The sequence below is a fragment of the Pseudoxanthomonas sp. LH2527 genome (assembly GCF_022539275.1).
GTDB lineage: Bacteria > Pseudomonadota > Gammaproteobacteria > Xanthomonadales > Xanthomonadaceae > Pseudoxanthomonas_A.
In genome coordinates, this window is record NZ_JAKZBW010000009.1 from 57323 (window position 1) to 114993 (window position 57671).

Here is a 57671-nt window from a genome sequence, read left to right on the forward strand (position 1 = left end):
GCTCGGCACCATCGCGCTGGCCGGCATGATCATGCGCAACTCGGTGATCCTGGTGGACCAGATCGACCAGGACATCCAGGCCGGCCACGACCGCTGGCACGCGATCATCGACGCCACCGTGCGCCGCTTCAGGCCGATCGTGCTGACCGCGCTGGCGGCGGTGCTGGCGATGATCCCGCTGTCGCGCAGCGCCTTCTTCGGCCCGATGGCGGTCGCCATCATGGGCGGCCTGACGGTGGCCACGGTGCTGACCCTGTTCTTCCTGCCGGCGCTTTATGCGGCGTGGTTCAAGGTTCGGCCGGAAGAATCCGCCGCGCACTGACGCATCCGCTGGCGGGGGGTTCAAGAACCCCCCCGCCACAGCCGATACTGGAAAGGTCGAAGCCCCCCGGACCCCGTGCCCGCCGTGCGCTGCCTGTTCCTCACCGGCCTGAGTCTGCTGGTCCTGCTCGTCGGCGCGCCCGCGTGGGCGCTCGACCCTGCGCGCAAGGTCGACGAGTACACGATCTCGCGCTGGACCATGGAGGACGGGCTGCCGCACAACCTGGTGCATGCCATCCAGCAGGATGCCGACGGTTACCTGTGGACCGGCACGTGGGAAGGCGCCGCTCGCTTCGACGGCCGCCGCTTCACCGCGTACGACGCCGGCACCGTGGAAGGGCTGGAGATCGAAGGGGTGCGTGCCATCGCCCCGCATCCGCAGGGCGGGATGGTGCTGAGCCTGGGCCGGGTGGGCCCGGGCGTGGTGCGCTTCCACCAGGGACGCTGGCAGCGCCTGCCGGGCCGGGCGGGCACGCTGCCCGACGTCTCGGTGCTGCGGTACGGGCCCGACGGCGTGTTGTGGATCGGTACCGACCATGCGCTGTTCCGGCGTGAGCCCTCCGGCCGGCTGCAGGAAATCGAAAGTACCCATGCGCGCCTGGCCAACGAGCGCGTGCTGGCGATCCTGCCGCTGCCGGACGGGCGGGCGCTGGTGGGCAACCGGCATGGCCTGTTCCGGATCGACCGCGGGCGGGCCACCGAGTGGGGGCGCGAGGTGGGGCTGCCGGAGACGTCGGTGCTGGCGGTCCAGCCATCGCGCTGGGGGGGCCTGCTGGTGGGCGGCAGCGCCGGCGTATGGCGGCTGGAACATGGCCGCGCGCAGCAGATCACCGGCGACCGCGTCGAGGCCATGCTGGAAGACCGCAACGGCAATCTCTGGGTCTCCACGCTCGACGGCCTGCGCCGTTACACCCACGGACGCTACGAGACGCTGGGCGAACGCGACGGCCTGATGGGCCGCCTGGCGCCGGCCTTGTTCGAGGACCGCGACGGTCTGCTGTGGGTCGGCACCACCAATGGCCTGTACCGCATCTCCGACGGGCCGGTGTTCGGCCTGGGCCGCAGCAACGGCCTGCGCGACATCTATGTGCGCGCGATCATCGAGCGTCCGGGGCAGGGCGTGTGGATCGGCCATCCGATGGGCGTGGACGCCTGGCAGGCCGGCCAGAGCCGTGCGGTGTCGCTGGCGTTCGACGGCAAGTCCGACCCCTCCGTCCTGTCGCTGGCCAACGCGCGCGACGGCGGCCTGTGGATAGGCACCTACGACCAGGGCGTCATCCACCTGCCTGCGGCGGCCGCGGACGCACAGGCGAAACCCTGGCGCCTGGACGAGTCCGGCGGCCTGCCCTCCAACCACGTGCGCGCACTGCTGGAACGCGCCGACGGTTCGCTGTGGATCGGCAGCAACGAGGGCGTGACCGTCTATCGCGACGGCCGCATCGTCCGCCACTACGACGCCGACGACGGCCTGCCGGAGGGCAACGTCTACGTGCTGTACGAAACCGCGCAGGGCGTGCTGTGGATCGGCACCAGCAACGGCATGGCGATGATGCGGCGCGACGGCACGGTGCGCCGGTGGACGCCGATGTCCGACTTTCCCGCCGTGGCGGTGTTCGACTTCCTGGCCGACGCGGACGGCAGCCTGTGGATCGCCTCCGACCGTGGCCTGCTGCATTGGCGCGGCGGCACGTTCGTGCAGTTCGACCATCGCCAGGGCCTGCCGAACAACCGCCTGTTCCGCTTGCTGGAAGACGACAACGGCGACTTCTGGGTGTCGAGCAACCGCGGGGTGTTCCGCATCTCGCGGCCGGCCCTGACGGCGGTGGAGAATCGCCACCTGAAGCGACTGCCGGTGGAGGCCTTCACCCACGCCGACGGACTGCCCAGCAGCCAGGCCAATGGCGCCTCCGCGCCGGCGGGCTGGCCGATGCGCGACGGCAAGCTGTGGTTCGCCACCGCGAACGGGGTGGGCGTGATCGACCCCGACGATGCGCGACTGCAGCGCACGCAGGGCGTGACGCTGGTGATCGAATCGGTGGAGGCCGACGGTCGCGTATTGCCGTTGCAGGCGCGCTACGCGCTGGCAGCGGACCTGCGCCGCGTCGTCATCCGCTTCACCGGCCTCAACCAGCGGGCACCGGAGCGCCTGCGCTATCGCTACCGGATGGTCGGCTTCGATCGCGACTGGGTCGAGACCGACAACGGCATCGCGCACGATGCGGTGTACACCAACCTGCCGTCCGGGAAACTCCGCTTCGAAGTGCAGGTGATGAACGCGCCTGCGGACTGGAGCAAGACCGAAGGCCGGGTGACGCGGTCGGTGGAACTGGACAAGGCCGCGCCCTGGTGGCTGCGGGCGTGGGCGATGATCGCCTACCTCGTGCTGCTGGGCCTGCTGGGCTGGGGCGTGCTGCTGCTGGCGATGCGCCGCCACCGCCATCGCCAGCACCGGCTGCAGGCGCTGGTCGACGCCCGCACGTCGGAGCTGAGCGACAAGAACGCGCAGCTCGAACAGGCGGGCGAGGCGAATGCGCAGCTGCTGGAGCAACTGGCCTACCAGGCGCGCCACGATCCGCTGACGCGACTGGCCAACCGCCGTGCCGGCGACGCGTTCCTGGCCGAGGCGCTGGACACCAGCCGGCGCGAAGGGCGCCCGCTCTGCGTCGCGTTGCTGGACATCGACCACTTCAAGGCGATCAACGACCGCTACGGGCACGCCTTCGGCGACGACGTGCTGTCGCAGGTCGCGGCGCTGGCGGAACAGGGGATCGGCCACCACGAAGGCGTGCTGATCGCGCGCTGGGGCGGCGAGGAATTCCTGGTCTGCCAGCAGTTGCCGTGGTCGATCGCACGCGCGCGCCTGGAGGTGCTGCGCGAAGGCATCGCCCAGGCCAGCATCGATGCGCCCGACGGCGGCCGTCTGCGCTGCACTGTCAGCATCGGCGTGGCGGAACTCGAAGCCGGCCAGGATCTGCGCGACCTGCTGCGTGTCGCCGACGAGCGCCTGTACCGCGCCAAGCAGCAGGGACGCAATCGCCTGGTGGCGGGTTGATCGGTGGGGCGTCCCGGATAGCGGATGTCAGCGGCCGATGAAGCGCAGCCCGCCCGCTTCGCCTTCGCCGACGGTTTCCGGATCGGTCACCAGCGCGTTCTCGAAACCGCCGCCACTGCCGTTGTAGAGCAGGTAGACCGGCTTCTCGTTGCGCAGCAGGTCGATCGCGTTCTGGAAATCGTCCAGGTGGTAGTTCAACTGCGGCTGCGTGCCATTGAGGCCGTCGGCGGGCAAGGTCGCGCCGTTGGCATGGAACACCAGCTGGCCGATGTAGGCGCCACCGGCCATCAGGCCGATGCGGCGGCGGAACGTGTTGGCGGAATAGATGACATGGTACTTCTCGATCTGCGTGGTGGGCATCGTGCCTGTCCTGTGCGTGCATCCCCTGCGTATCCGTCAACGCAGGGGATGCCGCGATCAGGTCACCCGCGTCAGTCGCGCAGTTCCGCCACGTAGCACTGCGCCTGCATCTGTTCCAGCACGGCCTGCGTCGCCACCTGTGTGGACACACCGCGGCCGCCGGTGGCCAGGTCGTTGGTAAAGACCTGCGCATTGAGCGCGCCGTCGACCGCACGCTCAATGCAGTCCGCTTCCTCGTGCAGGCCCAGCGAATGGCGCAGCAGCAGCGCGCAGCTGAGGATGGTGGCGTAGGGATTGGCGATGCCCTTGCCGGCGATGTCGGGCGCCGAGCCATGGATCGGTTCGTACAGGCCGACCTTGCCGTCGCCCAGCGAAGCCGAGGGCAGCAGGCCGAGCGAGCCGGCCAGCATCGAGGCCTCGTCGGTCAGGATGTCGCCGAACATGTTCTCGGTGACGATCACGTCGTACTCGCGCGGCTTGGCCAGCAGGTGCATCGCCATCGAGTCGACCAGCTGGTGCTCCAGCTTCACGTCCGGAAACTCCTCCTGGCCGATCCGCGTGGCGACGTCGCGCCACAGGCGTGACGTTTCCAGCACGTTCGCCTTGTCCACCGATACCAGGTAACCGCGGCGCTGCCGGGCCAGCCTGAAGGCACTGCGCACCACGCGCTCGATCTCGGTGACCGAGTAGCTGCACAGGTCGCTGGCGCCGCGCGCGTCGCGCGTCTTCTCGCCGAAGTAGATGCCGCCGGTCAGTTCGCGCACCACCACGATGTCCACGCCGGTCAGCAGGTGCGGCTTGATCGGCGAGGCGTTCAGTGCGGCCGGATGCGGACGCACCGGGCGCAGGTTGGCGAACAGCCCCAGCCCCTTGCGCAGTGCCAGCAGGCCCTGCTCGGGACGGACTTTCGCATTGGGGTCCGACCACTTCGGCCCGCCGACGGCACCCAGCAGCACCGCGTTCGCCTGCTGGCAGCCGTGCAGCGTCGCCTGCGGCAGTGGCTCGCCGTGTCTGTCGATGGCGATGCCGCCGATGTCGTACTCGTGGAAGTCGAAGGTGTGGCCGTGGCGGCGCGCCAGCGCGCGCAGCACGGTGACGGCGGCGGCGGTGACTTCCGGGCCGATCCCGTCACCGGGCAGGAGGGCGATGTCAGCGTGCATGGCGGGTGGCCTCGTAGTGTTCGATGTCGGGGTGACGGGCCAGCAGGTAGCCCAGTTCGTCGACGCCCTGCAGCAGGCAGGTCTGCGCAAAGGCGTCGAGCGGGAAGGAGAACGTGTCGCCGCCGGGCGTGCGCAGCGCCTTCGCGGCGATGTCGACGACCAGTTCGTCGTCCGGCCGCTGCATCAGCGCCTGCACGGTGGCTTCCGGCAACACCACCGGCACCAGCCCGTTCTTCAGGCTGTTGTTGCGGAAGATGTCCGCGATCTCGCTACTGACGATGGCGCGCAGGCCCAGGTCGGTCAGCGCCCACGGCGCGTGCTCGCGCGAGGAACCGCAGCCGAAGTTGCGGCCGGCCAGCAGGATCTGCCGGCCCGCGTTCTGCGGCTGGTTGAAGGCGAATGCCGGGTTCGGCGACCCATCGGCCTGCCAGCGCCAGTCGTTGAAGGCGTGCTTGCCCAGGCCGGCGCGTTCGGTCGTCGACAGGAAGCGCGCCGGGATGATCTGGTCGGTGTCGATGTTGGTCTGCGCCAGCACCACGCTCTTCGAGCGTACTTCGTTGAACCCGGCCATCACGCGACCTCCTGCTGCGTGGCGAAGAGATCGCGCGGATCGCTGACGCGCCCGTTGACCGCCGCCCACGCCGCGGTCAACGGCGAAGCGAGCAGCGTGCGCGCGCCCGGCCCCTGGCGACCCTCGAAATTGCGGTTGCTGGTGCTGACGGCCAACTGGCCGGGCGCCACCAGGTCGCCGTTCATCGCGATGCACATCGAGCAGCCCGGCTCGCGCCATTCGGCGCCTGCCTCGCGCACGATCCGGTCGATGCCTTCGGCCTCCGCCTCGCGCTTGACGATCTCCGAACCGGGCACCACCAGCATGCGCACGCCGGCGGCGACCTGGCGGCCACGCAGCACCTGCGCCACTTCGCGCATGTCGCGCAAACGACCGTTGGTGCACGAGCCGACGAACACCACGTCCACCGGCGTGCCTTCCAGGCTCTGGCCGGCGCTCAGGTGCATGTAATCCAGGCCTTTCTGCGCCGCGGCATCGGCGGGCGAGGGAATCAGGGCATCCACCGCGATCGCGGTACCGGGATGCGTGCCCCAGGTCAGCGTCGGGCGGATGTCGGCGGCGTCGATGCGCACCTCGGCATCGAACGTGGCGCCGTCGTCGCTGCGCAGCGTGGTCCAGTAGGCGACGGCGGTATCGAACGCCTCGCCCTTCGGCCCGCGCGGCGTCTTCGCCACCCAGTCGAACGTGGTCCGGTCCGGCGCCACCATGCCGGCACGTGCGCCGGCCTCGATCGACATGTTGCACAGGGTCATGCGCTGCTCCATGTCCAGCGCCTCGATGGCGCTGCCACGGAACTCGATGACATGGCCGGTGCCGCCATTGACGCCGATCACCCCGATCACATGCAGCACGATGTCCTTGGCGCCCACGCCCGGCGCCAGCGCGCCGTCGACGGTGATGGCCATGGTCTTCGGCTTGCGCTGCAGCAGGCATTGCGTGGCCAGCACGTGGCCGACTTCGCTGGTGCCGATGCCGAACGCCAGCGCGCCGAACGCGCCGTGCGTGCTGGTGTGGCTGTCGCCGCAGACGATGGTCATGCCCGGCAGGGTGAAGCCCTGTTCCGGTGCGATGACGTGGACGATGCCGCGGTTCGGCGAGGCCATGTCGAACAGCTCGATGCCGTGCTCGGCGCAGTTGCGCGCCAGCGTGTCCACCTGCGCTTCGGCGGCCTGCGTGTAGTACGGCAACCTGCCGTCCGGCCCGGCCGGCAGGGTCGGCGTGGAATGGTCCATCGTCGCCTTGGTGCGGTCCGGACGGCGCGGCGACAGGCCACGCGACGCCAGCTCGGTGAACGCCTGCGGCGAGGTGACCTCGTGGATCAGGTGCAGGTCGATGTACAGCACGGCGGGCGCCGCATCGGTCTCGGGGACGACGACGTGGGCGTCCCACAGCTTGTCGAACAGGGTGCGTGGTGCGGTCATGCGGGGGTTCCGGTGCTCATGGTGATGTATCGATCAATGCGACGCCTCACTCTCTCGTCGTCATCCCGGCGAAAGCCGGGATCCAAGTTGCTGTTGCCTGACTCGCTGAGCAAGAAGCAAAGAGCACGATGGATTCCGGCTTTCGCCGGAATGACGGTTCAAACTTCCTAGGCGGCCGCTGCTTCCTGCTTCTCTATGCGCCGCTGCCGCAGCAGCCGATTCGCCACATCCAGCCAGGCCAGCGCGCTGGCCTCGATGATGTCCTTGCTGGTACCGGTGCCTTCGTGATCTTCGCCGTCGCAGCGCACCGACAGGCTTGCTTCGCCGCGCGCATCGGCGCCGATGCCGACGCTGTGCACCTGATAGCTCTCCAGCTGCAGCTGCACGCCGGTGGCGGCGGCCAGTGCGCTGAACAGCGCATCGACCGGGCCATTGCCCTGCGCGGTTTCGGAGATGCGGTTGCCGTCCGGGTCGGACAGTTCGACCAGCGCGTTGGCGCGGCTGCCGACATCGCTGATGGTCATCGACGACAGCCGGTAGCCATCGCTGACCGCGGCGTCCTGCATCAGCGCCTGCAGGTCGGCATCGCCGACCACGCGCTGCTTCTCGCACAGTGCCTTGAACTGCTCGAACACCAGCTTCAGCTCGTCCTCTTCCAGCCAATAGCCGAGCGCGCGCAGGCGCTGTTCGACGGCGGCGCGACCGCTATGGCGGCCCAGCACCATCTGCGACGACGGCCAGCCCACGTCCTGCGGCTGCATGATCTCGTAGGTGCCGCGGTGGCGCAGCATGCCGTGCTGGTGGATGCCGGATTCGTGGGCGAACGCGTTGGCGCCGACGATGGCCTTGTTGCGCTGCACCGGCATGCCGACCAGCCGCGACAGCAGCTGCGAGGTCGGCACGATGCGCTGCGTGTCGATGCGCGTGTCCAGGTTGTAGAAGGCATTGCGCACCTTCAGCGCCATCACCAGTTCCTCGATGGCGCAGTTGCCGGCGCGCTCGCCGATGCCGTTGATCGACCCCTCCACCTGCCGCGCGCCGCCCTCGATTGCGGCCAGCGAGTTGGCCACGGCCAGGCCCAGGTCGTTGTGGCAGTGCGCGCTGAACACCACCCGGTCGGCGCCGGGCACGGTGGCGATGGCGCGCTCGAACATGCCGCGGATCTCCTCCGGCGTGGTGAAACCCACCGTATCCGGCAGGTTGATGGTGGTGGCGCCGGCGGCGATGGCGGCGGCGATGGCCTGGTGCAGGAAGTCCTCTTCGGTGCGGGTCGCATCCTCGGCCGAGAACTCGATCTCGTCCACATGGCCACGAGCCAGCCGCACGTGCGTGTCGATGGATTGCAGCACCTGCTCGCGGCTCATGCGCAGCTTGTGTTCGCGGTGCAGCGGGCTGGTCGACAGGAACAGGTGCAGGCGCGGCCGGGCGGAGGCCGACAGCGTGCGCATCGAGGTCTCGATGTCGCCCGGCAGGCAGCGCGACAGTACCGCCAGCGTGGTCTCGCGCATTTCGCGCGAGATAAGCGCGTGTGCCTCGCGGTCGGACTGCGAACTGGCGGGAAAGCCGGTCTCGATGATGTCCACGCCCAGCTCGGCCAGGCCGCGGGCCATCACCAGCTTCTGCTGCGGCGTCATGCTGCAGCCGGGGGACTGCTCGCCATCGCGCAGGGTGGTGTCGAAAATTCGGATCTGCGCCGGGGCGGAAGGGGTTGGCGTATTCACCAGATGGATTCCTCGTGTACTTCTGTTGCCAAGGCGGGGGCCGCGATGCGGCGTGCGCCGGTCTTGATGGGGGTGGGGGAAACGGCCGCGCGCGTGGCGTCGCGGCCGCCGGCAAGGGAAGGTTCGCCCTCCACCGCGCGGCGTCGCGGTTTGCGCGGCGGACGCGGGCGGACGTCGGACAGCAACTGCGCCAGCACGGCGGCGTCGATGTTACCGCCGGACACCACGGCGCACTTGCGCTTGCCGGCGACGCGACGACCGGCGGCCAGCGCCAGCGCACCGGCGCCCTCGGCGATCAGGTTCTCCTCCAGCGCCAGCCGCACCAGCGTCTCGCGCAGCTCGGCCTCGCGCACGATCACCACGTCGTCCAGCAACTGCGTGCACAGGCGGCGGGTGATGAAGCCGGGCACCTTGACGCGCACGCCGTCGGCCAGCGAGGCGACGGGGTCGAGCGGCGAGACATCGCCCTTCATCGCGCGGATCATCGAATCCACGCCTTCCACCTGTGCACCGACCACGCGCACGCCCTGCGACTTCAGCGCCAGCGCGACGCCGGAAGCCAGGCCGCCGCCGCCGATCGGCACGATCACCACGTCGGGCGTGTGCGGTGCGATCTCGATGCCGACCGTGCCCTGGCCGGCGATCACGTCCGGATCGTCGAACGCGGACAGGAAGCGGTAGCCGTTCTGTTCGGCCAGTTCTTTGGCGAAGGCGAAGGCTTCGTCGTAGCTGTTGCCGTGCTGACGCACGGTGGCGCCCCAATGCGCGACGCCGGCGATCTTGGTGGCCGGCGCGCCATGCGGCATCACCGTGATCGCCTGCACGCCCAGGCGGTATGCGGCCCAGGCCAGGCCCTGCGCATGGTTGCCGGCCGAGGCCGCGATCACCGGACGCTGGTCGCCACGTTCGCGCGCGGCCAGCAGTGCATTCAGCGCGCCACGGACCTTGTACGAACCGGTGCGCTGCAGGTTCTCCAGCTTCAGCATCACGCCGAAACGTTCGGCGTGGTGCATCGGCGTGGGCGGCAGATAGCGGCGCAGCCGCGCCTGCGCGGCCAGCACGTCGCCCACGGTGACGACGACGTCGCCTACGTCGGGATCGGTGCTGGCACTGGCGCGGCCGGCATCAGGCATCGCGGCACGCGTGCGGGCGATGTCGAAGAAGACGCCTCCGGACCACGACGTCCGCGTTGGCGGAGGTGGCGTTCATGCGGCACGATCCTGCGTGCGACGGTCCCGGCTCAGTTCCTGCACGGCACTGAAGGACAGTTCCTCGACGTCGTAGATCTTCAGCAGTTGCTGGCGCAGGGTTTCTGGCGCGCGGGTACTGTCGATCACCAGTGCCAGCGCCCAATAGCCTTCGCTGTCGTGGGTGGCATGGACCGCATGGGGCGGAAAACCACGGCGCTCGATCATGCCCAGCACGCGCACCAGTGCGCCCTCGGCAGGTTTGAGCTTGAGTTCAAGCCGGTAACGCATTCTTCTTCTCCGGGCCGTCGGCGGCGACGGCAGGCTCGGCGGATTGCTTGGCCGGATTGGCATCCAGCATCGAGCTGTTGGCGTGGTTGGGCGGTACCAGCGGCCAGACGTTCGCCTTGATGTCGATGGTGACGTGCAGCAGCGCCGGACCCGGCGTGGCCAGCAGGTCGGCCAGCGCGCCCTCGACTTCATCGCGCTGGCTGATGTGGTGCGCGGGAATGCCGAACACGCGCGCCAGCGCGGCGAAGTCGGGGTTGTCGGACAGGTCGATCTCGCTGTAGCGCTCGGCGAAGAACAGTTCCTGCCATTGCCGCACCATGCCCAGCGCGCTGTTGTCGATCAGCACGATCTTCACCGGCAGCTTGCAGCGGGCGATGGTGGCCAGCTCCTGCACGTTCATCATGAAGCCGCCGTCGCCGTTGACCAGGATGACGGTGCGGTCGGGACAGGCGAACTGCGCGCCCATCGCCGCCGGCAGGCCGAAGCCCATGGTGCCCAGCGCGCCGCTGGTCAGGTGGTTGCGCGGATGGGTGAACTTGCAGTGCTGCGCCACCCACATCTGATGCTGGCCCACATCGCAGGCGACGATCGCGTCCGCCGGCGCCACTTCGCTCAGCCGCTTCAGCAGGCCGGGCGCGTAGATGTCGGTACCGGGCGCGTCGTAGCGGAAGCCGAAACGCTCGCGGTGGCCCAGGCAGCGCGTGCGCCAGGCATCGCAGGTGCTGCGCGCGGCCGTCAGCGCCTTCAGGCTGGTGGCAACGTCGCCGGGCACCGCGATGTCGGCCGTGCGCAGCTTGCCGATCTCATAGGCGTCGGCGTCGATGTGCAGCACGCGGGCGAACGGCGCGAACTCGGCGAGCTTGCCGGTGGCGCGGTCGTCGAAACGCGCGCCGACCACGATCAGCAGATCGCATTCCTGGGTGGCCATGTTGGCCGCCCGCGTGCCGTGCATGCCCAGCATGCCCAGGTAGTGCGGATGGCTGGCCGGCAGCGCGCCCAGGCCGCGCAGCGTCAGCACGGTGGGGATCTTCGTGGCGTCGACGAACTGCCGGAAGGCTTCGACCGCATCGGCGATGCCGATGCCGCCGCCGCCGTAGATCAACGGTTTCTCGGCCCCGGCGATGGCCGCCAGCGCGTCGGCCAATTTCGCATCGTCCGGTGCCGGCAGCGGGTCGACACTGGCCGGCACGTGGTCGGGCAGATGCGAGGCATCGGCCATCTGCACGTCCTTCGGCAGATCGATCAGCACCGGGCCGGGACGTCCCTCGCGCGCGATGCGGAAGGCATCGGCAACGACCTGCGGCAGGTCGTCCACGCGCCGCACGATGAAGCTGTGCTTGACGATCGGCAGGGTCAGGCCGAACACGTCCAGTTCCTGGAACGCGTCCGTGCCCATCAGCGTGGTGGCGACCTGGCCGGTCAGGCAGACCATCGGCACCGAGTCCAGCATCGCGTCGGCGATGCCGGTCACCAGGTTCGACGCGCCAGGACCGGAGGTGGCCACGCAGACGCCGACCTTGCCGCTGGCGCGGGCATAGCCGTTGGCGGCCAGCGCCGCACCCTGTTCGTGGCGCACCAGGATGTGCTTCAGGCGCGAATCCACCAGCGCGTCATAGAACGGCATGATGGTGCCGCCGGGATAGCCGAACAGCGTGTCCACGCCCTCGGTTTCCAGGGCGTGGGCCAGCCAGCGGGCGCCATTGCGCGGAGCAGTGGCCGCAGCAGCGTTCATGCGGCGGCCTGCTCGTCTGTATCCGGTTGCGCGGCGTTGGCCTGCAGCCACACCATCTTCGCGCGCAGTTCCCTGCCGACCTTCTCGATCGGGTGGTCCTTGTCGGCCTGCTGGAACTTCTTGTAGTTCGGCAGGCCGGCGTCGTACTCGGCCTGCCAGTTGCGGGTGAAGGTGCCGTTCTGGATGTCGGTCAGCACGTCCTTCATGCGCGCCTTCACCGAGGCATCGATGACGCGCGGGCCGCTGACGAAATCGCCGTACTGCGCGGTTTCGGAGATGAACTCCAGCATGCGGGTGATGCCGCCTTCGTAGAACAGATCGACGATCAGCTTCAGTTCGTGCAGCACCTCGTAGTAGGCGATCTCCGGCTGGTAGCCTGCTTCCACCAGTGTCTCGAAGCCGGCCTGCACCAGCGACGACGCACCGCCGCACAGCACGGCCTGCTCGCCGAACAGGTCGGTCTCGGTCTCTTCCTTGAAGGTGGTCCTGATGATGTTGGCGCGCGCGCCGCCCAGGCCGCCGGCGTAGGCCAGCGCGAACTGCTCGGCCTTCCCGCTCGTGTCCTGGTGCACGGCGTAGATGCACGGCACACCGCGGCCGATCTCGTACTCGCGGCGCACCAGCGCACCCGGACCCTTGGGCGCCACCAGCACCACGTCCAGGTCGGCGCGCGGTTCGATCATGCCGAAGTGGACGTTCAAGCCGTGCGCGAACAACAGTACCGCGCCGTGCTTCATGTTCGGCGCCAGCACGTCGGCGTAGAGCTTCTTCTGCACCATGTCCGGCGTCAGCACCGCGACCAGGTCGGCGTCCTTCACCGCGTCGGCCGGCGCCTTGACCACGAAACCGTCCGCCTGCGCCTTCGCTTCGGTCGGGCCGCCCGGGCGCAGGCCGACGGTGACGTCGAAGCCGGAATCGCGCAGGTTGAGCGCATGCGCGCGGCCCTGGCTGCCGTAGCCTACGACGGCGATCTTGGGTTGCGGGAGAGCGTTGGCGGTGGTCATGGAGCGTGATTCCTGGAGGGTTGAGGAAAAGGGAAAGGCGCTTAAACAAAAAACCCCGCACTTCTCAGTGCGGGGTTTCGCGAATCTGGCGTTGCTTGTTGCTTACACGCCGGTCCGTCCCGCAGTTGTGGGCGAGGTAATAAGGACGAGTACGAGAACGGGCGCCGCAGTGGGTGCGGTGAGGTCGGTCGTCGTGGGCGTGTGGCGCTGCAACATGCGGCAAGAGAAACATGCCGCTCGGAAGCGTGTCAAGCGATTCGGCGGGCTTTTCGACGATCGGATGATTTCACTCGATATGGTTGCAACTGAAACCGTGGAAAGCCAGCAGAATCAAGGCTTCCCACGTCGTCGCCGCATCGCTGGTTTTCATGCCCGAGTACCGCTCCAAGACCTCCACCCACGGCCGCAACATGGCCGGCGCCCGCGCGCTGTGGCGCGCCACCGGCATGAAGGACGAGGACTTCCACAAGCCCATCGTCGCCATCGCCAACTCGTTCACCCAGTTCGTGCCGGGCCACGTGCACCTCAAGGACCTCGGCCAGCTGGTCGCGCGCGAGATCGAGCGCGTCGGCGGCGTGGCCAAGGAGTTCGACACCATCGCCGTCGACGACGGCATCGCGATGGGCCACGACGGCATGCTGTATTCGCTGCCCTCGCGCGAGATCATCGCCGACTCGGTGGAGTACATGGTCAACGCGCACTGCGCCGACGCGCTGGTGTGCATCTCCAACTGCGACAAGATCACGCCGGGCATGCTGATGGCGGCCATGCGGTTGAACATCCCGACGGTGTTCGTGTCGGGTGGCCCGATGGAAGCTGGCAAGACGCGGCTGGCCGGTCACAAGCTCGACCTCGTCGATGCCATGGTCATGGCCGCCGACCCGAACGTGTCCGACGAAGAGGTCGCGGCCGTGGAGCGCAGCGCCTGCCCGACCTGTGGCTCGTGCAGCGGCATGTTCACCGCCAACTCGATGAACTGCCTGACCGAAGCCCTGGGCCTGGCGCTGCCGGGCAACGGTACCGTCGTCGCGACCCATGCCGACCGCGAACAGCTGTTCAAGCGCGCCGGCGTGGTGGCGGTGGAGCTGTGCCATCGCTGGTACGGCGGCGAAGACGCGAGCGCGCTGCCGCGTGGCATCGCCACGTTCGAGGCGTTCGAGAACGCGATGACGCTGGACATCGCGATGGGCGGTTCCACCAACACCATCCTGCACCTGCTGGCCGCAGCGCAGGAGGGAGAGGTGCCGTTCGACATGCGCGACATCGACCGGCTGTCGCGGCGCGTGCCGCAGCTGTGCAAGGTGGCGCCCAACACGCAGAAGTACCACATCGAGGACGTGCATCGCGCCGGCGGGATCATGGCGATCCTCGGCGAACTGGCCCGCGGCGGACTGCTGCACACCGGCGCCGCCACCGTGCATGCGAAGACGCTGGGCGACGCCATCGCCAAGTGGGACGTCACCCAAAACGACGACGACGCCGTGGCCACGTTCTACAAGGCGGGGCCGGCCGGCATTCCCACCCAGATCGCCTTCAGCCAGGCCACGCGCTGGCCGTCGCTGGACACCGACCGGGCCGAAGGCTGCATCCGCAGCGTCGAGCATGCGTTCTCGCACGAAGGCGGCCTGGCCGTGCTCTACGGCAATCTCGCGGTCGACGGCTGCGTGGTGAAGACGGCCGGCGTAGACGAATCGATCCACGTCTTCGAAGGCACGGCGCGCGTGTTTGAAAGCCAGGATGCGGCGGTGGCCGGCATTCTCGGTGACGAGGTGAAGGCCGGCGACGTGGTGGTGATCCGCTACGAAGGTCCCAAGGGCGGACCGGGCATGCAGGAAATGCTGTATCCGACCAGCTACCTGAAATCGAAAGGCCTCGGCAAGCAGTGCGCGCTGCTGACCGACGGCCGCTTCTCCGGCGGCACCTCGGGCCTGTCGATCGGGCATGCGTCGCCGGAAGCGGCGGCGGGCGGTGCCATCGGTCTGGTGCGCGATGGCGACCGCATCCGCATCGACATTCCGCAACGGTCGATCGAGCTGCGCGTGTCCGACGAGGAACTGGCCGCACGGCGCGCCGCACAGGACGCGACCGGCTGGAAGCCGGCACAGCCGCGCCCGCGCAAGGTCAGCACCGCCTTGAAGGCGTACGCCCTGCTCGCCACCAGCGCCGACAAGGGCGCGGTGCGTGACAAGGCCCTGCTGGATGCCGTCTGATACGCGGATGATCGCGCGCTTCGTCCTGTTCCTGCTGCTCACGCTCGCGGCGCTGCCCCTTTCCGCAAAGGAGGAAGCGCGTACGCCGTGGGTCGTCGCCACCTATGCCTATCCGCAGCGCGATCGCACAGCGGCGATCCAGCCGCTGGCCGACTACCTGGCCCGGCGCGGCCGCCATCCCGTGCAGGTCAAGGTCTTTCCGTCGCCGACCGCGCTGGTGCAGGCAATGCGCGATGGCCAGGCCGATGTCGCGGTGCCCAATCTGCATGGCTACCTGCAGACGCGTCGCGAGGTCGCACGGGTCACCACGTTGCCGGTGCCGCAGGTGCCGGCGTTGCAGGCGGACCGTTACCGCGCGGTGCTGGTGGCACGGCAGGTCGCGTCGCCCGCCGAGTTGAAGGCGAAGGCAGGCCAGTTGCGCCTCGTCTTGGTCGGTCGCGATTCGGCGTCCGGCGGCTTCGTGCCGGTGCAGTACCTGCGTGGCGAGGGACTCGATCCGGCCAAGGCCTTCGCGTCGGTCACGTACGCGGGTTCGCATGCAGCGGCATTGCAGGCGGTCGTCGACGGACGTGCCGATGTCGCCGCACTGGCCGGCGATGTCCATGACGCGTCGCGTCCGGACAACGTCAACGTGCTGTGGCGTTCCGATCCCATTCCACCCGGACCGCTGCTGTGCCGTGCGGCGACCGGCGTGCCGTGCCAGGCCATCGCCGCGTGGCTGTTGGAGGCGCATGCCGAGGCTCCGGACGTGATGGCCGCGCTGCGCGCCGGCTGGCCCGAATTCGGCGATGCCACGCGCTTCGTTCCGGCCGACATGGTCCGTGTGTCCGACGTGGCGCTCGGACAGGACTGAGTACCGGGCAGACCCGAACCGCATGCTCAATTCCTCTCTGCGCCGGCCGCTACCGGTAGACGGGGGAGAGAAAAATGGCGGCGACAGAAGACAGGCAGGCCGGGGGTACGAGCAGGGAAAGTGTCCTGCCGGACGCGCCGGTGGGACTGGTGCGGCTGGATGCCGCCGCACGCGTGGTGGCGGCCAACCGCGCCGCGTGGGACCTGCTGGCGCTGGCGCCCGATGCGGTGCTGGGGCAGCCCTGCGAATGCCTGTGGGGCCTGCCGGCCGCCGCGCTGCACGATGAAGAGGGCAGCTGGTGCGCACCGGGCGGCGATCCCGCGCGCCGCATCCGCTACCAGGCCGACCGCGACGGCGAGGGCTGGCTGCTGTCGCTTCCGCATCCGGAGACCGCCGCCCTGCTGCGCGATGCCGCGCGCCTGGCGAAGGGCGAGATTGCCGTCGCCGCCAGCCCGGCCTTGCGCGATATCGCACAACGCCTGGCCGACGCCGCCACCGAGCGTGCGCTGCTGGAGCGCATCGGCGGCCTGCTGGGTGGCTGCGATCTGGATCTCGCGCTGCCCGATGCGCAGGCCGCGCACCCGTTGTCGCGGCAGATCGCCGCCGGCTTCGGCAACCTCGCCGAGGCCATCCGCCAGGCCGTGGCGTTGTCGGTGCAGGTAGCGGCGGAAGTGCCGCATCTGGTCGGCGACAACGATGAACTGCTGGACCAGTCGCAGGCGCAGGTCGCCGCGCTGGACACCGTGCTCGACGCGACCCGGCGCCTGCTGCAGGGCTTGCAGGGCGCGGGCGAGGAACTGCAGGCGGTGATCGGCGTGGCAGCCAGCGCCGACGCCAGCGCGCGCCAGGGCATGGAAGCCGCACGCCAGCTGGGCGATGCGATGCGCGAAGTCGAGCGTCGCTCCGCCCGTGCCGGCGACGTCATCGAAGTCATCGACGCGGTGGCCTTCCAGACCAACATCCTGTCGATCAACGCCAGCATCGAAGCCGCCCGCGCCGGCCCGGCGGGACGCGGCTTCGCCGTGGTCGCCACCGAGATCCGCCGGCTGGCCGAACAGGCCGCCGCCGCGGCACGCGACGTCCGCGTGATCCTTGACGAAAGCGGGCGAGCGCTCGGCGAAACCGCGGCATCGGCCGAAGCGACCGGCCACGTGCTCGGCGGCATCGGTGACCTGCTGGCGCGCGCGAGCCGGGCGATGGAATCGGTGGTCGAGCGGGTGTCGGCGCAGGACGACGAGATCACCGCCATCGATGCCGCCGTCGAACGCGTGGCGGCGCTGAGCCGCAGCAACCTGGAACACGCCGGCCATGTCGCCGCGCGCGGCACCGCGCTGGCGCAGGGCACCGACACCTTGCGCGATTGCGTGGGCCTGTTCCGGCTGCCGGCCGATCCGCTCGGCCATCGCCGCCATGCCCGCGTCCGCGATCTGGCGCAGGCCGCCGCGGTCCGCATCGGCCAGGCGCTGGCGCAGGAGCTGCATGAGGGACGCATCGAGGCGGACGGCCTGTTCTCCCGCGACTACACGCCGGTACCCGGGGTGGAGCCGGCCAAGTTCACCACCGCCTTCGACGCCCTCTGCGACGAACTGCTGCCGCCGCTGCAGGAGCCGGTCGCGGCCCGGCACCCCTGGATCGTCTTCGCCATCTGCGCCAACCCGGACGGCTACGTGCCGACGCACAACCTGCGCTTCACCCAGCCGCTCACCGGCGACCGCGCGGTGGACCTGGTGGGCAACCGCACCAAGCGCATCTTCGCCGACCGCGTCGGCCGCAGCGTCGGCGCGCATACCGACGCCTACCGCCTGCAGGTGTACCGGCGGGACACCGGGCAGATCATGTTCGACCTCTCGGTCCCCGTGTTCGTCGATGGGCGGCACTGGGGCGGCTTCCGCGTGGGCTACACGCTGGAATGAACTCGCCTGCCCGGCGTTTGTGCTCTAATTCGCCCCGAAGCGGGGGTATCGCCGGCCGGGCCGGTGATTGAGACAGACCCTTCGAACCTGATCCGGTTGAGACCGGCGTAGGGAAGCTTCGCAGGCTGCGCCGTGTTGCCGTGTCGTCCCTCGTGGGCCCGCCATCCGTCCGTCGCCGCGCCGCCGCTTCGTCCGTGATGCGATTCCCTCGCGTCGCATTATGCGAATCCCTCGCAAGAGCCCGCACATCCAGGTGCGGGGATTCAAAAGGACGATGCCGATGAATGCCATTCCCAAGCCCGCCACCGATCTGCTGCAGCAGACCGGGCAACTTTCCGAATCCGTGACCCGGCCGATCCCCGGCTCGCGCAAGATCTTCGTGCAGGGCTCGCGCGCCGACCTGCAGGTGCCGATGCGCGAGATCGCGCTGACCCAGACGCCCACCATCTTCGGCGGCGAAGACAATCCGCCGGTCACCGTCTACGACACCTCCGGTCCGTATACCGATCCGGCCGCGACCATCGACCTGGCCGCCGGCCTGCCGGCGCTGCGTGCGAAGTGGATCGAGGAGCGCGGCGACACCGAACAGTTGCCGGCGCTCAGCTCCGAGTTCGGCCGTTCGCGCGAGACCAACGCCAAGCTCGACAGCGTGCGCTTCCCGGGCCGCATCCTGCCGCGCCGCGCCAAGGCCGGCGCCAACGTCAGCCAGATGCACTACGCCCGGCGCGGCATCGTCACGCCGGAGATGGAATACGTGGCCATCCGCGAGAACCAGCGGCTGGATGCGGTGCGCGATGCGATGCTGCTGAAGCAGCATCCTGGCGAGGCGTTCGGCGCCAGCATCCAGAAGTTCATCACGCCGGAATTCGTGCGCGACGAGATCGCGCGCGGCCGCGCCATCCTGCCCAACAACATCAACCACCCGGAAAGCGAGCCGATGATCATCGGCCGCAACTTCCTGACCAAGATCAACGCCAATATCGGCAACTCCGCGGTATCGTCCGGCATCGCCGAGGAAGTGGAGAAGCTGGTGTGGTCGATCCGCTGGGGCGGCGACACGGTGATGGACTTGTCCACCGGCAAGCACATCCACGAAACGCGCGAGTGGATCATCCGCAACTCGCCGGTGCCGATCGGCACGGTGCCGATCTACCAGGCGCTGGAAAAGGTCGACGGCCGTGCCGAGGCGCTGACCTGGGAGATCTTCCGCGACACGCTGATCGAGCAGGCCGAGCAGGGCGTGGACTACTTCACCATCCACGCCGGCGTGCTGCTGCGCCACGTGCCGCTGACGGCCAAGCGGGTGACCGGCATTGTCTCGCGTGGCGGTTCGATCATGGCCAAGTGGTGCCTGGCGCACCACAAGGAGAACTTCCTCTACACGCACTTCGAGGACATCTGCGAGATCATGAAGGCCTACGACGTGGCCTTCTCGCTGGGCGATGGCTTGCGTCCGGGCTGCATCGCCGATGCCAACGACGCCGCGCAGTTCGGTGAACTGGAAGCGCTGGGCGAGCTGACCAAGATCGCGTGGAAGCACGACGTGCAGTGCATGATCGAAGGCCCCGGCCACGTGCCGATGCAGCTGATCAAGGAGAACATGGACAAGCAGCTGCGCGAGTGCGGCGAGGCGCCGTTCTATACGCTCGGCCCGCTGACCACCGACATCGCGCCCGGCTACGACCACATCACCAGCGCGATCGGCGCGGCGATGATCGGCTGGTACGGCACGGCGATGCTCTGCTACGTCACGCCGAAGGAACACCTGGGCCTGCCCAACCGCCAGGACGTGCGCGACGGCATCATGGCGTACAAGATCGCGGCGCATGCGGCCGACCTGGCCAAGGGCCATCCCGGTGCGCAGGTGCGCGACAACGCATTGAGCAAGGCGCGCTTCGAATTCCGCTGGGAGGACCAGTTCCACCTCGGCCTGGATCCGGAAAAGGCCAAGGAATTCCATGACGAGACGCTGCCGAAGGACGCGCACAAGCTGGCGCACTTCTGTTCCATGTGCGGGCCGCATTTCTGCTCGATGAAGATCACCCAGGATGTGCGCGACTACGCCGCCGAGCATGGGGTGGAGGAGCAGGCGGCGCTGGAGGCCGGCATGGCGGAGAAGTCGGCGGAGTTCCTGGCGCAAGGTGCGCAGGTGTATCGTCAGGGCTGATCCGGCCGGGCGGGACGCATCCGGCCGGGGCCGGCACGCGTAGTGTTCACGGGACGTGCGCCATCATGGCGGCGTCCCCGACAGGAGAACGATCATGGCCCGATTCGCCCGCAATGCCGGCCGCTGGATGCTGGCCGCCGGTGTCCTTCTACTCGCCGCTTGCGCCACCGGTCCGCGCGTCACCAGTGACGTGGACCCGTCCGCCAACTTCGGCCAGTACCGCAGCTTCGCTTTCTATTCGCCACTGGCGATCGAAGGGCAGGGGTATGCCACGCTGACCAGCGGCCGCACCAAGGACGCCGCGCGCAGGCAGATGGAATCGCGCGGTTATGTCTACGACGAGACCTCGCCCGACCTGTGGGTGAACCTCAACGCTTACATGCAGGAAAAGACCGACGTGGTGAACACGCCGGAGGTCGATTACGACTATTACTACAGCTACCGCGCGCGCCGCTATGTGTCGGTGCCGTACTGGCGCGACCGCACCGACGTGTACACGTACACCGAAGGCACCTTGAACGTGGACCTGGTGGATGCGAAGCAGAACCGCCTGGTCTGGACCGGCGTGGCGGTCGGCCGCGTGGGCCGCACCAAGCCGGAAGAACGCGGCGCGAAGATCGATGCGGCAGTGGCGGAGATTTTCCTGCGCTATCCGTACCGTGCCGGCAGCGGCACGCCGGCGGCGACGCCGTGAAGGGCAGCGGTCCGGGCATCGCCAAGGCCGGTATCGGCTTCGGCACGGCGCTGGCCATCACCATTTCGTGGAGCGCCAACAAGTCGCTGCTGTGGGCGGTGATCCATGGCCTGCTGTCGTGGATCTACGTGGTCTATTACGCACTGGTGTACCACTTCAAATGAGTGCCGCCGCGTGACGACACCTCTGCGTTGGCTGCGCTGGCTGGTGACCGCGCGGCGTCACCCCTGCGCCTTCCTGCTGATCGTGCAGCTGGCCGGCATTCTGCTGTACCCGGTCATGGAAGACACGCCGGCCGGCCGCGCGCTGTTCGGCGCCTTCGGCATCCTGGTGCTGGCGCTGGCCCTGTGGGTGGTCAACCGCAGCGCAGCGGTGAACTGGGTCGCGTGGTCGCTGGCCATTCCGTCCGTCCTGCTGTCGGTGTTCGCGGCGGTCTTCGACGTGCAGGCGCTGTGGATCTACGCCCATCTGCTGGAAAGCGGCCTGTACTTCTACACCGCCGGCAGCCTGATCGCCTACATGCTGCAGGACCATTCGGTCAGCAGCGACGAACTGTTCGCGGCGGGCGCGACCTTCACGCTGCTGGCGTGGGCCTTCGCGTTCGCCTTTTCGGTGTGCCAGCAGTGGTATCCGGGCAGCTTCACCGCCGCGGTGGATCCGCAATCGCCGCGCAGTTGGATGGAACTGCTGTTCCTGAGCTTCAGCCTGTTGTCGGGCGTGGGCCTGAGCGACGTGGTGCCGATCCTGCCGCAGGCCCGCGCGCTGGTGATGCTGGAGCAGTTCGCCGGCGTGATGTACATCGCCGTGGTGGTGTCGCGCCTGATCGGCCTGACCATCCTGAAATCGCCCGCGCGCAAGGCGGAGTGAGCTTCTTCGCGAGATAAAAAATTCGCGCCTTGCGGCGCGAATGTTGGAGCTCGTGTAGTAGGACGTCGGCGAGAGAGAGAGTTGCCTGTGATGCTCCCGTTCAGGGCGAGCACGAGGGTCACTGTAAAATGCACCGCGACGGTGCGCTTTCCCCGTACTGCCTTGGCACTTTGCCGAATCTGCCGGATCGCTTGGCCCGACGCGCTGCAGGCATTAAGGCACATGACGGACCCTGGACGACAGCGCAGCATTCGCTCCCGATGAGATCCCCCGACTCCGCCGCTCCACCGCCAGGCGATCGCCTGAAGGTGGGGGAATGCCTGGTTGATGTGCCGCTGCGTGAAATCCACGCACCGGGCGCGCGCCGGCCTGCGCGCATCACGCCGAAGTCGATGGGCGTGCTGCGCGTGCTGGCGGAGAATCCGGGGCGGGTGGTCACCCGGGAGGCGCTGCTGGCGGCCGTGTGGCCCGATACGTTGCCGACCAACGACGTGGTCACCCAGGCCGTCACGCAACTGCGCAAGGCTTTCGGTGAGCGTGCGGAGGGCCCGCGTTACATCGAGACCATCGCCAAGAGCGGTTATCGCCTGCTGGTGGACGTGGAATGGCTGCCGCGCGAGGCCGACGAGAACGCGGTGGCCGAGCAGATGGACCCCGGCAGTGACGCCGCGCCGGCGCCCGTCCAGGTGGAGCCGGCGCCCGCGACGGCGGTGGGCGCCGACGCGCGCCACGCGCTGCTGTTCCGGCGCTGGCGATGGGGGCTGGGACTGGGCGTGCTGGCGATCGCCTGCATGGCGGCCGCGCTCTGGTGGTCGGGAGCCCGCCGCCCCCAGCTTGGCGCGCAGGACGAGGTGACCGCGTTGCTGCCGGCGGCCAGGCCGTACCGGCTGATCACCTCGGCGCCGGGATTCGAGATGTCGCCCACCTTGTCGCCGGACGGCTCGCAGGTCGCCTACCTGTCCAGCATGACCGAGGAACTGGCGGGCACCGCGATCCTGGTGCAGACCACCGAACCGGCCCAGCCTCGCACGCTTACGTTCCCGCCGGAAGGCGCCTGGGACACCAACCCCGAGTGGTCGCCCAGCGGCCGCGAGATCGCCTTCCTGCGCCGCTCGCCCGGTGAGGACTGCCGCATCATGGCGGTCCAGGCCAGCGGCGGCGAGCCGCGCGTGCTGGGCCAATGCGACCCGCACAACCGGCCCTCGTTCGACTGGACGCCCGACGGCAACGGCCTGGTGTTCAGCAGCCCCTTGAGTGGCGACGGCGAACCGGGGCTGCGCCTGCTCGACCTGGCGACCGGCCGTCGGCGCGCACTTGATTACGGCGCCAGCGCGCAGGACGTGGATACCGCGCCGCGCTTCTCGCCGGACGGACAGTGGATCGCGTTCATCCGCAACACGCCGTTGGGCGACCTGTGGCGGATTCCCGCCGGCGGAGGACGCGCCGAGCGCCTGACCCACCAGCGCGCGGAGCTGCGCGGATGGGACTGGACCTCCGACGGCAAGGCCATCGTCTTCGGCCGTCGGGTGGACGGCCACACGCGCCTGTACCGGCTCGACCTGTCGACACGGACCCTCAACGACCTGGGGATCGAGGACGCCCAGGCGCCCGCCGTCGCCGCGCAGGCCAACCAGCTGGCCTTCGTGCAGCGCAAGCCGCAGTTCGGTCTGTACCGCATTGGCGATGCCGCCGACGGCGGGGTGCGGCCCTTGCAGCGCCTGTTCCCGTCCTCGGGCCGCGACTCGCTGCCGTCGGTGGCGCCGGATGGTCGGCAGATCGCGTTCACGTCCGACCGCTCAGGCGAATACGCGCTGTGGTGGGCCGACATGGAGCGGCCTGCGTCGTTGCGGCTGATCGAAGGCATCCGCCCCGAATCCCGCCATCTGCCGGCCTGGTCCCCGGACAGCGGCCGGCTGCTGGCGATCGGCACCGATGCCAGGGGCCACTACGGCCTGCACGAACTCGAACCCGGCAGCGGCCAGTTGCGTCCGCTGCCGGTACCGGTGCCCGCCGGGGACCTGCTGTTCGCCACCTACATGCCGGACCCCGACCACGTGCTGGTGGTCGCCGGGAACGGCGACGGCCAGCAGCTGGTGCTGTTCGACCGCCGGAGCAGCCCGTGGCGGCGCCTGGCCACCATCGAAGGCGTGTCGTTCGCGCGCCCTGACCTGGCGCAGGGCCGGGTGTTGTTCACCCGGCTCGCCCGCGATGGCCTGTGGCAGTCGGACCTGGACCTGACCGCCGCCAGCATCCGCCAGGTCGATGGCAGCCGCCCCGCCAGCCAGCGTTACCGGACCTGGACGGTGACCGAGGATGGCCAGATCGAATACCTCGAACAACTGCCCGGGTGCTACGTCAGCCTGCGCCACATCGGCGTCGGGCGCGCCCACGCACCGCCGCGGTGCCTGGAGCCCACCCACCTGGCCACCGTCAACGGATTCAGCGCACATGCGCGCGAACGTGTGACCTACGTCTCGATGGCCGTCGTGGACGGCTCCGACATCGGCTTCCTGTCGCTGGATCCTGCGCCGCCGCGCACGGGTGGCGGCTTCCGCTAACTGCTTGGCGCGCAAGAAGAAGTTTCCTTCGTAACTTTATCGGAACCGCGTTCGGCAAGATTTCGTCGACATTTCCGACAAACTTCCTGCCTGTCCCCGCCCCGACACGGCACATCACGTCCACACGTCATGCAAAGTGGAACGACCGATGGAGCAAACATGGTGGGCCGACCGCGGACAGCTGGTCCGGCTGGACGCGCTGGAAGGGGCGGCATCGAGCGGCTGTGTCGCGGTGTCGCGGCTGGGGGGCGCGCAGGCGGGCGGTGACCTGTTCACGATATGGGTGCAGTTGCGCGGCGCCTCCTGGGTCGAGTCCAAGGAAGGACGTTTCCGCCTGCGGCGCGGACAGTGGATCGCACTGGATCGCGATTCCAAGCCGCTGGTCCAGAGTGATCGCCACGGGCTGTGCCTGGGCATCGTGCTGAGCAGCGACGGGGTGAAGGCGATGGCCCGGTTCGCCGATGGGCCGCTGTATTCCGGTCGCGGCCGGCTGAACCGCCGCGACGCGCTGACCCTGCTGCGCCTGTGGCGGGCGGCTTCGGAACGCGGCGCCGACGGCGCCGATGCTTACGCACTACGTCCATTGCTGCTGCATGTCGCCGCCGTCCAACAGGAACTCGACCGCTACATCCAGCGTTGCCCGGGCCGCTCGCGCTCGCGCAAGCGCCAGGTGTTCGGCCGCCTGCAACGCGCACGCCTCTATCTGGAAGGCAATTGCGACCGCGTGGTCCGCATCAGCGAACTGGCGGAACTGACCAGCTTCTCGAGCTGGTACTTCTCGCGCACGTTCTACAGCCTGTACGACGAAAGCCCGCAGGCGGCCGCGGCGCGCCTGCGGCTTGAACACGCGGCGGACCTGCTGCGCAGCACGTCGATGATGGTGGGCGAGGTGGCGGCGGCGTCGGGCTTCGACAACTGCTGCAGTTTCGCGCGCGCATTCCGGGCGCGCTTCGGCACGTCCGCCAGCCGCTATCGCACCGCCTCGTTGGCGTCGAGGACAGACTCGGCAAAGTCATCGGGCGTCGGCCGCAAAGCGGTGTTGAAGACTGGAACGTAAGTTTGCAAGGCGTTTTAACACGCCCATAACGCAACACGTTCCTCTGAGGAGAGATTGAATGAACCACCGCAATTCGCGTCGTGCGATGCGGGTCGGCATGCTGCCGGCCGGTATCGCCATCGCACTGATCCCGGCGTTCGCCAGCGCGCAGGAAGCCACCGCTGAGACTTCCAGCACGACCACGCTGGACCGCCTGGAAGTGACCGGCTCGCGCATCCGCGGCGCCGACATGGAGACGCAGCAGCCGATCATCACGCTGAGCCGCCAGGACATCGAGAAGCAGGGCTTCACCTCGGTCGCCGACATCCTGCAGAACCTGACGTCCGCCGGTTCGCCGGCGATCTCGCGCTCCGACGCGCTGGCCTCCGGCGAGAACGTGGGTGGTTACTACATCGACATCCGCAACCTGGGTGCGCAGCGCACGCTGATCCTGCTCAACGGCAAGCGCCTGGGTGCGACGACGGCCGGCTTCCAGGACCTGAGCCAGGTCCCGATGTCGGCCATCGACCGCGTCGAGATCCTGAAGGACGGCGCCTCGGCGATCTACGGTTCGGACGCCATCGCGGCCGTGGTCAACGTGATCACCCGCAAGCGCTTCGACGGCGCCGAAGCCGAGGCCTATTTCGGCCAGTACAGCGAAGGCGACGGCGAGACGCAGACCTATTCGTTCACCACCGGCTCGACCAACGACCGCGGTGGCACCACGCTATCGGTCGAGTACTCCAAGCAGGAGCCTGTGTTCGCGCGTGACCGCTGGTTCTCGAAGGACGGCAACGCCGGTCCGGATTACCCGGGTTCGGGTTGGAGCCCGGTCAGCCAGAACGGTTCCTGGTTCGGTCCCTGCGGCCCGGGTGGCGCTGACGACTGGTGCACCCTGCGTGACGGCGGCGACCCGACCAATGCCGCCGACTACGTGCCGCACAGCGCCGCGTACAACGCCAATGCCAACCTGCAGATGATGCTGATGACCGGCATCGAGCGTCGTTCGGTGTTCGCGAACTCGAACTACGACGTGACCGACAACATCACGTTCAACGCCGACATCCTGTACAACCACCGCATCACCGACCAGCAGATCGCCGGCTATCCGTACCAGTCGGCCGCGTTCGGCACGCCGATCTCCGGCGACAGTGCGTTCAACCCGCTGCCGGGCACGGACATCGACTTCCGCCGCCGCCTGTGGGAAGTGCCGCGCACCACCCGCAGCGAGCTGGAAACCTACCGCTTCGCCGGTGGCTTCTCGGGCTTCTTCGAGACCGGCAGCAAGACCTGGGACTGGGATGTCGGTGCGCTGATCAACCGCAACAACACCACCAAGACCGGTCATGGCGACATGAGCCTGATCGCGTCGCGCCAGGCGCTGGGTCCGTCGTTCATCAACGCCGACGGCGTCGCCCAGTGCGGTACCGCGGCCGATCCGATCGCGCTGAGCGCCTGCCGCCCGTGGAACCCGCTGCTGCCGAACGGCGTGGCCGGCCAGGGTTCGCTGGCCGATCCGGACCTGCAGCGCTTCCTGTTCCCGTACTACACCGACACCGGCACCACCCGCACCACCAGCTACACCGCCAACCTCGCCGGTTCGCTGTTCGAACTGCCGGCTGGTGAAGTGGGCATCGCCGTGGGCGTCGAGCACCGTCGCGAGCAGGGCCGTTTCGTGCCGGACGCGTTCGCGCAGTCGGGCGAGAGCACCGGCCTGGCGGCCACGACCACCGAAGGCGATTACTCGCTGGACGAGGTCTACATGGAGCTCAATATCCCGGTGCTGTCGGACATGGCGTTCGCCAAGGAACTGACCTTCAACCTGGCCAGCCGCTACTCGGACTACAGCAACTTCGGTGACACGCTGAACAGCAAGTTCGGCTTCACCTGGCGCCCGATGGACGAGCTGCTGGTCCGCGGCACCTACGCCGAAGGCTTCCGCGCGCCGACGATCTCCGACCTGTACGGCGGCATCGGCAGCAGCTTCGAGTCGTACACCGATCCCTGCGGCGTGGGCGCGGTGAACAGCGTCAACGGCAACGCGGCGTGCTCCGGCGCGGGCGTTCCGCTGGGCTACGTGCAGCTGGGCCAAGGCCTGGTGCCTTGCACGGCGTATCCGTGCCAGACCCCGGACCAGTTCATCAGCGGTTCGGACCCGAACCTGCTGCCGGAAACCTCCGAGAGCCGCACCGTCGGCATCGTGTGGAGCCCGCGTTGGGTGCAGGGCCTGGACATCTCGCTGGACTGGTACAACTACCAGCTCACCGACATGATCATCGAGGACAGCGTCGACCGCATCCTGCGTGACTGCTACGTGCTGGGCAACGCCGCGCGCTGCAACGGCGTGGTGCGCGCCGCCGACGGCCACATCACCGACCTGTTCTACGGCCTGGCCAACCTGGGCGCGATGGAAACGGAAGGCTGGGACCTGGGCGTCAAGTACCGCCTGCCGGAACTGTCCGTCGGCCAGTTCGCCATCGACTGGCAGAGCTCCTACGTCAGCAAGTACGACGAAGCCGGCGAGAACAGCGCGGGCGAGCCGATCACCATCGGCCGCGTCGGCGAGCCGGGCATCTTCCGCGTACGCTCCAACCTGGGCGTGAGCTGGGAGAAGAACAGCTTCGGCATGGCGTACACCGCGCGCTACTACTCGGGCATGAACGAAGCCTGCGTCGCCGGCCGTCCCTGCAACGACCCGGACCGTTACCAGAACGGCGAAGGCGCCGCTCAGCGCCAGACCGGTTCCAACACGTTCCATGACGTGCAGTTCAGCTGGAAGGCGCCGTGGAATGCCACGATCGCCATTGGTGCCAACAACGTGTTCGACCACCGCGGTCCGGTGATGTTCACCTCGCCGAACAGCGACTTCGCCTACTACGGCGGCTTCGACATCGGTCGCTACATGTACATGAAGTACCAGCAGCGCTTCTGATCCCGTCGGGATCACGCACTGTCGTTCCAGACCACGGCCCCGCAAGGGGCCGTGGTTTTTTGTGCCCGGCCCGTGACGCAAAAAAAAGAAGGCCGCCCAGGGCGGCCTTCTCGTCCACGAGCGCGTTGCCGCGCCGGGGCTCAGAACTTGTGCTTTTCGTCTTCCGGCTGCGCGGCCTGGCGGGCGATGGCGTCGACCAGCACGGCCTTGGCTTCGGCGGCGTTGCCCCAGCCGTCGAGCTTGACCCACTTGCCCTTCTCCAGGTCCTTGTAGTGCTCGAAGAAGTGGCCGATGCGCTCCAGCCAGTGCGGGCTGACCTGGTCGATGTCGCTGATGTGGCTGTAGCCGGCGAACACCTTGTCCACCGGCACGGCCAGCAGCTTCTCGTCGCTGCCGGCTTCGTCGCTCATGCGCAGCACGCCGACCGGGCGGCAGCGGATCACCGAGCCGGGGATCAGCGGCAGCGGCAGCACCACCAGCACGTCGGCCGGGTCGCCGTCGCCGCAGAGGGTGTGCGGCACGTAGCCGTAGTTGCAGGGGTAGCGCATGGGCGTGGAGAGGATGCGGTCGACGAAGATCGCGCCGCTGGCCTTGTCCACTTCGTACTTCACCGGCTCGGCATCCTTGGGGATCTCGATGATGACGTTGATTTCGTCCGGCGGGTTCTTGCCGGCGCTGACCAGATCCAGGCCCATTGCGTGCTCCGAGGGGGTGCGGTGATTGAGGGCCGGCATTTTACGCGCTTGGCTGCTGCGGCGCAGCAGGACGATGGGCGCGGTGGCCGGCCGTCGGCGCCGGCGGCGTGATTCAGGCTGTCCTTCAGCTTGCCGGGCCTAGAATCCGCCGCCCATGACGCCTCTCCGTGCCGCCGCCGGCCTGCTGCTGACGGGGCTGGCCCTTGCCAGCCCGGATGCGGCCGCGCGGACGGTGTACCGCTGCGTGCAGGGCGGGACGGTCAGCCTGGCGACCGCGCCGGAGCCGGGCTCGAAGTGCGCCGCCAAGGAGATCGACGACAACGCCGTCAGCACGCCCAACCTGTGGGGATCGATGGGCGTGTTCAGCGGCACGCTGTACGAGCGCGAGCAGGACGGGCAGAAGGTGTATTCCACCCGCAACCTGCCCGGTTCCACGCCGTACCTGAAGTTCACCGTGCAGACCCCGCCCGGCGAGCCGGCGCATCCCGGCCTGGGCCGGGTGGGCAAACCGCGGCTGGACCGCTACCCGAGCGAGTTCAAGGCCGCGTCGCGCCGGACCGGCGTGGACGACGCCTGGCTTCGCGCGGTGGCGCATGCGGAAAGCGACTTCGACGCCAAGGCGGTGTCGCCGAAGGGCGCGATGGGCGTGATGCAGCTGATGCCGGAGGTGGCGAAGGAATACGGTGTGGCCGACCCGTTCTCCTCCAGCCAGTCCATCGACGCCGGTGCGCGCCACCTGGGCCTCTTGATGAAGCGCTACAAGGGCGACCTGACGCTGGTGGCCGCTGCCTACAACGCGGGCATCGGCACGGTGTCGCGCTATGGCGGCGTGCCACCTTATGCCGAAACGCAGGAATACGTCTCCAAGGTCACCGCGCTGTACGAGCTGTACCTGCGCGCGCTGGGCCGCAAGCAGGCGCCGGAGCGGCCGGCGCTCTGAGCGGCAACGTCGGCTGCGCCGGCGTCCGCCTTCACCTCGCGTCCGCAGCCGCGCGCCTAGCGTGTGGCGGTGGCCCGGCCTTCGTCTGCCGGGCAGGAGCCCGTCATGAAGCACCGCCGCGTATTCAGCGCCCCCTCCGTCGCCGTCGCCGAAGCCGCCCTGCGGCGTGCCGTCGGCGCGGGCATCGCCCCCGACCATGCCGCCCTGATCGGGCGTCCGGAGACCGAAGTCCGTGACGTGCCCGACCACGAGAAGGAAGCCGCCCCGACCGACTTCAGGCCGGCCGCCGTGCGTGGCCTGGTCGGTGGCGCCGTGCTCGGCCTGCTGCTGGGCGGTGCCGCGATGCTGGTACCTGCGGTCGGCATCCATCCCGCCGGTGTGGCCGTGTGCGTCGTGATCGGCGGCTGCGTGGGCATGTGGGCGGCGTCGCTCGCCGGCTCGGCGGTGCCCAGCGAAGTCCGTCGCGACTATGAGGCGCAGCTCGAGGTCGGGCAGGTGCTGCTGGTCATCGACGACGAGGACGAGGCGCGGCTGGCGCAGGCCACGGCGGCGGTGCTGGCGACCCCCGGCGTTGCGCGCCTGCAGGTGCTGCCGCACGGCCTGCTGCAGTAGCGCCGACCGCGACGTATCATCGCCACCACACCGGAAGAGGACGGGCGCATGCGTCGTTGGGCGATCACGGGAATGCTGTTCTTCGCGGGCACGGCACTGGCATCGGATACGGCGCAGTGGGAGAAGTTCGGCGCCGACCTGCCCACCGGCCCCGTGGTGCCGCTGGCCAGCGCACTGGCCGATCCTGCCGCGCACGTGGGACAGGCCAGGGTGTTCAGCGGCCGCGTCGTCGACGTCTGCCAGAAGAAGGGCTGCTGGGTGATGCTGGAAGACGAGGGGCAGGGCGCCCGCGTGCTGCTCGGCGACCATGACTTCTACGTGCCCAAGGACGTGCGCGGCCAGGCCCAGGTGCATGGCGTGCTGTCGCGGGTCGAACTGTCGCCGGACGCGCAGCGGCATACCGCGCAGGAAACCTCCGGCGCCGCGGTGCCGGCCGTGGAGTACCGCATCGTCGCCGACGGCGTGCAGGTGCTGGCCGACGATCCCGGCGCCTGACCCGTACCCTCAGGCGAGCAGGCGCTCGGAAGCAATGACGTGCCTGCCCGGCGGTGCATCCAGCGCCGCCTGCAGCAGCGCATCGGCAACCCGTTCGGCGGGGACGATGCGGTAACGCCGCGGCAGCACCCCGTCCAGCGCACCCATCACGCGCAACGCAATCCGTTCGCCGCCGCGATGTTGCCTGCGCTCGCCGCCCAGCAGTCCCGGCCGCAGCAGCGTCAGCGACGCGAAACCTAGGGCGCCCAGCGCCTGTTCCACCTCGCCCTTGGTGCGCGAGTAGAAGAGGCGCGAATCCGCATCCGCCCCCATCGCCGACACCAGCACGAACGTCGTGGCGCCGTGTGCATGCGCCTGCCGTGCGATCGCCAGCGGATAGTCGTGATCCACCCGGCGGAAGGCGTCCTGCGAGCCGGCATCGCGGATCGTCGTGCCCAGTGCGCAGGCCACCGCGTCCACGCGCCACCAGTCGGCGTCGGCGGGCAGCGTGTCGAAGTCCACCACCGGATTCACCAGCTTCGGATGCGGTGCGAGCGGCCGGCGCGTGGGCGCGACGACCTGCTGCACGCGTGGGGAGGCGAGCGCGCGTTGCAAGGCGGCCTCGCCGACCAGGCCGGTGGCACCGACCAGCATCAGACGTGTCATGGGGTACGCCTCATCGGCGGGAAGACCCTGCCATCTTGCCAGTCCCGCCGCAGGGGCGCGCACGGCATCGGTTACCCTGCCACGACGGGCGCGGCCCGCTGACACGGGACTCCTGCATGCACCGCCTCGCCATTCCGGCTTCGACCCTTGCCATGGACACCGGTCGATGAACCTGCCGCTCCACTACGGTGTGCTCGGGGCGCTGGAAGCCGGGCTGATCGCGCTGCTGATCGGCCTGCTGTGTTTCCTGTTCTGGAATGCGCTGTGCGTGCGGATGCGCTGGTCGATGGGCCATGCGATCGGCTGGTCGTGCCTGTCCGCCGTGGTCATCGGTGCAGGCGTGGACATCTGGAACATGTTCTACCTGGGCATCGCGCGCCTGGAATCGCCGCTCTACGCGCGCATCGCCCTGCAGGGCATCCACGATCCCGACGGTCTGGGCTCGCGTGTCGTGCTGGAAATCGCCGGCGCGTTGACCGGCGTGGTGCTGGGTTGGCAATGGTTCAGCAAAAAAACCGATGACGCCGCGGCAGCGAAAAGCACCGAAAAAACGGATGCGTAACACCAAAACCTGCGCGACATCACGCATTGGACGCGGCGCAGACGCCGTGCTCACGGGCGCCTAACACCGGGCTAGCCGATGGCGGATTCGGCGTGGTTAAGCACGCGTGCACGTTCATGTCGCGCCGCAAATTTCGTTCAGAACGCCGGCGGCAAGGTGGGGCCGTGCGCAATCGGACGCACTCCCACAGAACGGAGCACTGACATGACGAACAACAACCGCAAGCCGCTGATCGCCCTGGTCGCCCTGAGCGCTGCGCTGGCCATGCCGCTGGCCTTCGCGCAGGAAAAGACCGATGACGGCATGCAGGAGCAGCAGACAGAGCAGAGCGCCGAACAGGCCACGGGCTCGGCCACCACGCCGACGCAGAGCACCGATGCCGGTGCCACCCAGGCCAAGCAGGGCTGGGCGGACGTCGACACCAACGCCGACGGCAACATCAGCAAGGACGAAGCCGCTGCCAACCCGGGCCTGAGCCAGGTGTTCGACCAGGCCGATGCCAACGCCGATGGTTCGCTGACCGCCGACGAGTACAAGGCGTTCGTGAGCAAGAACTACGGCGACCAGCAGAAGTAAGCATCGCTGCCAGACGGGATGACGCCGCGCATGCCGCGTGATGCGCCGCCGTCACCCACCGGAAGGGGCGGCCTTTCGTGCCGCCCCTTCCACTTCCCCACACCCATCCCACCGGAGGCATCCATGAGCACGACCCGGAAGACGCTGTCCTGGCGTGGCCTGAGCATCGCAGTGGCGTTCGCCATCGCGCCGCTGGCGCAGGCGCAGGATGCCGCCGAGCGGACTGAGCGGCCCGCCGCCGCTGCCGCGGCGCCCACGACCGCACCGCGCACGTTCGAGGAACTCGACCAGAACGCGGATGGCGCGATCAGCAAGGACGAGGCGGCGGTCGATCCGCCGCTGGCGCAGGTGTTCGGCACGCTGGACAAGGATGCCGATGGCCGCCTGAGCCCAGAAGAATACGCCGTGCATGTGCAGGGAACGCCCTGACGCACCGCCCTCTCCCACGAACGAACGCATGGAGGAACCCATGAAACCTTCCACCCACAGACTGACGATGGGCCTTGGCCTGGCGCTGTTGAGCGCGGGCCTGATGACGGCCTGCGGCCCGGAACCGGAAGACACCCCGCCGCCGAGCCCGCCCGAGCCGATGGAGACCACGCCGCCGACCGACAACATGACGCCGCCGGCCCCCACGCCGACGGATCCGACAGTACCGCCCACCGACTCGACGCTGCCGCCGCCGGCCAACCCGAACGCGCCGGAGACCACGCCGCCACCCGCGGATGGCACCACGCCACCGCCCAGCACGGGCGGTTGATAGTCGACACTGTCGGTACGCGTCGATCACCCCACGGCCGCCCTGAAGAGGGCGGCCGTCTTCGTGTACGAAGGCGTCGCTGCTATCCTTCGCGGCCTTCGAAGATGGGAAGGACGGTATCCGATGGCGCGCATCCGATGGGTCGGCTTCGACGGCGACGACACGCTCTGGAAGAGCGAGGATTACTACCGGCAGGCGGAAGCGGACTTCGAAGCGATCCTCGGCACCTATGTCGATCTCGCCGACGCGCGCACGCACCAGCACCTGCTGGAGGTCGAACGCCGCAACCTGAAGATCTTCGGCTACGGCGTGAAAGGCATGACGCTGTCGATGCTGGAAACCGCGATCCAGGTGACAGGCGAACGCATCAGCGCGCACGATCTGCATCGCGTGATCGAGATCGGGCGCGCCACGCTGCAGCATCCGGTCGACCTGCTGCCGGGCATCCGCGACGCCGTCGAGCGCATCGCCGCCGACCACGAGATCGTGCTGATCACCAAGGGTGACCTGTTCCACCAGGAAGCCAAGATCGCGCAGTCCGGCCTGGCCGACCTGTTCCACCGCATCGAGGTGGTGTCCGAGAAGGACCAGGCCACCTACGCGCGCGTGCTGCGCGAGCTGGAGGTGGCGCCCTTGGATTTCGCGATGGTCGGCAATTCGCTGCGCTCGGACATTGAGCCGGTGCTGGCACTGGGCGGCTGGGGCATCCACATGCCCTACCACGTCACTTGGGCGCTGGAGGCCGAGCATGGCGTCGCCGCCGATGCGCCGCGCCTGCATGTGGTGCAGAACGCCGGCGAACTGGTGGAGGCCGTGGCCAGGATCGAAGCGACGCCCGGCGCCTGAGCGTGCAGGCAGGCATGGCCATGCTGGGGCACAATGGCAGGGTGAAACGCGCGCTGCCGATGGCTGTCCTGCTGTGGTGCCTGGCCGGGGTGCCCGGCACGCCTGCGGCCGCGCAGGACGTCCCGGCTGCGGCCTATACGCCTGCCAGCGGCGATGCATCGGTGGACCGGCACCTGGCCGACATCAACGACTACGCAAGCCGTTATCCCGCCGCGTTCGCGGACGAAATGGCCCGCTACTACGCCGTGCCGCGCGCCTACGTGGAAGCCATGCAGCAGCAACCCGACTGGACCGCCGGCGACATCTACATGGCCTGCGCGCTGGCGCAGATCGTCGGGCAGCCCTGCCGTGCCGTCGTGCGCGAGTGGTCGCGCGACCACGAAGGCGGATGGAAAGCCGTCGCCGGCCGGCTGCAGGCCGAGCCGGGAAGCGCGCAGTACCGGCGCTTGCGCAGTGCGCTCGCGGCGACCTATCGACGCTGGGACCGACCGGCGCCTGTGGCGGAGAAGTGAGTAGAGAGGAGTGAGGGAGGAGTGAGGAGTGAGTAAAAGCAGGCTTCCGCTCACTCCTCACTCCTCTCCCCTCACTCCTGCTTCCTCCCGTACATGATCAGCAGCACCAGGTCGTCCTCGCCCTCCTGGCGGATGGCGTGGGTGCTGCCGGGTCGGGTCAGCATCGCGTCACCGGCGCGCACCTCGCGCGCGATGCCGTCCAGCTCGTAGATGCCGCGGCCACTGAGCACGTAGTAGATCTCGTCCTTGTGGTGCTGGTGCAGGCCGATGCCGGCACCGCGGTGAAGCACGCGCTTGCGGAACTCGAAGCCGAGCGCGGGGGCTTGCTTGAAGAACGGATACGCCGTGGTGCTGCCCGCGCCACCGTGCGGACCGGGTTGCTCGATGGCGATCTCGCGCTCGTGCACGATCAATGACGGATGCGCCTGTGCCTTGCGGTCTGACAGCGCCGTGCCGGGCGCGCCGCAGTCGGTGTCGCGCTTCACGTGCGCGGCGAGCGACGGATCGACCTGCTTCCAGCCCGCCACCACCAGGCAGGCCACCATCACTGCGCCGCGCTGCTGGAAGTGGGTGTCGTCCTGCTGGTCCTGTGCGGGCACGTGCATGAAGTACGCCTTGCTGGCGTCGTCGCCCGCAGCGCGCAGCCAGTCCATGCTGAGGGTGGTCAGGTCGACCAGGCCCACCTGTTCGCGCTGCGCCAGGTCGCGCACCGCCTGTGCGTACAGGCCATGCGTATCGAGGAGTTGCCCGCGGTCGAACTTGCGGCGCGCCACCGGCGTCACCAGGACCGGCGTGGCGCCCTTGCTGCGCGCCAGTTCGACATAGCGCATCAGCCACGCGGGGAACGCGCGCTGCGGCTCGTTGTAGCGGGTCGGGTCCTCGATCTTCTCGTCGTTGTGGCCGAACTGGATCAGCAGTACGTCGCCGGCACGCATCTCTTTCGCCATGCCGTCGAACCAGCCCTCGGCGACGAAGCTGCGTGAGCTTCGTCCACTCTGGGCATGGTTGCGGACCACGTAGGCGTCCTCGTCGAGGAACGACTGCAACTGCTGGCCCCAACCCTCGCGCGGTGCGCGCTCGGGGCCGTAGTGGCTGGCGGTGGAATCGCCGGCGATGAAGACCTGGCGCGGGGGTGCGGCGTGAGCGGACGCACAGCAGACCAAGAGCGACACCGTGGCAAGCCAGCGCAACATCATCAGTGGTCTCCTCGACCGGTCTCCTGTGGGAGCGACCTCAGTCGCGATGACGGATCGGGATACCCATTTCGCGACTGACGTCGCTCCCACAGCATCCCTTACCGAGGTGCGCTGCGCGTCAGCGCGCCAGCCAGCCACCATCGACCGGAATGACCGCGCCGTTGACGTAGTCCGACGCGCGCGAGGACAGGAACACCGAGGTGCCGCCCAGGTCCGAGGGCTCGCCCCAGCGGCCGGCCGGGATGCGGTCGAGGATGGCCTTGTTGCGGTCTTCGTCCGCGCGCAGCTGCGCGGTGTTGTCGGTGGCCATGTAGCCGGGCGCAATGGCATTGATGTTGATGCCCTTGGCGCCCCATTCGTTGGCCAGCAGGCGGGTGATGCCGGCGATGCCGCTCTTGGACGCCGTGTACGAGGGCACGCGGATGCCGCCCTGGAACGACAGCATCGAAGCGATGTTGATGATCTTGCCGCTGCCCTGCGCAATGAAGTGGCGGCCGGCGGCCTGCGACATGAAGAACGCGGACTTGATGTTGACGTTCATCACGTCGTCCCAGTCCTTCTCGCTGAAGTCCACGGCATCGGCACGACGTATCAGGCCGGCGTTGTTGACCAGGATGTCCAGTCCGCCCAGGCCCTCGACGGTTTCCTTCACCAGCCGCTCGACCGGATCGATGCTGATCAGGTTGGCTTCCAGATTGAGGAAGCGGCGACCGAGGGCGCGCACCTTTTCGCCGGTTTCCGCCGCCTCGACGATGCCGGCGGCGGCGATGTCGGCACCGGCTTCGGCCAGCGCCACGGCGATGCCCTGACCCAGGCCGGTGTTGGCGCCGGTGACCAGCGCGATCTTGCCTTCGAGACTGAACGGATTGCTTGCCATCGTGGATTCCCTCGGTGTGGTGCGCTTCTGGTGGAGCGCAGCGTGCTCCGCTGCGCTTGGTACATCGGCTTCGGATGGAGTAGAGCGGAGCTTGCTCCGCTGCTGTTGACGCTGTGTTCCGCTGATGCGTGGAGCCGAGCAAGCTCGGCTCTACGGCACGTCGGTTACTTGAGCTGGCAGATGTCCAGCACGTGCATGTCGGTGTAGTCCAGGTTCTCGCCACCCATCGCCCAGATGAAGGCGTAGTTGCTGGTGCCCGAGCCCATGTGGATCGACCACGGCGGCGACACCACGGCTTCGTCGTTCTGCACCACGATGTGGCGCTGCGCGTCCGGCTCGCCCATGAAGTGGTAGACGCGGTCGTTCTCGGCCAGGTCGAAGTAGAAATACACCTCGCTGCGGCGGTCGTGCAGGTGCGGCGGCATGGTGTTCCACACGCTGCCGGTCTTCAGCACGGTCAGGCCGAGCAGCAGCTGCGAGGACTGGCAGGTGGCCGGCACGATGAACTGGTAGATCGTGCGCTCGTTGCTGGTTTCCAGCGCACCGCGCTCCAGCGCCACGGCATCCTTGATCGACAGCTGCTTGGTCTCGAAGCGCGCATGCGCCGGCGTCGAGGTCAGATAGAACTTGGCCGGATTCGATGCGTCATCGGACTCGAACGCGACGTCGGTGCTGCCCATTGCCACGTACAGGCCGTCCTTCGGGCCGAGCGCATAGGTCGTGCCGTCCACCGTGACCTTGCCCGCGCCACCGCCCACGTTGATGACGCCCAGTTCGCGACGCTCCAGGAACGGCTTGCCGGCGGCCGAGGCCGGCTCGGTCTGGCGCGGCAGGTCGACCTTCTTCGACACCGGGGCCGCACCGCCGATCACGAACCGCTCGTTGTGCGAGTAGTTCATCTGCACCGTGTCCGCGACGAACAGGTTGCCGATCAGGTAACGGTCGCGCAGCTGGTCGTTGCTGGCGCCGTCCATCATGTCGGGGTGGGTGGCGTGGTAGGTCTTGCAGAACATGGGCGGGGCTCCGTGGATGCGGACGCCCGGGGAACGGGGCGTCGGGACAGGTCGTGGGGCGATTCTACGGCCTTTGGTAACCGGTGTCATTTTGCGGTGCGGCAGGAGACCGGGAATGGGGAATGGGGAATGGAAGCTGCGGGGACAGGTGCACCGTTTCGGCCCGATGGCTTGAAGGCGCTATTCCCTATTCCCGTCACCTATTCCCGGCCTTTCACTCCGGCGGCTGCGAGGAGTCGCGGATGATCAGGTGCGGGCGGATGCTGGCGGCGGCCAGCACCGGGGTGCCTTCGGGCTGGATCAGCATGGCAGCGGCGGTGCGGCCGGTGTCGCGGGTGTTGCGGCGGACCGAGGTCAGCGAGGGCCACAGGCGCGAGGCCAGCGGGCTGTCGTCGAAACCGACCACCGACAGCTGGCGCGGGATGTTGATGCCGGCGCGCATGGCGACCTTGTAGACGCCGGCGGCCATTTCGTCGTTGCCGGTGAAGATGGCGGTGGGGCGGTTCTTGCCGGACAGCAGCTTCTCGGCCGCGACCACGCCGGACTCGAAGGTGTAGCCGGCTTCGATGATGCGCGACTTGGGGATCTCCAGGCCGCGCTTGGCGAGCGCCTGCACGAAGCCGTCGGTGCGCTCGATCGACGACCGGTACGCCGCCGGACCGGTGATCAGCGCGATGTCGGTGTGGCCGAGCGACAGCAGGTATTCGGCCGCTTCCGCCGCGCCGTCGCGGTCGTGGGTGACCACCATCCGCGCGGGCGTGTCCATCGATACCGAGGCGATGCGCGAATAGCGGCAGCCGATCTCGGCCAGCATGTCGGCCAGCGCCTGGTCTTCCGAGGCGCGCGGCACCAGCATCACGCCGTGCAGCTTCTGCTGCTGCACGAAGCGGCGCACGCCGTCGATGTAGCCGGGGCTGCGGCTGTCGCAGGGATGCACGACCAGCTCGAAGCCCGAATCGCGCAACGCGTCCAGCGCGCCGTACTGCATGTTGACGATGTACTGCGCGGTCGGGTTGTCGTAGACCATGCCGATCAGGAACGAGCGGCGGAACGCCAGGCCGCGCGCCATCGGGTCGGGCACGTAACCGACTTCCCGCATCAAGGTCTCCACCTTCTCGCGGGTGTCCTTACGGACCAGGGGCGAGTGGTTGATGATGCGCGAGACGGTCTTCTTCGAGACGCCGGAAAGCCGCGCGATGTCGTTGATGGTCGCCGCCTTGCCACCGGTGGTCAGGGCAGCGGGGGTTTCGGGCTTCTTGCGCGCGGGCATGGGGCGGGGCGGGTCCGTTCGTCGGTCGTAAGGATTCTAGCGGCTGGGGGTCAATCCAGCGCGCGGTAGCGGAAATTACGGAAGTGGACCTTGCCCTGGCCGGCGGCGTACAGCGACGGTTTGAGGGCCAGGAAGCCGCCCGCCACGTTGTGGTGGTAGCCGGAGACTTCCATTTGAACCGGGTACTTGGTCCAGGCCTTGCCATCGGTGCTGGTGTGGATCGTGACGATGTGGCGGTCGTGCTTGACCCGCAGCCAGAGCTTGCCGCCCTTCGCGCTGGGGGCGAGTTTGCCTGGACGCTCCAGCCCGTAGCGGTGCATGACGAACTGCTCGCCGTTGCTGCCCACGCCGGCATACAGGCGATCGTTGTAGAACAGTACCGCGCCGCCCTGGGCGCCGGGCTCGACCTCCATTTCGACCTCGAACTGGTAGGCCAAGTCGCCCGCGATGATGCCCAGTGGCGAGCTGTCGCGGGGGGCGCTGCCCTTGCCCTGCAGCGTCATCACGTCGTCGCCGAACGTGAGTCGACGCGACTCGTCCGGTGCCGGATCGTAGAACGCCCATTGCGGGCCGAGCTTGCCGCTGCGGAAATCATCCGACAGCGCCATGCCGTGCGGCGAGAGCGCCTTGCCCGCCGGCTTGGGCAGCGGCTGGCTCAGGTCGCCGCCCTTGGCGACGAACCAGCCGTCGTCCGTCCATTCGATCGGATCGAGCAGCGCTTGCCGCCCGAGCGTCCAGAAGCCGTGTTCGTAGCCGTGGTAGATCATCCACCACTGGCCTGCGGCATCCTCGACCAGCGTGGCATGTCCGCGCGACCACCAGTACTGGTCGCGCGAGGTGGTGCGCACCACCGGATTGTTCGGCGCGTTCTGCCACGGGCCGTGGATCGAGCGCGAGCGCGCGACGATCACCATGTGCCCGGTCGGCGGACCGGCGGTGCCGCCGACCGCGGTGATCATGTAGTACCAGCCGTTGCGGAAGGTGATCTTCGGGCCTTCCTGCGCATAGCCTTCCACGTCCCACGATTCCGGATAGCGCCAGCCGTCGTAGACGTGCTTCACCTCGCCCACGGTGCTCAGGCCGTCGTCGGCGAGCTGCACGTAGTCGCCGGCGCTGAGGAACAGGTAGCGCTTGCCGTCTTCGCCTACCGCGTGGCCGGGATCGATATGGCCGGGCAGACCGATGTCGATGGGCTCGCTCCACGGACCGCGGATATCGTCGGCCCAGACCACGAAGTTGCTGCGACGGGGCGATTCCGTTCCGCCGACACGCGCGGGGAAGTAGATGTAGTAACGCCCCTGGTGCTTGACCAGGTCGGGCGCCCAGATCGAGCCGACGTTCCTGGTGATGGCATGGCCGACCGGCTGCCAGTTGATCAGGTCGCGCGAATGCCACACCGGCAGGCCGGGATAGGCGGTGAACGAGGACAGCGTGAGGTAGTAGTCGTCGCCGTCCTTCAGCACCGACGGATCGGGGCGGTCGCCGGCGAGCACGGGATTGAGGAAGGTGCCGTCGCCCAGGTCCGCCTGGCGCTGGTGTTCGATGCCGCGCTTCCATGCCGGCTCGCGCTGGCCGTCTTCCGCCAGCGCTGCCATGGGGGCGAACAGGCACAGGGCGATCATCCACGACTTCATTGCCATCAGGAATCCTCTACTTCGACGACGCGTGTTGCGATGTCCATTGCGGGTATTCGGTCGACAGCAGCCGCCTGGGCCAGCTGCCGTACCACTCGTAGCCGGTGCGGCGCTCGCGCGGAATATCCTCGTAACGCGCGACCCGCACGCTGTCCCGCGTCGCCAGCACCACGCTGTTGTCGTTCACGTCGTAGAAGCGCGCCCACAGGCCGCTGGCGGACGGGTCGGCGACCAGGCGACGGTCCTTGGCGCTGCGGTGGTACTGGAACTGTTCCGCCGGCGCGTCGAAGGTCTCGATGCGCCAGCCGGTGATCTCGACGCGACGCAGCCAGGCCACGGCACCGTCCACGGCCGCGACGACGGCGGGCGAGGGATCCGGGATCGACATCAGGTAGCGGACCACGCCGACGGTCTCCTGCCCCGCAATGGACGGCAGCTCGAACTTCCGTCCCTGGGCGGGCTGCAGGGTCCGCGCGTCGTACTGGCCCGCCCAGCCGGCCAGCGTGTCGCCCTGCCGCACCTGCAACCGCAGCAGGCAGGCGTCGCCGGCATCGATCGCCGCCTGCACGCGTGCACGCAAGGCGGTATCGACGAACGCATAGCGGCGCGCATCCGATACCACCTTGCGCAACGTGCCGAGTACGCCGGCCGTAACGTCGTCGGCGATGGTGATGTGCGGGTGGTACGGCTGCGTGGCCGGCACGGTATGTGGCCAGCCACCGCACGACGGGATCTGCTGGGCCAGCGTGAACGCGATGCCCTTCAGACTGCCGTCGCGATAGCGCGCATCGCCGGTGATCGCATACGCCGTGGCCAGGTAGTCCAGTTGCGTGTAGATGTTGCGGTTGTCGAAACTGCCGCCGGACTTGCGCGCCTCGGCATCGAAGCGCGCTTTCTCCGCCTCATCCAGGATGCGGGCAGGATCCTGGTTCTCGATCCAGCCACCGTCCAGACGCTGGTAGCGCAGGATGTTGTCGGCGATCTTCGCGACCTCGTCCGGGGCATGACGGGGGTATTGGTCGCCGTGCACGTTGCGCCAGTGGTGGATGGCGTCCTCGAAGCCGCCCAGCGAAGGCGTCTCCGCCAATGCCGGTACGCCCGCTGGTCCGGCCACCGCCAGCACGATGGCGCAGAGCAGGCGCGCGCGCAGCCGCTTCATTACTTGATCGCCTTCGGCAGCCAAAGCGAAAGTTCGGGGAACAGCGCCACGATCAGCAGCACCGCCAGCCCGGCCAGCCAGAACGGCCAGATCGTGCGCATGCTCTGGGCGATGGTGATCTTGCCGATGGCGGTGCCGATGAAGAGCACCGAGCCCACCGGCGGCGTCACCAGGCCGATGCCGCCGGTCAGCACCAGCACCAGCCCGAAGTGGATCGGGTCGATGCCGTAGGCCTTCGCCACCGGCAGGAAGATCGGCGTGCAGATCAGGATCATCGGCGCCAGGTCCATGAAGGTGCCCAGCACCAGCAGCACCAGGATGATCAGCAGCAGCACCGTGTACTTGCTGTGGGCGATCGACTGCAGCGCCTCGACGGCCGCCGCCGGCACCTGCAGGTAGGCCAGCAGCCAGCCGAACACCGCCGCCGTGGCGATCACGAACAGGATCACGCCGGTGGTGCGCGCCGCGTGGGTCACGGTGGCGAAGAACTCCTTCACCGATAACTGGCGGTACAGCACGCTGGTCACCAGCAGCGCATAGACCACCGCGATGGCCGCACTCTCCACCGCCGTGAAGATGCCGGCGCGGATGCCGAAGAAGATCAGGCCCACCAGGCCGAGGCCCGGCAGCGCCGCGACCAGTCGCAGCATCACCGCGCGCATGCCGGGGAACGGCTCGGTGCCGTAGCCGCGTTTGCAGGCCACCGCCCAGCCGGTGAACATCAGCACGACCGTCATCAGCAGCGCCGGCACGATGCCGGCCGCGAACAGGTCGGCGATGGACAGGCCGCCGCCGGCCGCGGCCGAGAACAGGATCAGGTTGTGCGAAGGCGGCACCAGCAGCGCCACCAGCGCGGCGGTGATGCTGACATTGACGGCGAAGTCGCGGTCATACCCCCGCTTGACCATCTGCGGGATCATCGTGCCGCCCACTGCCGAGACGTCGGCGATCGCCGAGCCCGACACGCCGCCGAAGAACAGCGACGACAGGATGCTCACCTGGCCCAGGCCACCGCGCAGGCGGCCGACCAGCGAGGCGGCCAGGCTGATCAGGCGCTCGGAGATGCCGCCGCGCAACATGATCTCGCCGGCGAAAACGAACAGCGGGATGGCGATCAGCGACGCCGAGCCGGTGCCCGAGGAGATCTGCTGCACCAGCACGATGCTGGGCAGGTCCAGGTAGAACAGCGTGGCCAGCGAGGCGGCCGCCAACGCGTAGGCGACCGGCACGCCGATCAGCAGCAGGATCGCGAAAATCGAGAACAGCAGGGTGATCGCCATGGCTCAGCGGGCCTCGTCGGTCAACGGCGCGCGCAGCACCAGGAGCAGTCGGTACAGCGCGAACACCACCATCAGCACGCCGCCCAGCGACAGCGGCAGGTAGCCGATGCTCTGCGGCATCGGCGCGCCGGCGATGCGGATGTCCAGGCCGTCGAACAGCAGCACCGCACCCCAGTACGCCATCACCGCGCCGATCGCCGCGATCACCAGCGGCGAGACGGCGTGCAGCAGTTTCTTCAGCTGCGGGCGCGCCGCGTCGGCCAGCAGGAAGAAGCCGAAGTGGCGGTTCGTATGCACGCCTGCCGCGGCCCCCAGGCTCATGGCGGTGGTCAGCAGCAGGACGGTGACCGGCTCGGTCCAACTGGGCGAGTCGTTGATGACGTAGCGGGCGATCACCTGCCAGCCCTGCACGACCACCAGCCCGAGCAGGGCGGCGACGGCAACAGCGATGGCGGCGTTGGACAGCAGGTCCATGCCGCGCTGCAGGGGCGTGGCGGGAGGCGGCGGGGTTGCTTCTGACATCGTCGGTCCTCAGGCCAGGTCGCGGATGCGGCGGTACAGGGCGTCGATCGCCGGGTCTTTGCGGTACTGGGACAGCAACGGCTGCGAGGCCTGTGCGAATGCCGCGAGGTCGGCGTCGTTGCGGGTCACGCCGGCGTCGAACACGGCATCGCGTGCTTTCGCCTCCGAGGCATCCCAGAGGGAGCGCATCACGCCCACCGACTGGCGCGCGGTGTCGACCAGCAGTTCGCGGTCGCGCGGTTGCAGCGCATCCAGCGTGCGCTGCGATACCAGCAGCACGTCCGGTGCGTAGGAGTGGTTGGTCTGCGACCAGTACTGCGCCGCCTCGAAATGACGGCTGGAATGGAAGCTGCGGATGTTGTTCTCGGCACCGTCGATCATGCGCGTCTCCAGCCCGGAGAACACTTCGCCCAGCGACAGCGGCGTGGGATTGGCGCCGAACAGCCGCAGCATCTGGATGAAGATGTCCGACACCGGCACGCGGATCTTCATGCCATGCAGGTCGGCGGGCTTCTCGATGGCGCGGCGTGCGTTGTAGAAGCAGCGCGCACCGGAGTCGTAGATCGCCAGGCCGACGAGACCGCGACGCGAGAAGCCGTCCAGCACCGCCTTGCCCACGCCTTCGTCCATCGCGCGGCGCATGTGCGGCACCGAATCGAACACGTAGGGCAGGCACAGCGCCTGGGTCAGCGGGAAGGCGTTGTTCAGCGCGCCGGCGTATACGCGGGTCATGTCGATGGCACCGAAGCGTGCCATGTCGATGGCTTCCGACTCGCGGCCCAGCTGGCCGGAGTGGTACTGGCGCAGCGTCACCCGTCCACCGGTCTCGCGCGCCATCGTCTCGCCGATCCAGCGCACGGCTTCGACGGTGGGATAGTCCTTCACGTGCACATCGGTCGCGGTCAGCACGTGCCGGCCATCGTCGGCGAAGGCCCGGCTGCCCGCCAGCGGAAGGGCGATCGCGGCCCCAAGGCCGGTGCCCAGGAAGCGACGACGATTCATCATGCGCGCCAGTCCCCTTCGTCCTTCGGCGTCGCGGCGGTCGCGACACAGGCAATGCTGCCATGGCCATCGAACTCGATCAGCGCCTGCTGGCCCGGCAGGATGTCGTGGATGCCCGTCGCGTTGCCGGTAGCAATCAGGTCGCCGGCCTTCAGCGGTCGCCCACGGCGCGCCGAGCGCGACAGCGCGAACGCGAACGCCGCGCGCAGGCCGCCGGGCAGGGTGGTGGCGCCGCCCCGGCCGACCTGGCGGCCGTCGATCGACGTGGTGCACGTCAGCGAGGCATCGCGGCGGTCTGCCCAGTCCGCGATCTCGGCGCCCATCACCAGGCCATTGTTGTTGCCGAAGTCCGAGACGACCACGCGCGGGCCCAGCTGGTTGATCGTCGCCAGCGGACTGCTGGCCACTTCCATGCCGATGAACAGCGTGGACGGCACGGCCGCGGCTTCCTCCGGTGTCCAGTCGTGCTTGTCGGCCGGGACGTTGGCGTCCAGGCGCAGGACGTACTCCGCTTCCACCGCACCGAAGCCGCCCGAGAACACCTCGAACGTGGACTGACCACCGGTAGTCATCTGCAGCTGGCGGGCGAAGATCGGGCCGAGCAGGCGCTCGTCCCCGGACACATCGCGCCGCTCGGGCGCGATGAAGCCGACCTTCCAGCCGACCACGCGGTCCGGCCAGTGCGCGATCGCCAGATCCTGCACGCGATAGGCGGTGACCAGGTCATCCGGGATGTCGCCGGGGAAGTCCGGCAAAGCACGGCCCTGTCGACGCGCAGCGACGAAACTGTCAGCCACGGCGGCCAATGCGGGGGCCGCGGCGCGTGCATCGGCGAGGGCGTTGTGGTCGTTACTCAAGTGGGTTCTCCCCGCTCCGTTTTGTTGCACTGCCGAGTGACAGTGCAGGCTGATGGCCTGTATATGGTAAACCGGTGTCATTGACAATGTGCACTGCCGCAAAACCCATCCCGATGCCACGATGCGTCGATCCACTCCTGGGAGGGAGCCAATGCTTCATATCCGTTTTCCCGCGCGGGTCCGCGGGCTTACCTGCGGCCTGGCCGCGCTGCTGATCGCATTCGCCGCTGCGCCGGTACTCGCCACCGATGCGCCGGCGCTCGCATTCCCCGGCGCGCAGGGCGCCGCGGCGCACACACCGGGCGGGCGCGGCGGCAAGATCGTCCGCGTCACCACGCTGGCGGCCGACGGGCCGGGTTCGTTCAAGGAAGCCGTGACTGCCAAGGGCCCGCGCATCGTGGTGTTCGAGGTAGGCGGCGTGATCGACCTCGGCATGAAGGAACTGCGCATCAGCGAACCGTTCCTGACCATCGCCGGTCAGACCGCACCGCACCCCGGCGTGACGATCATCAAGGGCGGCCTGACCATCGCCACGCATGACGTGGTGATCCGGCACCTCCGCATCCGGCCCGGCGACGGCGGCTTGCCGAAGCGCTCCGGCGACATCGACGCCATCACCACCGTGCGCGGCGCGCACGACGTGATCGTCGACCACTGTTCGCTGACTTGGGCCACCGACGAGAACCTCAGCGCCTCCAGCACGCGCTTCCACGGCGAGAACGAGGCCGAATGGATGGCCAACGCCTCGCGCCGGATCACCTACAGCAACAACATCGTCAGCGAAGGCCTGGCCGATTCGATCCATGCCAAGGGCGAGCACTCCAAGGGTTCGCTGATCCACGACCACGTCAACGAGGTGCTGATCGTCGGCAACCTGTATGCGCACAACTACGAGCGCAGCCCGCTGTTCAAGGGCGGCGCACGCGGCCAGGTGATCAACAACCTGATCTACAACCCCGGCCAGCGCGCCATCCACTACAACCTGATCGCCGAAGAATGGATGGGTCACCCCTACTCGAAGGGCGAGATGGTGGTGCGCGGCAACGTGATGCGCGCCGGCAAGTCGACCGAGCCGCTGGCGTTCCTGATGATCGGTGGCTCCGGCGACCTGGACGTGTATGCGCAGGACAACCTGATCGTCGACCGCGTTGGCAACACCAGCATCCAGGAAACCGGCAGCTACACCACCGCACCGGTGAAGCTCAACCGCGTGAAGAATGCGCCTGCCCTTCCGTTCGGCGTCAGCCTGCTGCCCGCCGCCAAGGTGCAGGATGCGGTGATCGAAAACGTGGGCGCCACGCCGTGGAACCGCGACCTGATCGACCGTCGCATCGTCGCCGACGTCATCGAGGGACGCGGCGAGATCATCGACAGCCAGGACCAGGTCGGCGGCTATCCGCAGTACAAGGAAGCCCGCAAGCCCTTCGTCGAAAGCGAATGGAACCTCGACGTGATGGAACCGACGTCGGGCATCTATCCGCGCGGCGAACCGCTTCGCTGAGCCCGCGCGGGCCGGCATCGCCGCCGGCCATGCACGGCACCGAAGGCCCGCTGCGAGGCGGGCCTTTCGTTTGTCCGGCTGGCTGGGCAATCGCAAAGGCATCAAGAGGGTGCGGTCTGGGTTGCGCGCCACTGGCGCATCCGTCGAACAGTATTGCCCGGATGCATGCAGCAGCTTCCGGGCCGGAGAGAGACGCGGCGGACGCGCCGGCAAGCGCGTCCGCCCGACACGGTCAGAAGTTGAACCGCGCGCCCACGTAGTACTGCCTGCCCGTGTGGTGATACACCGAAGCGCGGTCACCGGCCGAGTCGACGTACTGGTCGTTGAACTCGTCGGTCAGGTTGAGCCCCTCGAAGGTGAGGGTGAGGTGCTTGTCCCACTTGTACGACATCGAGAAATCGACGCTGCGCGCGCTGCGCTTGCCTTCCACATCGTTGTTGTTCTGCCCGGGCACGCGTTGCAGGTAATCGTCGCGGAACGACGTTGACACACGCGCGCTGAACTTGTTGTTGTCGTAGTACAGCGTCGCGTTGTACGAATCGGGCGACAGGTTGACCAGGTCGTTGGCGATGTACGTGACCGGGAACGTGCCCGGTACCGCGTAGTCGATGTCCGAGGTGACGTGCGTGTAGTTCAGCAGCACGCCGAAGTGGCGGAATCCGCCGGGCAGGAACGAGAACGGCTGCTGGTAGTTCAGCTCGAAGCCCTTCAGCGGGCCGCCGGGCGTGTTGATCGGCGTACGCACGTCGAACTGCACGTCCCAGAACGTCGACGGCACCCACTCCAGCGGCAGGCCGGTGTCGCGGTAGGCGATGTTCTCGCGCAGCTCCTGGATGTAGGTTTCGATGTCCTTGTAGAACAGCGCCAGCGACAGCACCGAGTCCTCGGCGAAGTACCATTCGGCACTGAAGTCGTAGGTCTTGGCGCGGAACGGATCCAGGTAGGGGTTGCCGACGCGGATGTTCGGCGTGCCCGTGGTGGTGACGCCGGCACCAGGCGACAGGTTGCCCAGTTGCGGGCGCGCCATCACCTTGGCGGCGCCGAAGCGCAGCACCAGTTCGTCGGTGACGTCCCAGGCCAGGTTCAGCGACGGCAACCAGTCCTTGTAGTCGTTGGTCACGGTGACCGGACTGCCGCCGCCGACCGACGTATAGCCGCTGGCGTCGATGTCGGTGGTGGCGTAACGCACGCCCACGTTGCCACGCAGCGGGCGTCCCACCAGGTCGGTATTGAAGTCCAGCTGCAGGTAGCCGCCCCAGTCCTCTTCGCCGATGCTGCGGTTGTTGCCGCGTGCATTGCCGTTGGTGATGCTGCTGAGCGTGAAGTCGCCGCCGGGCACGCCGGTGTTGCAGTTGCAGTAGATATCGAAGAGGTTCGCGATCGCGCCCAGATCCGGGATCAGCCACGTGCTCGGTCCGCGCCCATCGAGGCCGCGTCCGAAGCCTGTCACCAGGGTGGACAGGTCGGCCAGCGTGGTCCCGGCGGGCAGCGCCGGCACTGCCGTCTCGCTGGCGCGGCGGAACTCCCAGGTGTCCATCTGGAACTTCTTGTACGACAGGCCGCCACGCAACGTGAAGGTCTCGTTGATGGCGAAGTCCAGGTCGAGCTTGCCCGTATCGAAGGTGTTGTCCACGCCCTGGGGACGGATGCGGATCTCCGAGCCCGTGGTGTTGGCGGCGGGACTGCTGATCCAGCGCCACGCGGAGGCGCTGGTGACATCCAGATTGCCATAAGTGATCACGGGCAGACGGCTGTTGCCACGGTAGTCCCAGCTGTAGCCATCGAGGTTCTGGATATCGAACGTCACCGTGGTTTGCACGGGATTCTTGAACTCCGACGTCGAGGTGCCCACCATCGCATTGAGTTTGAGGCGATCGGTGAGGTCCTGCTCCAGGCTCAGGCTGTACTGGCTGAACTCCGTGGACAGTTCATCGAAACGAGATTCCGAACGGACGTCCACGTTGTCGAACACGCCGTAGACCAGGTTGCCGCGTCCATCCACCTCGGCCTGTCGCACGTGCGTCTCGTACTTGCCGCCCTGTGCGTTCGAGCGACTGAAGGAGATCGTTTCCAGGAAGTCCTCCTGGCGCGTCGCATCGAGCTTCGAATACATCGCGTCGAAGCTCAGCAGCGTGCGGTCGCTCGGCTTGAACTGCAGCGCCGCCGTGACGCCCAACCGCTCCTGCTGGTGGGTCAGGCGACCGTAGCGCGGCAGGCGCGGGTGGAAGGTGGTCGCTGCCGATGCCAGCCGGTACGCGTCGTTGTTCGCCTGGGTATTGGCCGGGCGCGGATTGCCAGTGGAACAGTTCAACGCGGTGGTGCCGCGGCCACTGTTGTTGGTGTTGTTCTGCGGGGTGTAGCCGACCGGGCTGCAGAACCCGTTGGACGACGGACCGTTGTCCCAGCGCACAGCGCTGTAGCCTTCCTCCAGCAGGTTTCGCTCGCTGTACGCCGCCGAGAGCAATGCGCCGAACTTGCCGTCTGCCCAGGTGTTGCTGACCAGGGCGGAAAAGCGGGGGTCCCACTGCTGCGACAGGTCGTTGTAACCCATCTGGCTGGTGACCGTACTGGTGAAGCCGTCGTAGTCGAACGGCCGCGCGCCGCGCAGGTCGACCGTCGCACCCAGCGAGCCTTCGTCCACCTGTGCAGACTGCGTCTTGCGCACCGTCAGCTTGCTGAAGAGTTCGGCGGCGAACACGTTGAAGTCGAAGCCGCGGCCCCGGTTGGCGCCACCGGAGCTGTCGGTGCCACCGGTGGTCGCCAGGGCTTCGAGTCCATTGATGCGCACGCGGGTGAAGTCCTGGCCCAGGCCCCGCACGGTGATCGAGCGGCCTTCGCCGGCATCGCGATCGATCGCCACGCCCGGGATACGTTGCAGGGCTTCGGCAAGGTTGAGGTCCGGGAACTTGCCGATGTCCTCGGCGACCACGGCGTCGATCTGCTCGGCGCTGTAGCGTTTTTCCTCGAGCGCTTTTTCCAGACTGGCGCGGAACGTGCCGACCACTTCGATGCGATCCAGTTCGGTGGTGGCGGGTGTGGCGGCAGGCGCCGCCTGCGACTGCGCGAAGACGGGCGCGTGCAGTGCGACGGCGATCGAGAATGCGAGTGCGGTAACCGGTGTCTTCCGGCGATTCGGATAGCGGTTCATGACATCCCCCTCCCAAGGGCGGCCAACGATTTTCGATATGCCGTCGTGTGCCGACGGCGTGGAATTCCCCGAACATTCCAGCGCGGCATCGACCTGATGACACCGCTGGTCAAAACGCTAACAGAGAGTGCGCTGCAACAACAAGCGGTTGATTTGGCTGGAGAAATGTCCCGGGACAGCCGTCTGTGGGAAACGGTCTTCCCGTTGGTGACGGACATTGCGCGCACAAAAAAAGCCCGGCCGGGAGAGGCGGCCGGGCTTCGGGTGCCCCTCCACAGGGGAGGGGCGGGACGGTCAACGCATCAGAACTTGTAGCGCAGGCCCAGCAGGTACTGGCGACCGGTCTCGCTGTAGTCCAGCGGCAGGGTGACGCTGGGGTTGGACACCCACGATTCCTGCGGCTCGTCGGTGAGGTTGATGCCTTCCAGGCTTAGCTCGAGCTTGTCGTTGATTTTCCAGCGCACCGAGGCATCGACCGTGGTGGTGCCGGTCTGGCCATGCACGCCATCCAGGTTGAAGCCCTGTTCCGCACCCGGGGCCTGTATGAGGTAGTTGTCGCGGTTGGTGGCCGAAACGCGGCCGGAGAAGCGCTCGCCTTCGTAGAACAGCGTGGCGTTCCAGGCAGTCTTGGACAGACCGAGCAGATCGGTCTTCAGCACGTTGGTGCCGGCGCTGTTGACGTACTGGATTTTCGAATCGACATAGGTGTAGTTCAACTGCACGCCGAAGTTCGCCCATTTGCCCGGCAGGAAGGTGAACGGCTGGACGTAGTTCGCCTCGAAGCCTGTCAGCTCGCCACCCGGCGTATTGAGCGGAATGGTGAAGGTGAAGTCATCGCTGACCGAAGCGCCCGTGCCTTCCAGCAGGCTGGCCGGAAGTCCACTGGACTCGTAGCTGCGGATCTCGCGTGTGGTCTGCACGAAGGTGTCGATGTCTTTGTAGAACAGGCCCAAGCCGAGCATCGCGCCTTCGTCGAAATACCACTCCAAGCCCAGGTCGACCGTCTTGGCTCGGATGGGGTCGAGGTTGGGATTGCCACCGGACACTGTGCGTGCGCCGCCGGCGACAGCGACGGTCACGCCAGGCGTCAGCGAGCCCAAGCCGGGGCGCGACATCACCTTGGCCGCGCCGAGGCGCAACAGCAGGTCGGGACTCAGTTCGGCCACCAGGTTCATCGAGGGCAGGGTGTCGCTGTACTCGCGTGTCACCGTCGCCGCGACCGGCGTACCACTGGTGGTGGCGATACCCGTGGAGGTCTGTTTAGTGCGTACATAGCGCACGCCGACGTTGCCCGACAGCGGGATCGGGCCGAGATCGGTGGAAAACTCGCCCATCAGGTAGACGCCGCGGTCCTCCTCTTCGACGCTACGCGTGTTGACGGCACGCTCGGTCACCGCGAAGGTCCCGGTGTTGCTGTAGATGTCGAACAGATCCGCCACGGCCTGGTAGTCGGGAACGATCCACGTGCCAGGAGATCCGCTCACGCTGCTGAGGCGGGCAAGCTCGGTGAGGTCAGCCGGCACGATTCGCGTTCCACCGGCGAAGTTCGGCACAGCCAGCTCAGAGCCGCGACGCAGCTCGCGGGTATCGAAGGAATAGTCCTTCGCCTGTATGCCGCCCTTCAGTCGGAGGCCGGGACTGACGTTCCAGTTGAAATCCAGCTGCGCATTGTCGAACTCATTGGTCACATACTGAGGACGAATGCGGATCTCGGCAAGCGTCCAGCCGTTGGGATCCTGCGGGTCGATACCATAGTTCAACACCGGCTTGTACCAGTCGCCGCGGTAATCGTAGCTGTAGTTGTCGACGTTGTACTTGTCCATGATGATCGTCGTCTGGATCGGATTCTCATGCTCCGACTTGGACGTGCCGATCTTGCCGCTGATCTTGAAGTTGTCGGTGAACTCGTGCTCACCCTCGAGGTTCAGTTGGGTGTATACCGTGTTCCATTCGTCGTGCCGGCTCTCCGAACGGATGTCCACGTCGTCGAACAGGCCATAGACCAGCGCGCCGTTCTGGATGACGCCATCACGTACGATTGTCTCGGGCTTGCCGCCACTGCCTGCGGCACGGCATGCATCTCCGGCGGGGCCGGTGGGGCATGCGCCGCGACTGAACGAGATCGCCTCGATGTACTTCTCGTCGCGTACCGCATCGATCTTCGAATACAGCGCGTCCAGCGCGAACTGGGTGCGGTCGCTGGGCTTGAACTGGAACGATGCCGTCACGCCTGTGCGCTTCTGGTCGTGTTCCATCAGCGTGTAACGCGGGAAGCGAGGATGGTAGACATCGGCGGCGCGTGCCGCCGCGAACGGCGAAGCTGCGTTGAAGCCGCCGTTGCTCGGCCCATTCGCCCAGCGACCACTGCCACTACCTTCTTCCAGCAGCTGGCGCTCGGAGTATGCAACCGACAGCAGGGCGCCGAACTTGCCATCGGCCCACGAGTTAGCGATCAATGCGGCGGCTCGTGGATCGGTCTGGCTGGCCATGTCGCTGTGGCTTAGCTGGCCACTAGCGACGAAGGTAAAGCCGTCGTAGTCGAACGGACGCGCCGTGCGCAGGTCGACGGTGGCGCCCAGTGAGCCTTCTTCGACATCCGCCTGCGCGGTCTTGCGCACGATCAGTTGCGAGAACAGGTCGGAGGCGAACACGTTGAAGTCGAAGCCGCGGCCGCGGTTGGAGCCGCCGTTCTGGTCGGTGGAGCCGACCGTGGTCAGCGCCTCCATGCCGTTGATGCGGACGCGGGTGAAGTCCGGGCCCAAGCCGCGCACGGAGATGTTGCGGCCTTCGCCGGCATCGCGGGTGATGACCACGCCGGGAATGCGCTGCAGCGATTCGGCCAGGTTGAGATCGGGGAACTTGCCGATGTCCTCGGCCACGATCGCATCGACCACGCCGGCTTCGCCGCGCTTGATGTCGAGAGCCTTCTCCACGCTGGCGCGGTAACCGGTGACGCTGACGGTGTCGAGCGTGTCGAGACTTTCCGCCGGTGCAGGCGGGGCGGGCTCGGCAGGCTGTGCCTCTTCCTGAGCGTGTGCGGCTGCACTCATCTGCAGCGCGAACGCGATCGAGACGGCAAGCAAGGTAACCGGTGTCTTCCGGTTGTGATGACTGACTGGCATGTTCTCCCCTCCTCAAGGGACCATGGCCGCGTACCGCGACTGTTTTGATGGCAAAAAAGCTTGTTTATTCCCTTCCGGATCTTGCCAGCTGGTAAAATGACACCGCTGGTCAAAAACAACGCTAACAGAGTGTGCGCTGCAACAACAACTGTCAGTCGAGCCGGTTAATCTTGTCCCAGGGACAAGCCGAAACGGCCTGCAGGCTGCGCCGCATCCACGCCACGGGAGGAGAGGGGAGATGGGAAAGATCGTCTGTTTCGGTGAGCTGCTGCTGCGTCTTGGCGCGCCCGGTCGCCAGTTGTTGTTGCAATCGCCTGCACTGGAGGTGCACGTCGGCGGCGCGGAAGCGAACGTCGCCGTGTCGCTGGCGCGTTTCGGTCACGACGCCAGCATGGTGGGCCTGGTGGCGGACAATGCACTGGGCGAAGCCGCGCTGGGCGAACTGCGCCGGCATCGCGTCGATACGCGTGCGGTGCAGCAGGCGCCCGGACGCATGGGTCTGTACTTCCTGACCCACGGCGCCATCCAGCGTCCCAGCGAGGTGCTGTACGACCGCGCGGATTCGGTCTTCGCGCGCGCCGGCGGCGGTGCACACGATTGGCCTGCGCTGCTGGCCGGGGCGGACTGGTTGCATGTGTCGGGCGTGACGCCGGCGCTGGGACAGCAGGCCGCCGATGGCGTGCTGGCCGCCGTGAAGGCGGCGCGCGCCGCTGGCGTGCAGGTGTCGTTCGACGGCAACTTCCGTCCCAAGCTGTGGGACGCGTGGGGTGGCGATGCGCCGACGATCCTGCGCGGCCTGATTGCCGAAGCCGATGTCCTGTTCGCCAGCCATCGCGACCTGCAGGTGGTGCTGGGCCTGGACTTTCCGCAGGCGACACCGCATGAGCGTTTCGCGGCGGGTGCCGCGGCGGCGTTCAAGGCATTCCCGCATCTCCGCCAGATGGCGGCCACCGTGCGCGTGCAGCGCAGCGTCGACCATCACGTGCTGTCGGGCATCACCGCCTTGCGCGACGGCAGCCTGCTGACCACGCCTGCCTACGAGATCTCCCCGATCGTCGACCGCATCGGCACCGGCGACGCCTTCGCCGCCGGCGTGCTGCATGGCGGCCTGACCGGCATGGAGGCCGGCGATGCGCTGCACTTCGGGGTGGCCGCGGCCTGCCTGAAGCATTCGCTGCCGGGCGATTTCAACCTGGTGGCGGCCGCCGATGTGCAGGCCTTCCTCGGTGAGAACAGTCTCGACGTCAAGCGCTGACGCACTGGCGGAAGCAGGATTATGTTGCGTTGCCGCATCGGGTAACGCAGCAAAATCTATCGTTTGAAGATGCCGCGCCGGGGCTTTGCCGCTGGCCGGATTCCCGCAGACTGCGCGCCATGAGGAGCGCCGTCCATGCGTAGCAAGCTGTTCGTGCCCGGAGACCGCCCGGCGTTGTTCGCCAAGGCCATGGCGGGCGCTGCGGACGTGCTGTCCTTCGATCTGGAGGATGCCGTCGCCGCGAGTGCCAAGGCGGAGGCCCGCACGCAGGTGGCGGCCTTTCTGGGCGACGCGCCGCACCGGGTGGCGGGCAAGCAGGTGATCGTGCGGGTGAACGCCTGGCACTCGCCGTTGTGGGAAGACGATCTGCGCGCCGTGCTGGCGCTCGACGTGGACCTGATCAATCTGCCCAAGATCGAATCGGCCGAGCAGGTCCGGCAGGCGGTGGCGGAAATCGAGGCTATCGAAGCGCGGCTGCGCGTGCGCCACGCACCGGGCCTGCTGGTCAACATCGAAACGCCGCGCGCCCTGCGTCATGCCGCGGCGATCGCATCCGCGCATCCGCGCATCCGCGGCCTGCAGCTCGGTCTCGGCGATCTGTTCGAGCCGCACGGCATCCGCCGGAGCGCGCTGCAGAACGTGCACGCGGCGCAGTACGCGCTGCGCATGGCCGCGGCCGAGGCAGGCGTGTTCGCCTACGACGCCGCCTTTCCCGGCCTGGAGGACGAAGCCGGCTTCCGTGCCGAAGCCGAGTCCGCGCGTGCGCTGGGCTATGTCGGCAAGAGCTGCGTGCATCCGCGCCAGGTGGCGTGGGCCAACGCCGTGTTCGCACCGACACAGGACGAGATCGAAGCGGCGCGCCATATCGTCGATGCCGCGCGGGATGGCGTGTATGCCGTGGACGGACGCATGGTGGATGCGCCGTTCCTCGCTCGCGCCCGCGCCGTGGTCGCCATGGCCGACGGGAATCACGCATGACCGTCCGCCGCCATTTCAGGTCCCTCGCGCCTGCGTCGTTGGTATCCATGCTCCGCCATGCGGCCTGGCTGGGCGTGCTGCTGCTCCTGCTGCCGGCATCGGCATGGGCCGAAAGCCTGACGGAACTGCGCCACGCAACGCTCCCCGCACCTTCCGCGTCCGTGCATGCCTTGCGCACGGCAGGCGGCCGCCTGCTGGCGTTCTCCGACGGCCAGGTCCTGGCCTGGCCCGCCGGCTCGACGCAATGGCAGCCGGTCGCCATGCCCGCGGGCGCGACGGCGCGCGATCAATGGCAGAACGCCGCCATCGATCGTCTCTACCGCGTCGCCGCCGCAGCGGACGGCAGCGCCACGGCGCTGGAGCGGGTGGAACTGACAGACGGGCGGCTGTCGCTGACCGCGCTTCCCGCACTGCCGGACGCCCTGCGCGAGATCCGCCTGGCCGAACACGCGGGCGTGCTCTATGCGACCGGCCTCGACGCGGCGAAGCAGCCGCACCTGCTCCGGCGCGACCTGTCCCAGGCTACGGCGGGATGGCAGGCCATGGCGCCATGGCCGGGCGGAGCGGCAGCGGGCACCCTGATCGCCCAGCGCGGCGAACTGATCGTCACCACGCCCGCCCAACCTCAGGACGCACTGTGGCGCTGGTCGGCGGACAACGGATGGCAGGCGCTTGCGCCTGTTCCCGGTCGTGTCGTGGCCGCGGAAGGTGCACGCACGACGGGCCAGTCGCACGTCGTGTATCTGCTGCAGTCCGCGGACGGCACGTCGCGTCTGGCCACGTTCCACACCATCACCCGCGCCTGGGCCGACCTGCCCGGATCGGGGAAGCCTGTTGCCGCGACCCTGACCGCATGGGGCAATGGCTTCGCCGGCTGGGATGCGCAGACGTCGTCGCTCGCCACGGTGGAACTGACGGCGCGCACCTACCTGCTGAAGTGGCTGGACTGGCTGGTGATCGTGGTCTACCTGGCCGCGATGGTCGGCATCGGTCTGTACTTCTACCTGCAGGAAAAGCGGGCCTCGACGGCGGATTTCTTCGTGGGCGGCCGCAGCATTCCGTTCTGGGCGGCAGGTGTCAGCCTGTACGCCACCAACACCAGCTCGATCAGTTTCATCGCCATCCCGGCCAAGGCGTTCGAGACCAACTGGCAGTACTTGACCAACAACCTGATCGCCGTGATGGGCCTGATGTTCGTGGCGATATGGATCGTGCCGCTGCTGCGCAGGCTGGACCTGATGTCGGTGTTCTCCTACCTGGAGAAACGGTTCCATCCGGCCATCCGCATGCTGGCCAGCGCGCTGTGCATCGCCATGCAGATCGGCAGCCGCATGAGCGTGATCCTGTTCCTGCCGGCGCTGGCCATCGCCACCATCACCGGCCTGGACGTGGTGTGGAGCATCCTCATCATGGGGGTGTTCACCATCCTCTACACCACCCTCGGCGGCATGAAGGCAGTGATCTGGACGGACTTCGTGCAGGTGTTCGTGATGTTCGGCGGCGCCATCTTCGCCATCGGCTTCATCATCTACCACCTCAACGGCGGGTTGCCGGAGTTCCTCGAGGTCGCGCGGGCCGAGCACAAGACGCAGCTGTTCGACTTCAGCTTCGACCTGACCAAGGCGACCGTCTGGGGCTTCATCTTCCTGGTCGTGTTCGACGTGGTGCTGACCTTCCCGAAGGACCAGGTGCTGATGCAGCGCGTGCTGTCGACCAAGTCCGACAAGGAGGCCGGCCGCTCGATCTGGACCTTCGCGGCGATCATGATTCCCGGCGGTTTCATCTTCTACGCCATCGGCACGGCGCTGTACGTGTACTACCAGTCGCACCCGGAGCGGATGAATCCGCTGCTGCCCATCGACGCGACTTTTCCGCTCTTCATCGCGGCGGAACTGCCGATGGGGGTCACCGGGCTGATCATCGCCGGCATTTTCGCCGCGGCCATGTCCACCCTGTCCAGCATCATCAACAGCGTCTCGACGCTGGCCTCGGTCGACTTCTACGAGAAGCTGGCGAAGGATCCCACGCCGCGCAAGAGCGTGCTGTTCGCCGAGATCATGTGCGTGCTGGTCGGCCTGACCGGCATCGGCATCGCGCTGCTGCTGTCGCGCTACGACATCCATTCGCTGTTCGATGTCTCGATCGAACTGGCCGGCCTGCTGGG

General features: G+C 68.0%; 48 protein-coding genes and 1 riboswitch (2 of these 49 running past the window's edge). Of the genes, 25 read left to right on the forward strand and 23 right to left on the reverse strand.

The annotated features are described in order from the left end of the window. Together MMG85_RS07170 and MMG85_RS07175 are read left to right on the forward strand one after the other, a co-directional pair. Positions 1–322, forward strand: partial view of an efflux RND transporter permease subunit gene (locus MMG85_RS07170; protein ID WP_241045418.1) — the 3' end only. Its footprint begins 2849 nt before the window's first position; the window shows 322 of its 3171 coding nt (coding positions 2850–3171); the start codon falls outside the window, past its left edge; its stop codon occupies positions 320–322. Between the two features lie 84 nt (positions 323–406). Further along, positions 407–3373 (forward strand): ligand-binding sensor domain-containing diguanylate cyclase, encoded by a 2967-nt coding sequence (locus MMG85_RS07175; protein WP_241045419.1) that lies wholly within the window; start codon positions 407–409, stop codon positions 3371–3373. A 27-nt stretch (positions 3374–3400) separates the two neighbouring features. Here MMG85_RS07175 and MMG85_RS07180 read toward each other — a convergent pair whose 3' ends face one another. From MMG85_RS07180 to ilvC, 9 genes are all read right to left on the reverse strand, one after another. Beyond that, positions 3401–3733, reverse strand: coding sequence for a hypothetical protein (locus MMG85_RS07180; protein ID WP_241045420.1), 333 nt, complete (start codon positions 3731–3733; stop codon positions 3401–3403). Between the two features lie 71 nt (positions 3734–3804). Next, positions 3805–4893: a 3-isopropylmalate dehydrogenase gene (gene leuB, locus MMG85_RS07185; protein WP_055937274.1), complete on the reverse strand. Its 1089-nt coding sequence runs from the start codon at positions 4891–4893 to the stop codon at positions 3805–3807. After that, positions 4883–5464 (reverse strand): 3-isopropylmalate dehydratase small subunit, encoded by a 582-nt coding sequence (leuD, locus tag MMG85_RS07190; protein ID WP_241045421.1) that lies wholly within the window; start codon positions 5462–5464, stop codon positions 4883–4885. Before leuD ends, leuB begins: the two co-directional genes overlap by 11 nt. Further along, complete coding sequence (leuC, locus tag MMG85_RS07195) at positions 5464–6885, reverse strand: 3-isopropylmalate dehydratase large subunit (RefSeq protein WP_241045422.1); 1422 nt, start codon at positions 6883–6885, stop codon at positions 5464–5466. The genes leuD and leuC overlap by 1 nt, the downstream gene beginning before the upstream one ends. A 167-nt stretch (positions 6886–7052) precedes the next feature. Next, positions 7053–8606 carry a 2-isopropylmalate synthase gene (locus tag MMG85_RS07200; RefSeq protein ID WP_345778842.1) on the reverse strand — a complete coding sequence of 518 codons (1554 nt, stop codon included), beginning with the start codon at positions 8604–8606 and terminating at the stop codon, positions 7053–7055. Continuing rightward, the gene (locus tag MMG85_RS07205; RefSeq protein ID WP_241045423.1) at positions 8603–9739 is read right to left on the reverse strand and encodes a threonine dehydratase; all 1137 of its coding nucleotides are present in this window, start codon (positions 9737–9739) and stop codon (positions 8603–8605) included. The genes MMG85_RS07200 and MMG85_RS07205 overlap by 4 nt, the downstream gene beginning before the upstream one ends. A gap of 72 nt (positions 9740–9811) precedes the next feature. Further along, positions 9812–10084, reverse strand: a complete 273-nt coding sequence (locus MMG85_RS07210) for an ACT domain-containing protein (protein WP_241045424.1) — start codon at positions 10082–10084, stop codon at positions 9812–9814. Beyond that, complete coding sequence (gene ilvG / locus MMG85_RS07215; RefSeq protein ID WP_241045425.1) at positions 10068–11816, reverse strand: acetolactate synthase 2 catalytic subunit; 1749 nt, start codon at positions 11814–11816, stop codon at positions 10068–10070. The genes MMG85_RS07210 and ilvG overlap by 17 nt, the downstream gene beginning before the upstream one ends. Next, positions 11813–12820 carry a ketol-acid reductoisomerase gene (gene ilvC, locus MMG85_RS07220; protein ID WP_241045426.1) on the reverse strand — a complete coding sequence of 336 codons (1008 nt, stop codon included), beginning with the start codon at positions 12818–12820 and terminating at the stop codon, positions 11813–11815. Before ilvC ends, ilvG begins: the two co-directional genes overlap by 4 nt. Before the next feature lie 368 nt (positions 12821–13188). Between ilvC and ilvD the strand changes: the two genes are divergently transcribed. The 10 genes from ilvD (at position 13189) to MMG85_RS07270 (ending at position 28050) form a co-directional block, all read left to right on the forward strand. Then, entirely contained in the window at positions 13189–15030 is a 1842-nt protein-coding gene (gene ilvD, locus MMG85_RS07225) for a dihydroxy-acid dehydratase (protein WP_241045427.1), read from the forward strand. Further along, on the forward strand, positions 15020–15883 hold the full coding sequence (locus tag MMG85_RS07230) for a PhnD/SsuA/transferrin family substrate-binding protein (protein ID WP_241045428.1): 864 nt from the start codon (positions 15020–15022) through the stop codon (positions 15881–15883). Before ilvD ends, MMG85_RS07230 begins: the two co-directional genes overlap by 11 nt. Before the next feature lie 74 nt (positions 15884–15957). Further along, the gene (locus MMG85_RS07235) at positions 15958–17796 is read left to right on the forward strand and encodes a methyl-accepting chemotaxis protein (protein WP_241045429.1); all 1839 of its coding nucleotides are present in this window, start codon (positions 15958–15960) and stop codon (positions 17794–17796) included. 31 nt (positions 17797–17827) lie between these two features. Then, positions 17828–17928, forward strand: a riboswitch (TPP riboswitch). A 148-nt stretch (positions 17929–18076) separates the two neighbouring features. Further along, complete coding sequence (thiC, locus tag MMG85_RS07240; protein ID WP_241045430.1) at positions 18077–19963, forward strand: phosphomethylpyrimidine synthase ThiC; 1887 nt, start codon at positions 18077–18079, stop codon at positions 19961–19963. 94 nt (positions 19964–20057) lie between these two features. Then, complete coding sequence (locus MMG85_RS07245) at positions 20058–20657, forward strand: DUF4136 domain-containing protein (protein WP_241045431.1); 600 nt, start codon at positions 20058–20060, stop codon at positions 20655–20657. Beyond that, on the forward strand, positions 20654–20821 hold the full coding sequence (locus tag MMG85_RS07250) for a hypothetical protein (protein WP_200947390.1): 168 nt from the start codon (positions 20654–20656) through the stop codon (positions 20819–20821). The genes MMG85_RS07245 and MMG85_RS07250 overlap by 4 nt, the downstream gene beginning before the upstream one ends. A gap of 10 nt (positions 20822–20831) precedes the next feature. Further along, a complete protein-coding gene (locus MMG85_RS07255; RefSeq protein ID WP_241045432.1) occupies positions 20832–21524 on the forward strand; it encodes an ion channel in 693 nt (230 codons plus the stop codon). Between the two features lie 260 nt (positions 21525–21784). Next, a complete protein-coding gene (locus MMG85_RS07260; RefSeq protein WP_241045433.1) occupies positions 21785–24082 on the forward strand; it encodes a winged helix-turn-helix domain-containing protein in 2298 nt (765 codons plus the stop codon). A gap of 148 nt (positions 24083–24230) precedes the next feature. Beyond that, positions 24231–25139 carry a helix-turn-helix domain-containing protein gene (locus tag MMG85_RS07265; protein WP_241045434.1) on the forward strand — a complete coding sequence of 303 codons (909 nt, stop codon included), beginning with the start codon at positions 24231–24233 and terminating at the stop codon, positions 25137–25139. Between the two features lie 58 nt (positions 25140–25197). Then, positions 25198–28050 (forward strand): TonB-dependent receptor, encoded by a 2853-nt coding sequence (locus MMG85_RS07270; protein WP_241045435.1) that lies wholly within the window; start codon positions 25198–25200, stop codon positions 28048–28050. 140 nt (positions 28051–28190) lie between these two features. Here the strand turns inward: MMG85_RS07270 and ppa are convergent, their stop codons facing one another. Further along, complete coding sequence (gene ppa / locus MMG85_RS07275) at positions 28191–28745, reverse strand: inorganic diphosphatase (RefSeq protein WP_055937232.1); 555 nt, start codon at positions 28743–28745, stop codon at positions 28191–28193. A 154-nt stretch (positions 28746–28899) separates the two neighbouring features. Here ppa and MMG85_RS07280 point away from each other — a divergent pair, with 154 nt between their 5' ends. The 3 genes from MMG85_RS07280 (at position 28900) to MMG85_RS07290 (ending at position 30792) form a co-directional block, all read left to right on the forward strand. Then, positions 28900–29685: a lytic transglycosylase domain-containing protein gene (locus MMG85_RS07280; protein WP_241045436.1), complete on the forward strand. Its 786-nt coding sequence runs from the start codon at positions 28900–28902 to the stop codon at positions 29683–29685. Positions 29686–29790: 105 nt separating this feature from the next. After that, positions 29791–30297 carry a hypothetical protein gene (locus MMG85_RS07285; protein ID WP_241045437.1) on the forward strand — a complete coding sequence of 169 codons (507 nt, stop codon included), beginning with the start codon at positions 29791–29793 and terminating at the stop codon, positions 30295–30297. Between the two features lie 48 nt (positions 30298–30345). Beyond that, complete coding sequence (locus tag MMG85_RS07290) at positions 30346–30792, forward strand: DUF4920 domain-containing protein (RefSeq protein WP_241045438.1); 447 nt, start codon at positions 30346–30348, stop codon at positions 30790–30792. Between the two features lie 9 nt (positions 30793–30801). Here the strand turns inward: MMG85_RS07290 and MMG85_RS07295 are convergent, their stop codons facing one another. After that, on the reverse strand, positions 30802–31437 hold the full coding sequence (locus MMG85_RS07295) for an NAD(P)H-binding protein (RefSeq protein WP_241045439.1): 636 nt from the start codon (positions 31435–31437) through the stop codon (positions 30802–30804). 166 nt (positions 31438–31603) lie between these two features. On the opposite strand from MMG85_RS07295, the gene MMG85_RS07300 reads away from it, so the two are divergent. From MMG85_RS07300 to MMG85_RS07325, 6 genes are all read left to right on the forward strand, one after another. After that, positions 31604–31999: a hypothetical protein gene (locus MMG85_RS07300; RefSeq protein WP_241045440.1), complete on the forward strand. Its 396-nt coding sequence runs from the start codon at positions 31604–31606 to the stop codon at positions 31997–31999. A 204-nt stretch (positions 32000–32203) separates the two neighbouring features. Then, a complete protein-coding gene (locus MMG85_RS07305) occupies positions 32204–32575 on the forward strand; it encodes an EF-hand domain-containing protein (protein ID WP_241045441.1) in 372 nt (123 codons plus the stop codon). 123 nt (positions 32576–32698) lie between these two features. Beyond that, on the forward strand, positions 32699–33004 hold the full coding sequence (locus MMG85_RS07310) for a hypothetical protein (RefSeq protein WP_241045442.1): 306 nt from the start codon (positions 32699–32701) through the stop codon (positions 33002–33004). A gap of 40 nt (positions 33005–33044) precedes the next feature. Further along, complete coding sequence (locus MMG85_RS07315; protein WP_241045443.1) at positions 33045–33335, forward strand: hypothetical protein; 291 nt, start codon at positions 33045–33047, stop codon at positions 33333–33335. Between the two features lie 123 nt (positions 33336–33458). Then, the gene (locus MMG85_RS07320) at positions 33459–34181 is read left to right on the forward strand and encodes an HAD family hydrolase (RefSeq protein ID WP_241045444.1); all 723 of its coding nucleotides are present in this window, start codon (positions 33459–33461) and stop codon (positions 34179–34181) included. Positions 34182–34222: 41 nt separating this feature from the next. Further along, positions 34223–34693, forward strand: coding sequence for a hypothetical protein (locus tag MMG85_RS07325; protein ID WP_241045445.1), 471 nt, complete (start codon positions 34223–34225; stop codon positions 34691–34693). A 71-nt stretch (positions 34694–34764) separates the two neighbouring features. On the opposite strand, the gene MMG85_RS07330 is transcribed toward MMG85_RS07325, so the two are convergent. From MMG85_RS07330 to MMG85_RS07375, 10 genes are all read right to left on the reverse strand, one after another. Continuing rightward, complete coding sequence (locus MMG85_RS07330; RefSeq protein WP_241045446.1) at positions 34765–35889, reverse strand: GDSL-type esterase/lipase family protein; 1125 nt, start codon at positions 35887–35889, stop codon at positions 34765–34767. 118 nt (positions 35890–36007) lie between these two features. Next, complete coding sequence (gene kduD / locus MMG85_RS07335) at positions 36008–36766, reverse strand: 2-dehydro-3-deoxy-D-gluconate 5-dehydrogenase KduD (protein ID WP_241045447.1); 759 nt, start codon at positions 36764–36766, stop codon at positions 36008–36010. 164 nt (positions 36767–36930) lie between these two features. Beyond that, complete coding sequence (gene kduI, locus MMG85_RS07340) at positions 36931–37779, reverse strand: 5-dehydro-4-deoxy-D-glucuronate isomerase (RefSeq protein WP_241045448.1); 849 nt, start codon at positions 37777–37779, stop codon at positions 36931–36933. A gap of 214 nt (positions 37780–37993) precedes the next feature. Further along, positions 37994–39049 (reverse strand): LacI family DNA-binding transcriptional regulator, encoded by a 1056-nt coding sequence (locus MMG85_RS07345; RefSeq protein WP_241045449.1) that lies wholly within the window; start codon positions 39047–39049, stop codon positions 37994–37996. 50 nt (positions 39050–39099) lie between these two features. Then, positions 39100–40689, reverse strand: a complete 1590-nt coding sequence (locus tag MMG85_RS07350; protein ID WP_241045450.1) for a family 43 glycosylhydrolase — start codon at positions 40687–40689, stop codon at positions 39100–39102. A 10-nt stretch (positions 40690–40699) separates the two neighbouring features. Further along, positions 40700–41842 carry a pectate lyase gene (gene pelA / locus MMG85_RS07355; protein ID WP_241045451.1) on the reverse strand — a complete coding sequence of 381 codons (1143 nt, stop codon included), beginning with the start codon at positions 41840–41842 and terminating at the stop codon, positions 40700–40702. Then, complete coding sequence (locus MMG85_RS07360; protein ID WP_241045452.1) at positions 41842–43122, reverse strand: TRAP transporter large permease; 1281 nt, start codon at positions 43120–43122, stop codon at positions 41842–41844. The genes pelA and MMG85_RS07360 overlap by 1 nt, the downstream gene beginning before the upstream one ends. Before the next feature lie 3 nt (positions 43123–43125). After that, a complete protein-coding gene (locus tag MMG85_RS07365; protein WP_241045453.1) occupies positions 43126–43644 on the reverse strand; it encodes a TRAP transporter small permease in 519 nt (172 codons plus the stop codon). Between the two features lie 9 nt (positions 43645–43653). Then, positions 43654–44649 (reverse strand): TRAP transporter substrate-binding protein, encoded by a 996-nt coding sequence (locus MMG85_RS07370; RefSeq protein ID WP_241045454.1) that lies wholly within the window; start codon positions 44647–44649, stop codon positions 43654–43656. Beyond that, the gene (locus MMG85_RS07375) at positions 44646–45503 is read right to left on the reverse strand and encodes a 2-keto-4-pentenoate hydratase (RefSeq protein ID WP_241045455.1); all 858 of its coding nucleotides are present in this window, start codon (positions 45501–45503) and stop codon (positions 44646–44648) included. Before MMG85_RS07375 ends, MMG85_RS07370 begins: the two co-directional genes overlap by 4 nt. 151 nt (positions 45504–45654) lie before the next feature. Here MMG85_RS07375 and MMG85_RS07380 point away from each other — a divergent pair, with 151 nt between their 5' ends. Then, positions 45655–47004: a hypothetical protein gene (locus MMG85_RS07380; protein ID WP_241045456.1), complete on the forward strand. Its 1350-nt coding sequence runs from the start codon at positions 45655–45657 to the stop codon at positions 47002–47004. A 232-nt stretch (positions 47005–47236) separates the two neighbouring features. Here the strand turns inward: MMG85_RS07380 and MMG85_RS07385 are convergent, their stop codons facing one another. Next, the gene (locus MMG85_RS07385; protein ID WP_241045457.1) at positions 47237–50152 is read right to left on the reverse strand and encodes a TonB-dependent receptor; all 2916 of its coding nucleotides are present in this window, start codon (positions 50150–50152) and stop codon (positions 47237–47239) included. 302 nt (positions 50153–50454) lie between these two features. Continuing rightward, positions 50455–53274: a TonB-dependent receptor gene (locus tag MMG85_RS07390; RefSeq protein ID WP_241045458.1), complete on the reverse strand. Its 2820-nt coding sequence runs from the start codon at positions 53272–53274 to the stop codon at positions 50455–50457. Between the two features lie 238 nt (positions 53275–53512). Here MMG85_RS07390 and MMG85_RS07395 point away from each other — a divergent pair, with 238 nt between their 5' ends. The 3 genes from MMG85_RS07395 to MMG85_RS07405 all read left to right on the forward strand — a co-directional run. Continuing rightward, positions 53513–54529, forward strand: a complete 1017-nt coding sequence (locus MMG85_RS07395; RefSeq protein ID WP_241045459.1) for a sugar kinase — start codon at positions 53513–53515, stop codon at positions 54527–54529. Positions 54530–54664: 135 nt separating this feature from the next. Then, positions 54665–55507 carry a CoA ester lyase gene (locus MMG85_RS07400; RefSeq protein ID WP_241045460.1) on the forward strand — a complete coding sequence of 281 codons (843 nt, stop codon included), beginning with the start codon at positions 54665–54667 and terminating at the stop codon, positions 55505–55507. 47 nt (positions 55508–55554) lie between these two features. Continuing rightward, on the forward strand, positions 55555–57671 hold the 5' portion of the coding sequence (locus tag MMG85_RS07405; RefSeq protein ID WP_241045461.1) for a sodium:solute symporter. The gene runs 265 nt beyond the window's last position; the window shows 2117 of its 2382 coding nt (coding positions 1–2117); its start codon is at positions 55555–55557; its stop codon lies off the right edge, out of view.

Coding starts and splice junctions, on each gene's coding strand:
- MMG85_RS07320 (WP_241045444.1), top strand. CDS start 33,459: ATGGCGCGCATCCGATGGGTCGGCTTCGACGGCGACGACACGCTCTGG.
- leuC (WP_241045422.1), bottom strand. CDS start 6,885: ATGACCGCACCACGCACCCTGTTCGACAAGCTGTGGGACGCCCACGTC.
- MMG85_RS07350 (WP_241045450.1), bottom strand. CDS start 40,689: ATGGCAATGAAGTCGTGGATGATCGCCCTGTGCCTGTTCGCCCCCATG.
- MMG85_RS07390 (WP_241045458.1), bottom strand. CDS start 53,274: ATGCCAGTCAGTCATCACAACCGGAAGACACCGGTTACCTTGCTTGCC.
- kduI (WP_241045448.1), bottom strand. CDS start 37,779: ATGTTCTGCAAGACCTACCACGCCACCCACCCCGACATGATGGACGGC.
- MMG85_RS07245 (WP_241045431.1), top strand. CDS start 20,058: ATGGCCCGATTCGCCCGCAATGCCGGCCGCTGGATGCTGGCCGCCGGT.
- kduD (WP_241045447.1), bottom strand. CDS start 36,766: ATGGCAAGCAATCCGTTCAGTCTCGAAGGCAAGATCGCGCTGGTCACC.
- MMG85_RS07370 (WP_241045454.1), bottom strand. CDS start 44,649: ATGATGAATCGTCGTCGCTTCCTGGGCACCGGCCTTGGGGCCGCGATC.
- MMG85_RS07310 (WP_241045442.1), top strand. CDS start 32,699: ATGAGCACGACCCGGAAGACGCTGTCCTGGCGTGGCCTGAGCATCGCA.
- MMG85_RS07285 (WP_241045437.1), top strand. CDS start 29,791: ATGAAGCACCGCCGCGTATTCAGCGCCCCCTCCGTCGCCGTCGCCGAA.
- MMG85_RS07230 (WP_241045428.1), top strand. CDS start 15,020: ATGCCGTCTGATACGCGGATGATCGCGCGCTTCGTCCTGTTCCTGCTG.
- MMG85_RS07210 (WP_241045424.1), bottom strand. CDS start 10,084: ATGCGTTACCGGCTTGAACTCAAGCTCAAACCTGCCGAGGGCGCACTG.
- MMG85_RS07295 (WP_241045439.1), bottom strand. CDS start 31,437: ATGACACGTCTGATGCTGGTCGGTGCCACCGGCCTGGTCGGCGAGGCC.
- MMG85_RS07360 (WP_241045452.1), bottom strand. CDS start 43,122: ATGGCGATCACCCTGCTGTTCTCGATTTTCGCGATCCTGCTGCTGATC.
- ppa (WP_055937232.1), bottom strand. CDS start 28,745: ATGGGCCTGGATCTGGTCAGCGCCGGCAAGAACCCGCCGGACGAAATC.
- MMG85_RS07280 (WP_241045436.1), top strand. CDS start 28,900: ATGACGCCTCTCCGTGCCGCCGCCGGCCTGCTGCTGACGGGGCTGGCC.
- MMG85_RS07400 (WP_241045460.1), top strand. CDS start 54,665: ATGCGTAGCAAGCTGTTCGTGCCCGGAGACCGCCCGGCGTTGTTCGCC.
- MMG85_RS07290 (WP_241045438.1), top strand. CDS start 30,346: ATGCGTCGTTGGGCGATCACGGGAATGCTGTTCTTCGCGGGCACGGCA.
- MMG85_RS07205 (WP_241045423.1), bottom strand. CDS start 9,739: ATGCCTGATGCCGGCCGCGCCAGTGCCAGCACCGATCCCGACGTAGGC.
- MMG85_RS07380 (WP_241045456.1), top strand. CDS start 45,655: ATGCTTCATATCCGTTTTCCCGCGCGGGTCCGCGGGCTTACCTGCGGC.
- MMG85_RS07180 (WP_241045420.1), bottom strand. CDS start 3,733: ATGCCCACCACGCAGATCGAGAAGTACCATGTCATCTATTCCGCCAAC.
- MMG85_RS07300 (WP_241045440.1), top strand. CDS start 31,604: ATGAACCTGCCGCTCCACTACGGTGTGCTCGGGGCGCTGGAAGCCGGG.
- MMG85_RS07270 (WP_241045435.1), top strand. CDS start 25,198: ATGAACCACCGCAATTCGCGTCGTGCGATGCGGGTCGGCATGCTGCCG.
- MMG85_RS07305 (WP_241045441.1), top strand. CDS start 32,204: ATGACGAACAACAACCGCAAGCCGCTGATCGCCCTGGTCGCCCTGAGC.
- MMG85_RS07265 (WP_241045434.1), top strand. CDS start 24,231: ATGGAGCAAACATGGTGGGCCGACCGCGGACAGCTGGTCCGGCTGGAC.
- MMG85_RS07330 (WP_241045446.1), bottom strand. CDS start 35,889: ATGATGTTGCGCTGGCTTGCCACGGTGTCGCTCTTGGTCTGCTGTGCG.
- MMG85_RS07235 (WP_241045429.1), top strand. CDS start 15,958: ATGGCGGCGACAGAAGACAGGCAGGCCGGGGGTACGAGCAGGGAAAGT.
- MMG85_RS07345 (WP_241045449.1), bottom strand. CDS start 39,049: ATGCCCGCGCGCAAGAAGCCCGAAACCCCCGCTGCCCTGACCACCGGT.
- leuB (WP_055937274.1), bottom strand. CDS start 4,893: ATGCACGCTGACATCGCCCTCCTGCCCGGTGACGGGATCGGCCCGGAA.
- ilvC (WP_241045426.1), bottom strand. CDS start 12,820: ATGACCACCGCCAACGCTCTCCCGCAACCCAAGATCGCCGTCGTAGGC.
- pelA (WP_241045451.1), bottom strand. CDS start 41,842: ATGAAGCGGCTGCGCGCGCGCCTGCTCTGCGCCATCGTGCTGGCGGTG.
- MMG85_RS07385 (WP_241045457.1), bottom strand. CDS start 50,152: ATGAACCGCTATCCGAATCGCCGGAAGACACCGGTTACCGCACTCGCA.
- thiC (WP_241045430.1), top strand. CDS start 18,077: ATGAATGCCATTCCCAAGCCCGCCACCGATCTGCTGCAGCAGACCGGG.
- MMG85_RS07315 (WP_241045443.1), top strand. CDS start 33,045: ATGAAACCTTCCACCCACAGACTGACGATGGGCCTTGGCCTGGCGCTG.
- MMG85_RS07365 (WP_241045453.1), bottom strand. CDS start 43,644: ATGTCAGAAGCAACCCCGCCGCCTCCCGCCACGCCCCTGCAGCGCGGC.
- MMG85_RS07395 (WP_241045459.1), top strand. CDS start 53,513: ATGGGAAAGATCGTCTGTTTCGGTGAGCTGCTGCTGCGTCTTGGCGCG.
- ilvD (WP_241045427.1), top strand. CDS start 13,189: ATGCCCGAGTACCGCTCCAAGACCTCCACCCACGGCCGCAACATGGCC.
- MMG85_RS07260 (WP_241045433.1), top strand. CDS start 21,785: ATGAGATCCCCCGACTCCGCCGCTCCACCGCCAGGCGATCGCCTGAAG.
- leuD (WP_241045421.1), bottom strand. CDS start 5,464: ATGGCCGGGTTCAACGAAGTACGCTCGAAGAGCGTGGTGCTGGCGCAG.
- ilvG (WP_241045425.1), bottom strand. CDS start 11,816: ATGAACGCTGCTGCGGCCACTGCTCCGCGCAATGGCGCCCGCTGGCTG.